53 protein-coding genes, 1 riboswitch and 1 other annotated feature (1 of these 55 running past the window's edge) are annotated in these 57,671 nt (G+C 52.2%); of the genes, 32 read left to right on the top strand and 21 right to left on the bottom strand.

The genetic code is table 11. The features are described from left to right. Both M4I36_RS14345 and M4I36_RS14340 read right to left on the bottom strand, forming a co-directional pair. Window positions 1-888: the 5' portion of an acetamidase/formamidase family protein gene (locus M4I36_RS14345; RefSeq protein ID WP_258112435.1), read on the bottom strand. 12 nt of this gene lie to the left of the window's left edge; 888 of the gene's 900 nt are visible here — the first part of the coding sequence; its start codon is at window positions 886-888; the stop codon falls past the left edge of the window. A gap of 203 nt (window positions 889-1,091) precedes the next feature. Further along, window positions 1,092-1,715: a class I SAM-dependent methyltransferase gene (locus tag M4I36_RS14340; RefSeq protein ID WP_258112434.1), complete on the bottom strand. Its 624-nt coding sequence runs from the start codon at window positions 1,713-1,715 to the stop codon at window positions 1,092-1,094. A 179-nt stretch (window positions 1,716-1,894) separates the two neighbouring features. On the opposite strand from M4I36_RS14340, the gene M4I36_RS14335 reads away from it, so the two are divergent. Together M4I36_RS14335 and M4I36_RS14330 are read left to right on the top strand one after the other, a co-directional pair. Further along, window positions 1,895-2,266 (top strand): ArsR/SmtB family transcription factor, encoded by a 372-nt coding sequence (locus M4I36_RS14335; RefSeq protein ID WP_258112433.1) that lies wholly within the window; start codon window positions 1,895-1,897, stop codon window positions 2,264-2,266. Beyond that, window positions 2,263-3,555: an arsenic transporter gene (locus tag M4I36_RS14330; RefSeq protein ID WP_308661300.1), complete on the top strand. Its 1,293-nt coding sequence runs from the start codon at window positions 2,263-2,265 to the stop codon at window positions 3,553-3,555. The genes M4I36_RS14335 and M4I36_RS14330 overlap by 4 nt, the downstream gene beginning before the upstream one ends. An 82-nt stretch (window positions 3,556-3,637) precedes the next feature. On the opposite strand, the gene M4I36_RS14325 is transcribed toward M4I36_RS14330, so the two are convergent. Next, entirely contained in the window at window positions 3,638-5,641 is a 2,004-nt protein-coding gene (locus tag M4I36_RS14325) for a S9 family peptidase (RefSeq protein ID WP_258112432.1), read from the bottom strand. 149 nt (window positions 5,642-5,790) lie between these two features. On the opposite strand from M4I36_RS14325, the gene M4I36_RS14320 reads away from it, so the two are divergent. Together M4I36_RS14320 and M4I36_RS14315 are read left to right on the top strand one after the other, a co-directional pair. After that, window positions 5,791-7,452 carry a glutamine--tRNA ligase/YqeY domain fusion protein gene (locus M4I36_RS14320; RefSeq protein WP_258112431.1) on the top strand — a complete coding sequence of 554 codons (1,662 nt, stop codon included), beginning with the start codon at window positions 5,791-5,793 and terminating at the stop codon, window positions 7,450-7,452. 88 nt (window positions 7,453-7,540) lie between these two features. Continuing rightward, a complete protein-coding gene (locus M4I36_RS14315) occupies window positions 7,541-8,251 on the top strand; it encodes a uracil-DNA glycosylase family protein (protein WP_258112430.1) in 711 nt (236 codons plus the stop codon). Here M4I36_RS14315 and M4I36_RS14310 read toward each other — a convergent pair. After that, entirely contained in the window at window positions 8,193-9,554 is a 1,362-nt protein-coding gene (locus M4I36_RS14310; protein WP_258112429.1) for an MFS transporter, read from the bottom strand. The genes M4I36_RS14315 and M4I36_RS14310 overlap by 59 nt on opposite strands. A gap of 12 nt (window positions 9,555-9,566) precedes the next feature. After that, window positions 9,567-10,331, bottom strand: a complete 765-nt coding sequence (locus M4I36_RS14305; protein ID WP_258112428.1) for a PIG-L deacetylase family protein — start codon at window positions 10,329-10,331, stop codon at window positions 9,567-9,569. 361 nt (window positions 10,332-10,692) lie between these two features. Between M4I36_RS14305 and M4I36_RS14300 the strand changes: the two genes are divergently transcribed. From M4I36_RS14300 to M4I36_RS14290, 3 genes are all read left to right on the top strand, one after another. After that, a complete protein-coding gene (locus tag M4I36_RS14300; protein WP_258112427.1) occupies window positions 10,693-11,046 on the top strand; it encodes a Na-translocating system protein MpsC family protein in 354 nt (117 codons plus the stop codon). Between the two features lie 242 nt (window positions 11,047-11,288). Next, a complete protein-coding gene (locus M4I36_RS14295; RefSeq protein WP_258112426.1) occupies window positions 11,289-12,737 on the top strand; it encodes an NADP-dependent isocitrate dehydrogenase in 1,449 nt (482 codons plus the stop codon). 155 nt (window positions 12,738-12,892) lie between these two features. Continuing rightward, the gene (locus M4I36_RS14290; RefSeq protein WP_258112425.1) at window positions 12,893-13,570 is read left to right on the top strand and encodes a L,D-transpeptidase family protein; all 678 of its coding nucleotides are present in this window, start codon (window positions 12,893-12,895) and stop codon (window positions 13,568-13,570) included. 7 nt (window positions 13,571-13,577) lie between these two features. On the opposite strand, the gene M4I36_RS14285 is transcribed toward M4I36_RS14290, so the two are convergent. Continuing rightward, the gene (locus M4I36_RS14285; RefSeq protein ID WP_258112424.1) at window positions 13,578-15,041 is read right to left on the bottom strand and encodes a lipopolysaccharide biosynthesis protein; all 1,464 of its coding nucleotides are present in this window, start codon (window positions 15,039-15,041) and stop codon (window positions 13,578-13,580) included. 91 nt (window positions 15,042-15,132) lie between these two features. Between M4I36_RS14285 and M4I36_RS14280 the strand changes: the two genes are divergently transcribed. The 5 genes from M4I36_RS14280 (at window position 15,133) to rsgA (ending at window position 21,932) form a co-directional block, all read left to right on the top strand. Then, window positions 15,133-15,948 carry an AraC family transcriptional regulator gene (locus tag M4I36_RS14280; protein WP_258112423.1) on the top strand — a complete coding sequence of 272 codons (816 nt, stop codon included), beginning with the start codon at window positions 15,133-15,135 and terminating at the stop codon, window positions 15,946-15,948. A gap of 162 nt (window positions 15,949-16,110) precedes the next feature. Continuing rightward, complete coding sequence (locus M4I36_RS14275; protein WP_258112422.1) at window positions 16,111-17,898, top strand: ABC transporter ATP-binding protein; 1,788 nt, start codon at window positions 16,111-16,113, stop codon at window positions 17,896-17,898. Window positions 17,899-17,909: 11 nt separating this feature from the next. Continuing rightward, window positions 17,910-19,766 (top strand): ABC transporter ATP-binding protein, encoded by a 1,857-nt coding sequence (locus tag M4I36_RS14270; protein WP_258112512.1) that lies wholly within the window; start codon window positions 17,910-17,912, stop codon window positions 19,764-19,766. Between the two features lie 79 nt (window positions 19,767-19,845). Continuing rightward, a complete protein-coding gene (locus M4I36_RS14265) occupies window positions 19,846-20,616 on the top strand; it encodes a metallophosphoesterase (RefSeq protein ID WP_258112421.1) in 771 nt (256 codons plus the stop codon). 182 nt (window positions 20,617-20,798) lie between these two features. Continuing rightward, window positions 20,799-21,932: a ribosome small subunit-dependent GTPase A gene (gene rsgA / locus M4I36_RS14260; protein WP_258112420.1), complete on the top strand. Its 1,134-nt coding sequence runs from the start codon at window positions 20,799-20,801 to the stop codon at window positions 21,930-21,932. A gap of 152 nt (window positions 21,933-22,084) precedes the next feature. Here the strand turns inward: rsgA and M4I36_RS14255 are convergent, their stop codons facing one another. Together M4I36_RS14255 and M4I36_RS14250 are read right to left on the bottom strand one after the other, a co-directional pair. Then, complete coding sequence (locus tag M4I36_RS14255) at window positions 22,085-22,303, bottom strand: hypothetical protein (protein ID WP_258112419.1); 219 nt, start codon at window positions 22,301-22,303, stop codon at window positions 22,085-22,087. An 84-nt stretch (window positions 22,304-22,387) separates the two neighbouring features. Beyond that, window positions 22,388-22,969 carry a His/Gly/Thr/Pro-type tRNA ligase C-terminal domain-containing protein gene (locus tag M4I36_RS14250; protein WP_258112418.1) on the bottom strand — a complete coding sequence of 194 codons (582 nt, stop codon included), beginning with the start codon at window positions 22,967-22,969 and terminating at the stop codon, window positions 22,388-22,390. A 301-nt stretch (window positions 22,970-23,270) separates the two neighbouring features. Here M4I36_RS14250 and M4I36_RS14245 point away from each other — a divergent pair, with 301 nt between their 5' ends. Next, a complete protein-coding gene (locus M4I36_RS14245; protein WP_258112511.1) occupies window positions 23,271-24,116 on the top strand; it encodes a 3-hydroxyacyl-CoA dehydrogenase family protein in 846 nt (281 codons plus the stop codon). A 149-nt stretch (window positions 24,117-24,265) separates the two neighbouring features. Here the strand turns inward: M4I36_RS14245 and M4I36_RS14240 are convergent, their stop codons facing one another. Beyond that, window positions 24,266-24,763, bottom strand: a complete 498-nt coding sequence (locus tag M4I36_RS14240; protein ID WP_258112417.1) for a hypothetical protein — start codon at window positions 24,761-24,763, stop codon at window positions 24,266-24,268. Between the two features lie 363 nt (window positions 24,764-25,126). Here M4I36_RS14240 and groES point away from each other — a divergent pair, with 363 nt between their 5' ends. From groES to M4I36_RS14215, 5 genes are all read left to right on the top strand, one after another. Next, window positions 25,127-25,408: a co-chaperone GroES gene (gene groES, locus M4I36_RS14235; RefSeq protein WP_483860619.1), complete on the top strand. Its 282-nt coding sequence runs from the start codon at window positions 25,127-25,129 to the stop codon at window positions 25,406-25,408. Window positions 25,409-25,435: 27 nt separating this feature from the next. Then, window positions 25,436-27,055, top strand: coding sequence for a chaperonin GroEL (gene groL / locus M4I36_RS14230; RefSeq protein WP_258112415.1), 1,620 nt, complete (start codon window positions 25,436-25,438; stop codon window positions 27,053-27,055). Window positions 27,056-27,311: 256 nt separating this feature from the next. Beyond that, entirely contained in the window at window positions 27,312-27,884 is a 573-nt protein-coding gene (locus M4I36_RS14225; protein ID WP_308661313.1) for a cysteine hydrolase family protein, read from the top strand. Beyond that, window positions 27,874-30,096 carry an alpha-galactosidase gene (locus tag M4I36_RS14220; RefSeq protein WP_374986332.1) on the top strand — a complete coding sequence of 741 codons (2,223 nt, stop codon included), beginning with the start codon at window positions 27,874-27,876 and terminating at the stop codon, window positions 30,094-30,096. The genes M4I36_RS14225 and M4I36_RS14220 overlap by 11 nt, the downstream gene beginning before the upstream one ends. Before the next feature lie 5 nt (window positions 30,097-30,101). Then, a complete protein-coding gene (locus tag M4I36_RS14215; RefSeq protein ID WP_258112413.1) occupies window positions 30,102-31,787 on the top strand; it encodes a M14 family metallopeptidase in 1,686 nt (561 codons plus the stop codon). Between the two features lie 46 nt (window positions 31,788-31,833). Here the strand turns inward: M4I36_RS14215 and M4I36_RS14210 are convergent, their stop codons facing one another. Together M4I36_RS14210 and M4I36_RS14205 are read right to left on the bottom strand one after the other, a co-directional pair. Continuing rightward, window positions 31,834-31,968 (bottom strand): hypothetical protein, encoded by a 135-nt coding sequence (locus M4I36_RS14210; RefSeq protein ID WP_258112412.1) that lies wholly within the window; start codon window positions 31,966-31,968, stop codon window positions 31,834-31,836. Window positions 31,969-32,069: 101 nt separating this feature from the next. After that, complete coding sequence (locus M4I36_RS14205) at window positions 32,070-32,381, bottom strand: chorismate mutase (protein ID WP_258112411.1); 312 nt, start codon at window positions 32,379-32,381, stop codon at window positions 32,070-32,072. 174 nt (window positions 32,382-32,555) lie between these two features. Beyond that, window positions 32,556-32,783: a binding site (T-box leader), on the bottom strand. A 161-nt stretch (window positions 32,784-32,944) separates the two neighbouring features. Here M4I36_RS14205 and M4I36_RS14200 point away from each other — a divergent pair. From M4I36_RS14200 to M4I36_RS14185, 4 genes are all read left to right on the top strand, one after another. Next, window positions 32,945-33,955, top strand: coding sequence for an SDR family oxidoreductase (locus M4I36_RS14200; RefSeq protein ID WP_258112410.1), 1,011 nt, complete (start codon window positions 32,945-32,947; stop codon window positions 33,953-33,955). Between the two features lie 72 nt (window positions 33,956-34,027). Then, on the top strand, window positions 34,028-35,758 hold the full coding sequence (locus M4I36_RS14195; protein WP_258112409.1) for a CocE/NonD family hydrolase: 1,731 nt from the start codon (window positions 34,028-34,030) through the stop codon (window positions 35,756-35,758). A gap of 120 nt (window positions 35,759-35,878) precedes the next feature. Continuing rightward, window positions 35,879-37,096, top strand: coding sequence for an MFS transporter (locus M4I36_RS14190; protein WP_258112408.1), 1,218 nt, complete (start codon window positions 35,879-35,881; stop codon window positions 37,094-37,096). 206 nt (window positions 37,097-37,302) lie between these two features. Next, window positions 37,303-38,157: an SDR family oxidoreductase gene (locus tag M4I36_RS14185; protein WP_258112407.1), complete on the top strand. Its 855-nt coding sequence runs from the start codon at window positions 37,303-37,305 to the stop codon at window positions 38,155-38,157. A gap of 84 nt (window positions 38,158-38,241) precedes the next feature. Here M4I36_RS14185 and M4I36_RS14180 read toward each other — a convergent pair whose 3' ends face one another. The 6 genes from M4I36_RS14180 to gucD all read right to left on the bottom strand — a co-directional run bounded on the left by M4I36_RS14180 (window position 38,242) and on the right by gucD (window position 44,233). Next, entirely contained in the window at window positions 38,242-38,598 is a 357-nt protein-coding gene (locus M4I36_RS14180; RefSeq protein WP_258112406.1) for a hypothetical protein, read from the bottom strand. A gap of 45 nt (window positions 38,599-38,643) precedes the next feature. Then, window positions 38,644-40,605, bottom strand: coding sequence for an oxidoreductase (locus M4I36_RS14175; protein ID WP_258112405.1), 1,962 nt, complete (start codon window positions 40,603-40,605; stop codon window positions 38,644-38,646). 64 nt (window positions 40,606-40,669) lie between these two features. Continuing rightward, complete coding sequence (locus M4I36_RS14170; RefSeq protein WP_258112404.1) at window positions 40,670-41,020, bottom strand: cupin domain-containing protein; 351 nt, start codon at window positions 41,018-41,020, stop codon at window positions 40,670-40,672. A gap of 39 nt (window positions 41,021-41,059) precedes the next feature. Continuing rightward, window positions 41,060-41,473 (bottom strand): Rieske (2Fe-2S) protein, encoded by a 414-nt coding sequence (locus tag M4I36_RS14165; protein ID WP_258112403.1) that lies wholly within the window; start codon window positions 41,471-41,473, stop codon window positions 41,060-41,062. Window positions 41,474-41,490: 17 nt separating this feature from the next. Beyond that, window positions 41,491-42,618 carry an amidohydrolase family protein gene (locus M4I36_RS14160; RefSeq protein ID WP_258112402.1) on the bottom strand — a complete coding sequence of 376 codons (1,128 nt, stop codon included), beginning with the start codon at window positions 42,616-42,618 and terminating at the stop codon, window positions 41,491-41,493. Between the two features lie 133 nt (window positions 42,619-42,751). Further along, complete coding sequence (gene gucD / locus M4I36_RS14155; protein ID WP_258112401.1) at window positions 42,752-44,233, bottom strand: alpha-ketoglutaric semialdehyde dehydrogenase GucD; 1,482 nt, start codon at window positions 44,231-44,233, stop codon at window positions 42,752-42,754. 437 nt (window positions 44,234-44,670) lie between these two features. On the opposite strand from gucD, the gene M4I36_RS14150 reads away from it, so the two are divergent. Continuing rightward, entirely contained in the window at window positions 44,671-46,035 is a 1,365-nt protein-coding gene (locus M4I36_RS14150) for an MFS transporter (protein ID WP_258112400.1), read from the top strand. Between the two features lie 127 nt (window positions 46,036-46,162). Here the strand turns inward: M4I36_RS14150 and M4I36_RS14145 are convergent, their stop codons facing one another. Further along, on the bottom strand, window positions 46,163-46,837 hold the full coding sequence (locus tag M4I36_RS14145) for a TetR family transcriptional regulator (protein ID WP_258112399.1): 675 nt from the start codon (window positions 46,835-46,837) through the stop codon (window positions 46,163-46,165). Between the two features lie 426 nt (window positions 46,838-47,263). Here M4I36_RS14145 and M4I36_RS14140 point away from each other — a divergent pair, with 426 nt between their 5' ends. Further along, window positions 47,264-47,632 (top strand): LapA family protein, encoded by a 369-nt coding sequence (locus tag M4I36_RS14140; RefSeq protein ID WP_258112398.1) that lies wholly within the window; start codon window positions 47,264-47,266, stop codon window positions 47,630-47,632. Between the two features lie 18 nt (window positions 47,633-47,650). On the opposite strand, the gene M4I36_RS14135 is transcribed toward M4I36_RS14140, so the two are convergent. Continuing rightward, window positions 47,651-47,929, bottom strand: a complete 279-nt coding sequence (locus M4I36_RS14135; protein WP_258112397.1) for an antibiotic biosynthesis monooxygenase family protein — start codon at window positions 47,927-47,929, stop codon at window positions 47,651-47,653. Between the two features lie 89 nt (window positions 47,930-48,018). Between M4I36_RS14135 and M4I36_RS14130 the strand changes: the two genes are divergently transcribed. The 3 genes from M4I36_RS14130 to M4I36_RS14120 are packed head-to-tail and all read left to right on the top strand — an operon-like array spanning window position 48,019 to window position 49,341. Continuing rightward, window positions 48,019-48,897, top strand: a complete 879-nt coding sequence (locus tag M4I36_RS14130; RefSeq protein WP_258112396.1) for an RluA family pseudouridine synthase — start codon at window positions 48,019-48,021, stop codon at window positions 48,895-48,897. Window positions 48,898-48,943: 46 nt separating this feature from the next. Further along, window positions 48,944-49,126, top strand: coding sequence for a hypothetical protein (locus M4I36_RS14125; RefSeq protein WP_258112395.1), 183 nt, complete (start codon window positions 48,944-48,946; stop codon window positions 49,124-49,126). After that, window positions 49,123-49,341, top strand: coding sequence for a YwbE family protein (locus M4I36_RS14120; RefSeq protein ID WP_258112394.1), 219 nt, complete (start codon window positions 49,123-49,125; stop codon window positions 49,339-49,341). Before M4I36_RS14125 ends, M4I36_RS14120 begins: the two co-directional genes overlap by 4 nt. Window positions 49,342-49,474: 133 nt before the next feature. Here M4I36_RS14120 and M4I36_RS14115 read toward each other — a convergent pair whose 3' ends face one another. Together M4I36_RS14115 and M4I36_RS14110 are read right to left on the bottom strand one after the other, a co-directional pair. Beyond that, window positions 49,475-50,425, bottom strand: coding sequence for a mechanosensitive ion channel family protein (locus M4I36_RS14115; RefSeq protein WP_258112393.1), 951 nt, complete (start codon window positions 50,423-50,425; stop codon window positions 49,475-49,477). 598 nt (window positions 50,426-51,023) lie between these two features. Next, complete coding sequence (locus M4I36_RS14110; RefSeq protein ID WP_258112392.1) at window positions 51,024-54,497, bottom strand: glucodextranase DOMON-like domain-containing protein; 3,474 nt, start codon at window positions 54,495-54,497, stop codon at window positions 51,024-51,026. A gap of 232 nt (window positions 54,498-54,729) precedes the next feature. Between M4I36_RS14110 and M4I36_RS14105 the strand changes: the two genes are divergently transcribed. From M4I36_RS14105 to M4I36_RS14085, 5 genes are all read left to right on the top strand, one after another. Next, complete coding sequence (locus tag M4I36_RS14105; protein ID WP_374986329.1) at window positions 54,730-55,356, top strand: peroxiredoxin; 627 nt, start codon at window positions 54,730-54,732, stop codon at window positions 55,354-55,356. A 186-nt stretch (window positions 55,357-55,542) separates the two neighbouring features. After that, complete coding sequence (locus M4I36_RS14100; protein ID WP_258112391.1) at window positions 55,543-55,887, top strand: hypothetical protein; 345 nt, start codon at window positions 55,543-55,545, stop codon at window positions 55,885-55,887. Window positions 55,888-55,907: 20 nt separating this feature from the next. Continuing rightward, window positions 55,908-55,970, top strand: a riboswitch (Fluoride riboswitch). A gap of 87 nt (window positions 55,971-56,057) precedes the next feature. Then, on the top strand, window positions 56,058-56,471 hold the full coding sequence (locus M4I36_RS14095; protein WP_258112390.1) for a fluoride efflux transporter FluC: 414 nt from the start codon (window positions 56,058-56,060) through the stop codon (window positions 56,469-56,471). After that, window positions 56,468-56,839 (top strand): fluoride efflux transporter FluC, encoded by a 372-nt coding sequence (locus tag M4I36_RS14090; RefSeq protein WP_258112389.1) that lies wholly within the window; start codon window positions 56,468-56,470, stop codon window positions 56,837-56,839. The genes M4I36_RS14095 and M4I36_RS14090 overlap by 4 nt, the downstream gene beginning before the upstream one ends. Window positions 56,840-57,063: 224 nt before the next feature. Next, window positions 57,064-57,624: a hypothetical protein gene (locus tag M4I36_RS14085; protein WP_258112388.1), complete on the top strand. Its 561-nt coding sequence runs from the start codon at window positions 57,064-57,066 to the stop codon at window positions 57,622-57,624. The last annotated feature ends 47 nt before the right edge of the window (window positions 57,625-57,671 follow it).

The following is a 57,671-nucleotide window of genomic DNA, read 5'->3' as shown; positions in this document are numbered from 1 at the left end:
CGAATAAGAAGCGAGAGAAGAACGTGGAAGTTCGACCCGCGCCGTTCGCAGCGGATCGACCATTTGGCAAATGCGTACATCGGCCACGGCTGAGAGTAAGAAAATTGCTTCCTCCTTGGCCATTTGACACTCGCTTGTGAGCCATTCCACCATATTTGCCGCTGCGATTGTGGACGCTTCATCGAGGGTTTGTGCAGAAGCTATGGTGACAATGCGCTCTGAGTCAAACAGCATTGGAACTGGCCAGGACTTGCCTTTCAGGACTTCGACCCGAACTGTCACGGACCCGGCAATTTCTACTCCACACACGGCGACTTCACCGTCCCCCATGGTAGCGTGCAAGTCGCCAATAGCTAGCAATGCGCCCGACACGGAGACGGGAAGGACCAAAGTGGACCCGGTGGTAATTCGGCGACAGTCCATGTTTCCGCCATGTTGTCCAGGAGTTCCGCAGGGCACGGACTCACCGTCAGCCGGAGCCGTGCCGATGACACCCACCATGGGTCGGATGGGCAGGGTGATATGTTTGGAGAAGTGAAGGTGGTCGTTTTCGACGGAGATGTGCTTTAAATAATTGTGTTCCAGTTCATCTCCAAATACGCCAAGTCGGGGACCCGTGGTCATCACGCCAGTCGTAGCGACTTCGATGCTGTCAATATGGACGAGCAGCAGGTCTCCCGGTTGAGCCCCCTCGACATAGAGCGGTCCGGTCGCTGGATTGATGTGATTCCAATCGATTCCCGAAAAATCACTATCCTCTAAAGAGATTTGGTCTTCGAAGCAATCGCAAGTGTCGAAGACGATGGCGCTTCCGCTGGGGACTTGCAGTGCAGGTGAATTATTTGCGGACATTTTGTAAATCGTATGATGTTTCTTTAATTTATACATCTGCCTTACCCCCTGTAAAATCCACTGTCAAGCTGTGAGAAATTCCAAATGTGTTCATCTACTCACGTCTCAAGAATTGAATTGGATGCAGAAAAATGGGAAACTTGGTGATCATCGCGCGACTTTATCTTACCACATGTGAGGAAGGTTTTGCCTCGCACAGGACGGAGATTGTCGGAAACTATATCGGTCCTGTGCGACGCTTAACGAATTCCGTAAATCAAGAACCGCTCGTTTGGATTTCGAAAAAATTCGTCCTGCAACAGAATCTCTGTCTGAAGTTGAAAAGCAGTGCGATGATCTAGAAAAAACGTGTAGTCGTCCGATGGATAATAGAGGATAAGATGCATCTCGCGCTGACTGTCTTCAAAAGACTTGAGGATATTGCCTACGACCCTCATGAAAATTTGGACGGAAAATGGATTGAAGAAATAGAATCGGTCATCGGTCGACCGAACGCGATAGTCTTCGGCTAAGCAGTGGTAAAACTGAATGTGTCCAGGGGTCAAGTGGTTCTTTACCGTGTAATTTTTTAAATTCTCTTGCGCGCGCTGGTAGAGAGAGTCATTCATTTCTATACCGATTGTCCGCATTTCTAAAAAATGGTGTACAAAAAAGGGGAATCGACCTTTTCCACATCCGAAATCCACAAATTGATGGGCGCCTGACACGTCGTATTGTCCAAACAACTGCTCTAGTGCAAAGTACGGAGTGGGTTCGTAACGATAGTAATGAAAGCCCATGTGCGATTCTTGGCTACCGCCTGTTCTGATATGAAGGAGCTTTTCGTAATAAGGTTCTTGGTTTGGTCCGTTTCCGGTCATCATCGCCATTCCTCTCTTGCTCATTATCATAACGATGAGACGAAGAATTCACTACTTGAGGAACACAAGGCGGTGCGCTATAATACATAAGCTAATTATTATATGATCATGTAAAGATGCGGGTAGATTTTTTGAAGGCCACTTACAAAAAACTCTCGCCAATCTGAGGAGGAGTGAAAACCATGAATGAGGTACCGAGGTCCTTGGATGAGTGGGCGGACGTGTACAAAGCACTGGCCGATAAGACGAGACTGCACATCTTAGCTTTGCTTAAGTACGACGAGTTATGCGTTTGTGAGTTGGTGGAAGTGCTGGACATCACTCAGCCCGGCATTTCGCAACACCTGCGAAAATTGAGGCAAGCTGGCTTGGTGGCGGAGAGAAAATTTGCCCAGTGGGTGTTCTATCGATTGGACGGAGAACATGTGCCCGTCTTTGCAAGCATTTTGGAGGAACTCCCTGATTGTTCTGCGGAGATTCAACAACTGGCTGCCAAAGGACTTCGAGTCTGTTCTCCGGTCCAGTCAAGCGAGGAGCGTGACACGGTTTCATGATTTACTTGGCAATAGGCATATTTATTGTCACATTAATTTTTGTCATCTGGCAGCCACGCGGCCTATCTATCGGATGGAGCGCAATGGGTGGCGCTATCCTCGCGCTCTTGTTCGGGGTCGATTCGCTCCACAATGTCTGGTCGGTGACAAAAATCGTCTGGGATGCCACGCTCACATTCGTGGCCATCATTATCATATCGACGATATTGGACAAGATTGGCTTCTTTGAGTGGGCCGCGCTGAAAATGGCCCACGCGGCCAAAGGAGATGGCCGTCGCGTATTTCTTTACGTCATCTTGCTCGGCGCGCTCGTCTCCGCGTTTTTTGCGAACGACGGCGCCGCGTTAATTCTCACTCCGATTGTTCTGGAAAAGGTTCATCTCCTGAAATTCGACATGAAGAGGATGATCCCGTTTATCATGGCCAGCGGCTTCATCGCCGACACCACGTCTTTACCCTTGATGGTCAGCAACTTGGTCAATATTGTGTCTGCCGGGTACTTCCGCATTGGGTTTCTGAACTATGCGGTCCACATGATTGTGCCTGATTTATTTTCACTCGGCATCAGCATCGTCGTTCTCTACGGGTTCTTTCACAAAGATATCCCAAAGACATATAATCCGGCTAATTTACCGGCCCCTAAAGACGCGATTGTTCACGGCGGTTTGTTTCGCGCGTCGTGGTGGATACTTGGTATCTTGATGGTTGGCTACATGCTGACAGAGCTTCTGCACATTCCTGTCTCGTTTGTGGCGGGAACGATTGCCATTGTGTTCCTTATTTTAGGCCAACGGACCAAAGTGATTCGTTCATGGAGCGTCATTCGGGATGCGCCTTGGGCCATTGTGGTCTTTTCCATCGGCATGTATGTGGTCGTCTATGGTTTGCGTAATGTCGGCCTGACTGCCAACCTTGGGCATGCTTTGCAGACCTCTACGCATGGCGGTCTCTACGTCGGGACGCTCGCCACCGGGTTTGTCGCCGCGATTCTTTCCAGCATCATGAACAACATGCCGACCGTCATGTTTGATGCGCTTTCCATCCATGCCGCGCATGTGACCAGCGCCATGCACCAGATGATGGTCTATGCCAATGTCGTTGGATGCGACCTCGGTCCCAAAATCACCCCAATTGGGTCTCTCGCAACGTTGCTCTGGCTTCACGTGTTGCGCAAGAGAGGCATCACCATCACCTGGGGACGCTACTTTAAAACGGGCATACTACTGACCATTCCCACCTTGTTTGTCACTCTGTCCGGACTCTACTTGTGGGTGACTCTCATCGGTTAAGCGGCGCTCCATGTAAATGGGTGGAACGCGAAGTTGATGCGACCCGCAAAGCTGGCGGAGCGCGAAGTTGGTGGCGGGACCGTCACTCTTTGAGGTGGCGGTCCAAGAAGGCCGTGTTCGTCAGCAAGCGATGCACGCGGTGCCAAGGTCGTCCCGTTCGACTCATACCGTGCGACTCCTCCGGGTAGAGGACCATCTCGACGGATCGGCCTAAGTATTTCAGTGCACTAAACAACTGCTCTGCTTGCTCAATGGGCAGTCGATAGTCTTTCTCTTGATGCTCAATCAGGAGAGGCGTGTGAATGTTGGATGCATATCGCAACGGCGACTGCTGCCAATAAGGCTCGGGCTCTTCCCACCAGGGCTTCGTGCCATACTGGGGCACGCGGAGCCAACCCATGTCGCTCGAACCCATCGCACTGAAGCGATTGACGACGGAACGCATCGTGATAGCCGCTTTAAAGCGCTGATCATGGGAAATAATCCAGTTGACCATGAATCCTCCGTAGCTACCGCCTGCCACGGCAAGGCGGTCTGCGTCGAGCGCTGGCCATGCGTGGAGGGCTGATTCGAGACCAGCCATGACGTCCCGGTAGTCTTTGTCTCCCCACTTTCCGACAATCGCGTCCCCGAAGCTTTTGCCGTAGCCTTGAGACCCGCGTGGATTGGTGTACACGACCGCATACCCCGCATTCACGAGGCATTGGAATTCATGGAAATAACGGTATCCGTACATCGACATGGGTCCGCCGTGAATTTCCAGAACGGTAGGATGCGGCCCGGGAGTGGTGGGCTGCATGCACCACGTGTGAACTTTGCTGCCGTCCGACTCGGTCGCCCAGATTTCTTGCGGATTAGTGGGGGCGCTGTCTTTGCCGTCGTCCCACGGCGTGGGGGCGAAGGTCACGGGTCCATCCTCATCTCCGAAAGTTCTCCAAGCGATGCAAGACGGGTGCGTTGGGTCGGAAATGGCTAGTGCAACTTCGTCTCCGCGCACAGCGAAGTCGTAGACCACCTGTCGACCCTCCCAGTGGCGCTGGGGCTTATCGTCTCCGCGTGTGTCGAATTCGGTAAGGACGACCTTGCCTTCGTCCGATAGAAGCATCAGCAATCGCCCGTTTTTCCAAACTGGTCGGGCCGAGGAGCTCGCTGGTACGTCCGATCCGCTCTCATCTCCGACGGGTCGGTCGGTTGCACTGGAGAGGTCGGTCCAGGTTTCGTTTGCGATGCTCCATTGATAGAGGGAGGTGAGCCCATAGCCGTGTTCCTCAGGCTTGCTCGCACAAAAGGCTAGCCATTGTCCATCCGGAGAAGGCTGCAGGTCATGGATGGACCAATTCGGCAGAGCCAGAGTCGTCCACTCGCGTGTCGACCAATTCAGTCGTCTGACGCGGGTAATGGACGGGTGACTGTCGTTCGGTTGGTAGACTCGCTGCAGGCAGAATAAGAATTTTCCATCCGCCGAAAAGACTGGGCTTGAGTACATGTCTTCGCCGTTCGTCAGCAGTACGGGCTCACTGTTTGAGTCGCCCGGCGACACCCAGACCAGCTGGTCTCGTCCTTGGTCAAAGAAGCCTTCGCCGTCCAGTTTGTAGTATGCATGATGGATGTGCTTGACGTCGCGGTTGTAGTAGGTATTCCAAGCTTCATCGGGGGCATCGACCGCGGGTTCCGCGAGGGCCTGCTCCTTCTCCAGTCGCGAAGCGGTCACGTGTGCCACCACGACCAAGCCGGAACTGTCAGGGGCAAATGCGAAGTCTTTGACACCTCCCTGCAAAAAGGTCACCTGACTCGGTTCTCCACCATTGAGTGGGAGTCGCCAGACTTGAGAACTCCCAGAGCGGCGGGATAAAAACATCAGCCACTCTCCGTCTGGCGAGGGTATGGGACGCACATCGTGCGGACCGGAGGTCAACGGCACAACATGGGTGTCTCCATGGCGCTTTTCCATCATGACGATTCGGTGGTGCGTTCGGTTTGACCGCTTGTCTGCCTGCGATTCACTGAAGTACAGACGGGGACGAACGGTATCAAATTCTAACTGCCCCCATATGGGCATGGAGAAAATATCTTCAATTTTGGGCAAGAGGATCATTCCTTTCTCAGGGACGGGCAGGGTTGACGTGATGTTTGATTTTCTCTTTCGCCAAGGCGTCAGAGAACTCCTTTCTGGTGCAGACATCTGGTATGATGGACAAAATGATTTTACCGTGATTTTGTGGAAAGGTTGATACGATGGAAGAAGCATTCAATGCCTCTGATTTTATTCGAGAAATCGTTCGTGACGATGTGAAAGGTGGGCGTGTGCGGCAAGTGGTCACGCGGTTTCCACCTGAGCCAAACGGCTATTTGCACATTGGTCACGCAAAATCGATTTTTATCAATTTCGAGATTGCTAGAGAGTTTGGTGGAAAGACCAATTTGCGGTTTGACGATACGAACCCACTCAAGGAAGACGCTGAATACGTGAAGGCCATTCAAGAAGATGTGCAATGGCTCGGTTATCAATGGGATGGGATGTTTTTTGCTTCCGACTACTTTGAGGAGATGTATCAGCGTGCTGTACTCCTTATTCAAAAAGGACTGGCGTACGTCGATGACCAGTCGGCCGACGAAATTCGCGAGACGCGAGGAACGCTCACCGAGCCGGGATTGAACAGCCCATTTCGCTCTCGCCCAGTCGAAGAGAATTTGGTTCTGTTCGAACAGATGCGTCATGGTCAATTTGCAGATGGCGCTAAGGTACTGAGGGCTAAGATGGACATGGCGTCGCCCAATCTGAACTTGCGCGACCCAGTATTGTATCGCATCTCCCACGCCCTTCACCACAATACGGGCGATACGTGGTGCATCTATCCGATGTATGCTTTCGCACACCCTTTGGAGGATGCCATCGAGGGCGTGTCACATTCTCTCTGCACGCTTGAGTTTAAAGACCAACGGCCTCTCTATGACTGGGTCGTCCGAGAGTGTGAAATGCCTCATGTGCCTCGCCAATATGAATTCGGTCGTTTGAATTTGACGGATACCATCATGAGCAAGCGTTCGCTCAAGCAGTTGGTGGACGAAGGCCTGGTGGACGGTTGGGATGACCCGCGCATGCCAACTATCTCTGGATTGCGCCGGCGTGGGTTTACACCAGAGGCTATCCGCTCGTTTGTGCGTGAACTAGGGGTGACTGTCGCTGGAGGAGAAGTTGATTACAAGTTGCTGGAACATCACATTCGCCAAGATTTGAGCCCCAAGGTGCCACGGGCGATGGCCGTATTGCGCCCGTTGAAGGTCATCATCACCAACTACCCAGAGGGACGGGTCGAGATGATGGATGCCGAAGTTAATCCGGAAGACGAGTCGATGGGAACCAAACAAATTCCTTTCTCCCGAGAAATTTACATTGAACAGGAAGACTTCATGGAAGTTCCACCGCCGAAATATTTTCGGTTGTTTCCAGGCAATGAGGTTCGTCTGCGGAATGCGTACTTCATCCGCTGTGAGGATGTTGTCAAGGACGAGTTTGGACGAGTCGTCGAAATCCATTGCACGTATGACCCGGAGACGAAAAGTGGAAGTGGTTTTTCTGGGAGAAAGGTGAAAGGGACTATTCATTGGGTTGACGGCCATACGGCGATTCCTGCAGAGTTTCGTCTGTATGAAGCATTGCTGAAAGGCACAGAAGAGGAGTTGTCGCCATCTGTGGACCTGAAGAGTCGACTCAATCCCAAGTCGTTGGAAGTACTTCACGGTTTTGTCGGCAAAGACCTTGAAAAAGTGGCGGCATATGACAAGTTTCAATTTGTTCGGCAAGGGTATTTCCAAGCAGACCCGAAGGATTTTCGGTCGGACCGTAAAGTTTTCAATCAGATTGTGTCGTTGAAAAGTTCGTATCCAATGAAGTAGTAATGAAGTAGTTTCGAATGACAGGGTGCAGTGAATTTGACGGAAACTGTTGAATCAATGTTTGGCTTTTGGCTAGGAGGCCCGTCTGATGGAGAACCAGGAGGTGGAATTCGACTGGGGGCGCCGTAAAAAAGAGTTGTTTCGTCAAGAGTGCAATGCCTTGGCTGTGCAGTTTCGAGTGCGGGACGTTGTGCCGTCTTCTGCGACCTTTCTCTTTCTACTCGAGAGCCCTCACATTCAGGAGTTAAGGTACGGTGCGCCTGTTTGCGGAGCTTCGGGAGCAGCGATGACTCAACATCTCTTTGGGGACGCGTACGGTCATGTAGCTTTAGGAATATTGGTCGGACAGAAGGTTGAGCAGCGCACAAGCTCACTCGCCATCCAGCGAGTGGGATTAATGAACGTATGCCCGATTCCCATGCAGCGGATTGCCTATGGAAATTCAGCACTGGCAGAAGAGCATGCTGCGCTGCTGTCCATCCTCGGCCATTTGCGTACAGCTGGCGGTTCAGTGGCTTATCGTGACGAAGACTGGTCCATTGTGCAAGAGATTTTGGTAGAGAGCCTGCAGAAGCGGTTGCAGGCTCTCTCGAATCGGACCCTGGTGATAGTGCCGTGCGGGCGTTTTGCACAGAAATTTTTTGGGCTCGCGAATGTCTCCTCGAAGCACTGGACCGTACTCTCGGACGTACCGCATCCGTCCTACAACAATTGGAGCAAGCCTGCTTACCAATCGGTCGTCACACGCCTTCAGAAGTTGTTTCAACAGGAGATGGAGAAGTTGGGCCTGGAAGAATGAGAGAGTTTGGATGAGACGCAGACGGTCGTGAATCTCCTCCTTTCTTCCAGTCGTGCCGATACATCATCAAAAACAGAAAGGCAATCATGAGAAGCAACAGAGGGAGTCCTCCCATCAACAGACGAAAGCCGAGGATGGTTCGACCGGTGGGAACGGGTCGAGTCGACTGAAATCCGGTCCACCAGAAGAAAATGCCCATAATGGCATATTGAAGCGACATGCCAATGCGGACAATGAAGCCGTTCATGCCGTAGTACATACCTTCACGCCGTTTGCCTGTTGTGCGTGCGTCGTTGTCGATGACTTCCGCTAACAGTAGGTTCATCATGACGAGAAATCCGGCAATACCTACCCCGAGACATGTCCCAGTCAGAATGACCGCAATTGATGTACGGTCGAAATAAAAAGCTATCGAAATCAGTCCGAACAAGACGGTGGCAAGCATCGTACCGTGAATATTTGCGGTTTTTAGAGCGATTCGAGACCACACAAACGAGAGTGGGATGGCCACGATGAACATGGAACCGAGAAATAGCGAACTTTGCAGAGGGCTCAGTCGAACTACGTATTGGCTATAAAACGATGAATCGGTGACGAACATCGTCGTCGTCAATTGAATGAAGAGACTGGCAAGGACATAGTACACAAACTGTTTGTTGCGGAATGTCTCGCGCACGGCTTCTCTGAGGCGTAGGGAGGTTTTTCGATACGCAGGGTTCTCAAAAGAGCCATACAGTGAGATGTAGATAGTGATGACAGTGATCGCCGCAAAGAGAATGGCCATAGCTGACCAGCCGACGGACTGACCGAGCGATTTGGAGAGGGCAACCCCGAGGATTAGACCGACAATTCCGAAAAACTGCTGCAAGGCGACGACACTAGAACGTTCTTTCGCAGATGGATACATCTCCGGAAAGAGCGCCCCGATGTTCAGAGCGACGAAGGTGTAGCACAGGTCGAATAAGAGCGTGACTATCAAAAAGTAATAGAGCAGCGCTTCTCTACTGTGAACAAGCGGATGAAAAAGCAGATAGAACAGAACGACCAGCGGCAGGCCGCCGAAGACGATGTAAGGAATTCGGCGCCCCATTCGGAGATTGGTTCGGTCACTGATATGTCCTGCTATGAGGTTGAGGAACGCGTTGATGATGCCATAAACAATCAGACCTGCAGAAATCAGAGTGGCGGAGACGTGCAGATGCGTGACGTAGAAAAAGACGGCGACCGTATTGAATGCTTGCCACAGTAAGTTGACGCCAATCTGGTTGCTGCTGTATGCCAGGCGCTTTTTGAGAGAGACCATCTGGACATCTCCTTAGCTGAAAATCGTGCTTGGAATTGAGTGTAATTCTAAGTTGGACAGAACTTTAAACGACTCTGCACGCCCTTTGGATGAAGGGCTCAAGAGCTGGAATGCTGATTCTGCAGACAATTCAAAATACTGTTTCACCAAAGGCCAGGTCTCGTTGTCAAATTGACTGCGATGAGCCAGTATGGATTCTAACTTTTCTTCAAATTCGTTTGTGATGTCAACGTGTGTATTTGGGTAACTGGTCGCATACCATGCGATTTGCGGAACTTGGTATGGGCTGGCCGAGCAGTCGGCGGACGGCGGATAAAGTATCGCATTGTTGGAAAACAGAATTGCTTTCGCCACGGCGTGACCGACTTTGATGTGGTCCGGGTGCGCCTCATACGGCATCCATGGGTCAACACAGAAAACGAGTTCCGGTCGTTCTTGGCGAAAAATTTCCACCAGTCGCAAGGTCACCTCTTCGCCAGAGTAGTCACCACCGTCTGGAAAGCCAAGGTCGATATGCTTCGCCACGCCAATTTTTAAGCCAGCCTCGCGCTTTTCCTCGGTCCGGACACGGACAATCTCTTCCGGATTCTGCACACTTGGCCAGCCTCCCGCGCGGCCGTCCGTCACCGTTACATAGATGACTTCGCATCCCGCTCGACTAAGCTTCATCAGGGTTCCGGCAGCGTTCACTTCGTTGTCATCCGGGTGTGGCTGAACGGCGATAACTCGTTTCACGTCTAAAATACTCGGCAGTGCCAATAGGTCTCGCAAGTTCACACCCGTAACCTCCTAATCGATGTTGACAGTAAGCACATTTTTTCGTACAGAGTCTGAGTCGGCAAGAGACAAACGATAAAGTAAGCGCTTACGGATTATATATTCGGGCTGGCCTTATAGAAATCCTGTCGAAGCGCTTCGTCATCCTTCTATTGACTCCTAGACCCCAGTTGTTATACTGGAACACGGCGGATTACCGAGGGATGGACGGGCAGAATCACCTCTGTGAGCTAGACGTTTCAGCGGCCGAAGAAGGACGAAGGAACGGAGAGTGGGGAGCAGAGAGTGCAGCTGTGAAAGGACATCGGTCTTACACTCCACGTTCAAGGGGGGAGCCGATTTTTTGTGTGGAGGTGGAAGTTTGTCGAAAGGCGAAATTGAAGACAGCATCAGCAAGGCACTCACGCAATGGGAAAAAGAGTACCTTGGCCGTGGTCCGCTGTTGGTGAAAACGGACATTTTGCGGAATATGGTCGTTGTCGTGCTGAAAGGCATTCTGACACCTGCGGAGCAACAGTTGGCGCGGACGTTGGAAGGTCTGCTGTCCATAAAGCGCATGCGGGCGGATTTGGTGGCGTCGGGTGAACCGCAACTTCGTAAGTTGGTGGAAGATGCCACGGGAGTCGGTGTTGCCAGTTTTTTCACAGATATCAGCACGCGCACTGGAGAACGGGTCATGGTTTTTCTGCTTGAGGAGCCACTGAATATTGTCTAGTCTTTGTTCGCCAATGACGGTCGACCATTAGGAATCCCCATCTGTGGGGAAGCCGAAAGTATACCGGAGCGTCGGGTGCCCATCGAGGGTACGTGACGACTCCGGTTTTGTTGTTGTCAAGGGTGCGTTGCGGGCGGTTCGCTCGGCGGATTGACGGAGATGAAATGGTTGAATACTAGTCAGGAAATCCAGGATGCCGATTGCGCTTCGAGGTAGTTCATCATTTTTAGGAGGTTGATAACATGAGCAAAACACCCATCAGTGTGGCGTACGGAGACGGTATTGGACCGGAGATTATGAAAGCCACCCTTGCGATTCTCGAAGCTGCCGGAGCGCAGTTGGAGATTGAGGAGATTCAAATTGGCGAGAAGGTCTATCAAAGTGGGGTCGATACGGGAATTCATCCGGGTGCATGGGAAAGTTTGCAAAGGACGAAAGTGTTTCTCAAAGCTCCTATCACGACCCCTCAAGGTGGCGGATACAAGAGTCTTAACGTCACCGCACGCAAGGCCTTTAACCTGTATGCAAACGTTCGTCCAGCGATTTCCTACAGCCCGTTCGTCGAAACAAAGCATCCCAAAATGGATGTGGTGATTGTCCGCGAGAACGAAGAGGACTTGTACGCAGGCATTGAGCACCGGCAAACCAAGCAGGTGTATCAGTGCCTGAAACTCATTACCCAACCGGGATCGGAAAGAGTCATTCGATATGCATTTGAATACGCCAAGCGTCACGGCCGCAAGCGCGTGACATGCTTTGTCAAGGACAACATCATGAAACTGACCGACGGACTGTTTCACCATGTGTTTGATGAAGTTGCCAAAGAATACCCAGAGATTGAACATGATGCGTGGATTGTCGACATTGGCGCAGCGCGGCTGGCAACGACTCCGGAGGCATTTGACGTGATTGTCATGCCCAATCTGTACGGGGATGTGCTGTCGGACGTGACGGCACAAATGTCTGGTTCTGTTGGTCTGGCACCTTCCGCCAACATGGGCGACCACTATGCGATGTTCGAAGCGATTCATGGTTCTGCACCGGTTTTGGCCGGGCAGAATGTGGCCAATCCATCCGGTTTGCTGCTGGCGGCCGTGATGATGTTAGTGCACATTGGGCAGCCGGATGTGGCGACCAAGGTTCACAACGCGTGGCTAACTACCCTCGAAGAGGGGGTTCACACGGAGGATGTGTATCGCGAGGGAGCAAGTCGCGTCCGGGTAGGCACCAGTCAATTCGCGGAAGCCGTCATTGAACGGCTTGGCAAACTTCCCTCACATCTCAAGCCGGTGACGTACACGGCTACGTCCAACGAACGGATGAGCCATACAGAAAGCAAAATTGCGTCCAAAGTGGAAGTGAAGCAGTTAGTTGGTACCGACTTGTTTTTGGACTGGGGACCAGGTTTGCCGGATCATCTCGGGGAAGCGCTTCGAAAAGTGTCAGTAGACGACCTTCGCTTGGAAGTGATTACTAACCGTGGCATCAAAGTCTGGCCGAATGGGCTGCCGGAAACGTTTTGTACAGACCACTGGCGGTGCCGTTTTCGCAGTGCCAGTGAGAGCACAGTGACGCCCACGCAAGTGGTTGAGTTGCAGCGGCGCGTGTTGGAGGCAGGATTCGACATTATCAAGTCGGAGAATCTCTATACTTTTGACGGGGTGCCCGGATTCTCCGCCGTCCACGGCTAAGCACAAATTTAGACCCCGTACATGAGAACGAGCCACGGGCGCAGACTAACAGGGATGCTTTCATCTGGACAGGGGGAAGCAACCATCCGTCCCCCTGCACCGGCAATCATTTTTCTGCGGGTGAACGAAGCGTGTTCGCCCCTAAAGGAGTGCCGATGAAGACTAAGCCTACTCTGACCACAGTCTGCACGTGTCTCTGCGTCTCCTGGCTCTTTCTCGCGTCCGGACGAAACGTGGAGGCTACCTCCACGTCACGGGTGCCCTCGCGTCCATCGGTTTCCATTGTCATTGACACGAAGACGAAAACCCTGAATTTATATGTCCATCATCGATTGTTTCACACGTATCCGGTGGCGCTTGGGAAAGACACCACCCCCACACCCGTCGGTAATTGGATAATAATTCAAAGAGGACGCGATTGGGGATCCGGTTTTGGAACGCGTTGGCTCGGCCTCAATGTTCCGTGGGGGATTTATGGGATTCATGGTACAAATCGGCCGACCTCCATTGGGCACTTGGCGAGTGGAGGCTGTATCCGCATGCACAATTCGGATGTGGAAGAGGTCTACGAGCGCGTTCGAATTGGGACGCCCGTCTCCATTTTGGGCGATCCGCTCTATCCGCTGCGCTCTCTCGAGGATGGCCATGTGGGCGCGGATGTGCGGCTCGTGCAAGACCGTCTATGGCGACTCGGCTTTTATCACGGACCACTGCATGGTCGCTATGACGAGGCGACGATTGCAGCGGTTAAGGCTTTTGAACAAAAGCTAGGACTTCCCGTGGATGGAGTGGTCAGCGAACGCGACTATCGCGCGCTCGGATTGATAGAATGACTTAGGACTATGCATACTGGCGGCGTTTGGATGAGTGTTCGAGCATCCAGGTGACGAGCACTAATAGACCAAGCCCAAGAAACACCAGTGACCAGCGCAGGGTGAGGTCAGTCGTCCAGGCTGCCAGGGCGAAAGGAATAGAACTCGCGAGTGCTGGTATCAGCGGATCGACAAAAGCGCGGCGCCACTGTAACGGCAGGCCATCGTGGCGAAGGTACCAAAACAGGGCTACAGCTGCAACAGACCAGCCCAGTAGGTAGATGAATGGGGCAATCCAGCGGCCGTCGCTGGCGAAGAACGGCACCAACAGGTAGAGAGGCACTCCGGAGATGACCATCGTCCAGAAGTTAGCTCGCGTGCGGCCGAGTCCAGCGAGCATGGTCCCCCCGAGGCGCGGAATGGACGAACTGAGAATGCCCAGAGAGAGAAGGATGACATAGAGAACGGATTGGGAATTGGTGTAAGTGGTTCCGAAGGCGAATTCGGTGATGGGACGAGCGAACAGGCACGTCATCAGGGTCAACGGAAAAAGAATATAGTTGTTGTAGCGAAAACAGAGCGTCGCGCGGTGTGAAGCTTCTCTCGGCTGATGAATTACTTTTGATAAAAATGGCAGGGCGACAATGTTGAATGCCCAAGTGACAATGTTCAAAAATCCAGCGATTTTTAGTCCATTGCTCAGATATCCACTGGCTACGAGCGACACGGTGCCCATGACAATGACCAAATAAGACTGCTGGCAGGACTTCGCAATGTTTCCAGCCCACATGGGTACTCCGTAGCGAATCATCCGGAGCATAAGGCGGCGCCGCGGCCACAACAACAAGCGCACGTGGTAATCACGGCGCGCGCGCCAGAGCACGATGATTGCTGTGAGTGCATCGGCGATGACAATACATAAGGCAGTCCACCACAAAGTGCGTGGTTGGCCATGACCCACGACGGCTCCGATGACAATCGCCGTTGTTGAGAAAATGTTCGACAACACCATAAACGTCATCTGCGCACTGAAACGACGCATTCCTGAAAATGCGGCAACGCCAATGTTCACAAGCGAGTACAATAAGAGAGTGAGCGTGCAAATGAGGATGGCTGGTGCCAGGTGCGGATGTCCGTATCCTTGTGCGAGGACAGAGGCAAACGCCCCGAGCAGGGCCGCCAGAGCGAATCCAATGCCGACACTCGCCAAGGCCGCCATACCGAAAAGGGGAGCCATCACTTTGCGTCCATGGCGCGATGCGAGGTAGGTAATCGAAGAATTAAGTCCGAGATTCAGAAAAACCCCAGCAATTCCGATGATTTGTAGGAGCAAATTGATTTCACCAAACAGAGTCTTATTGGGTACGGTTCTCGCCACAATGCCCATGCCGATGGTTGCGACCGATTGGTTGATGAACAATCCGACGAAGGAAATCGCCACGTTGTGGAGAAGATACCGCTGTGGCGAGAGGTCGGTCTGGTTGTGATTCATGAAACGTGACCTCTTTTCTTCAAAGCTGTGATGTTTATTATAGTCCATTGTCCGAGTGACGCGAGTGTGATGCTGGATTGGAGGGTGGCTGATGTGTGTCGAGCGTTCCCAGACGGTCGCGGCGCAGGTTTTATATGCGGGCTATGCGGTTCATGAGGAACCGTATCGCAGTCCATTGCACAACCCGCTCGGTTGTTACTTATTTCGTCTACAGACAGAGGGAGTTGCCCATACCCGCATGAATCGGGAGTGGACACTCATGCGAGCAGGGGATTTGCTCGTGATGTCACCTAAAGAAGCATACCAAATTGAGATTCCCGCCTCTTCGATTGCAGCGGAAGGTCCGAGTTCCGATTTTTACATCTACGCGCGCGGAGTGTGGATTGACGAATGGTGGGAGGAGAAGGCGCGTCCATCGTGCGTGCATGTAGGCCAAGATTTGCAGCTCATGGACCTGTGTAAATTGCTTGTCGAGGAGTGCGGGCAACACCGCTGGTTAGCCGCAGATATTTCGACCTATTTGCTGCAGGCGCTTTGTCTCACGGCGGATCGCGCTATTTTACTAGCGACCACGACCGAGCGTGGGACGGACAAACTGGTCGTGCAGCAGATGAAAGAGTTCGTTGAGCAACGCGCTCGGCAGAGGTTCACGGTCTCCGATGTGGCTCAGCATGTGGGACTCAGCCCCTCACGGGCAAGTCATCTGTTCAAGCAGGCCTATGGTGTGAGCATCATGCAACACACCCTGGACGTTCGCCTGCGGTTGGCATGTAAGGGCATACGGCTGACAAAGTTGAGTTTGGAGGAAATAGCAGACAGGTCTGGCTTTTCCACGTATTCCTACTTTCATAGGGCATTTCGGTCTCGCTTTGGCGTGAGTCCCAAACAGTTTCGTTCTCTCAGTTAAGTCCCATCGGCATCTTGCGAAGAAAATAGCTGAATTCGACAACTTTTAAGCGGATTGTGTATTCTGTTCCGAGTTGGAATGTGGTTCAATCGCTGAGTGGCTGATTTAACAAGCCGCGAACGAGTCGCCTGTGCGACTCACTATCAGCGAGGTGAAACAACAGTGCCTGAATCCATTCGAAAGCTCTACCCGTACTATAAAGATCATCGCAGTTTCTTGCTGTGGGGTCTATTTTGTCTGATTTTCGCCAATGCACTGAGCCTAGCATATCCCTATTTGTTGGACTTGATTGTCAACCGGGTCATTGTTGCTCATGAATACGGAGAGTTGCCGTGGCTGTTGGCGGCGATGCTCGGAGCCGCCGTTGCCAAAGGGGCGTTTAACTTTGGTCAAGGGTATTTGGCGCAAAAGTTTGGCAGCAACACAGCCTTTGGGCTGCGCAACGCCATCTACCATAAATTAAATTGGTTGCCCTTCTCTTACTACGACGAAACCCACACAGGCGACTTGATGTCGCGGCTGACGCTCGACCTTGACGCCTTCCGGATGTTTTTGGCGTTTGGTATCAACAATTTGGTGGGACTTGGCCTGATTGTGGTCTTCGGAATTGCCTATATGTACAGCATGAACGCTATTTTGGCCACGGTCATTCTCATCCTTATGCCATTTTTAGCCGTCATCGCCATCCGTTTCGACACGAAATTGCGGCCGATTTATCGCACCATCCGAGAAAATCTCTCGACTTTGAACTCGGGTGTTCAAGAGAATGTCATGGGCGTGCGCACGGTCAAGTCGTTCGCGCAAGAAAATCGTGAGATTGGAAAATTCAACGGAAACAATGGCCTGTATTTCACGTCGAACATGGAAGCAGCCGTACTTTGGAAAAAATTCTTCCCCTATATTGAACTGGTGGGCAATGTAGGTGTAGTCCTCGTTCTCGGTGTGGGTGGATATTTGGTAATGACCCATGCGACCAGCCTTGGAAATTTAGTGGCATTTCTCAGTATCGTTTGGTTTATGATATGGCCCATGTCTCAGTTAGGTTACTTCTTAAACAACATGACGCAAGCGAGTGCTGCTGCAAAACGCTTGGATGAAGTGCTGAGCGCACCGCAGGCGATTGCGAATACTTCGCAGTCCGAGGCGCCGGCAGCGCGCGGGCGGGTGAGTTTTTGCAACGTCTCAGCAGGATTTGGCGGACGCGCGGTGCTGACCAATATTGACCTAGACGTGGAAGCCGGGCAAACGGTTGCGTTGCTTGGCCTGACCGGATCCGGCAAATCGAGCCTCGTCCAACTGATACCACGTTTTTACGATCCGCTCTCTGGCCAAGTTTTATTGGATGGTGTTGATGTTCGCGAATGGTCACTCGACCGCTTACGTCGGGAAGTAGCGGTGGTTTTTCAGGAACCATTTCTCTTTTCGACGACAATTTTTGCGAATATAGCCTACGGGAAGCCGGACGCGACGGTCGCCGAGGTGGAACGGGCCGCCGCCTTGGCGGATGCAGCAGAGTTCATTGAACGCCTCCCAGAGGGGTACAGCACGCTGGTTGGGGAACGCGGACTGGGGCTTTCAGGCGGGCAAAAACAGAGACTGGCACTGGCGCGTGCCATCTTGATGAATCCGTCCGTGCTGATTCTCGACGATGCCACAAGCGCGGTCGACATGGAGACCGAATTTCGCATTCAGCGCGCACTGGATGAGCACCTGCGAGGGTGCACGACCTTTGTGATTGCGCACCGCATCTCTACCTTGAAGCGGGCAGACTTCATTGTTGTTTTGGCGGATGGGCGGATTGTCGCGCGAGGCTCGCACGATGAGTTGCTCAGTCAACCCGGTCTGTATCGCGACATATTTCGCAAACAATTTGCGGATGCGGCGCAGGGAGATGAGTTTGCACGCTCGCTGTGGGCAAGTTCTGGAGGAGATAGGGGGTGGGGTGCGTGAAGAGTTCTCAGATGAACGACCGCAGTGGGCAGACGGACAACTCGAACGCAGACTTGCGGTCGCCGTTTATCTATCGTGAAGACGAGGCGTTGGAAAAGAAGTTTGATGGACGCCAGGTGCGCCGCCTGATGTCGTATCTGCGTCTGCATCCGCGACTGATTGTGTTTTCCCTTGTGGCGACGACGCTGGGAATTCTCGTGACACTCGCGGCTCCTTATTTAGTGGGTAAGGCCATCAATGTAGCAGTCGGTGACAAGCACCCGAATACACTGCTCGAGTACTGTGCCGTTCTGATTGTACTCTACGCTCTCAACTTTTTTGCGACGAGGTTTCGCATATACTACACCAACTTATTGGGCCAAAGCGTCATTCAGCACATCCGTGAACAGCTGTTCCATCACGTGCAGTTTCTCTCGTTGAAATTTTTTGATGAGCGTCCCGCTGGGTCGGTTCTGGTCCGCATCATGAACGACGTAAACTCGATGCAGGACCTCTTTACAAACGGCGTCATCAACACGATTACCAACCTCTTTACATTGGTTGGGATTATCATCATCATGCTCGTTCTCAATTGGAAGCTGGCCATACTGTGTATGATTGTGGTTCCATTCATGTTTCTCTTGTCTACGCGACTGACGATTCAAATTCGACGCTCTTGGCAGTTGGTGCGGCTACGTCTCTCCCGCATGAATGCTCACCTTGCAGAAAGCATTCAAGGTATGCGTGTGACCGAAGCCTACGCACGTCAAGCGGAGAATGAGGAATTTTTTCGTGGAGTGAATGGGGAGTACCGGCGGGTCTTTCTCGGAGCACAGAGGCGCAGCATTATGTTCGGTCCGCTCGTCGACTTGACAGGGGCCATCGGTTCTGCAGTTCTGTTTGGATACGGCGTGGTGGAGTTGAGAGCGGGCTTGGTGACCGTTGGACTATTGGTTGCATTCGCCAACTATCTCGGGAACTTTTGGACGCCGATTGCGCAGCTCGGTCAAGTCTACAACCAACTGCTGGTTGCGATGGCCTCGTCGGAACGCATCTTCCAGTACCTAGACACTGCGCAAACTGTGGCCGACTCGGACCAAGCCATAGCCCCCGAAACGATTGAGGGCCGTGTTGAGTTTCGCAACGTAACTTTTGCTTATGATTCGGGTAGACCAGCTTTGGATGACGTGAGCTTCTCCGTCACCCCCGGGCAAACAGTAGCTTTGGTTGGCCACACGGGCGCGGGGAAAAGTACCGTCATCAATCTCCTGTCGCGCTTCTACGATGTCACCGATGGGGCGGTTTTGGTCGATGGTCAGGACATTCGCTCCTTTACAGTAGAATCCTTGCGCTCGCGCATCGGCGTGGTGTTGCAGGACACGTTTATCTTCACCGGATCGATCCTCGACAACATCCGCTTCAGTCGGCCTGGCGCGACGGATGAGGAAGTGCGAGCAGCAGCTCGTGCGGTCCATGCGGATACTTTCATTGAAGCGTTGCCGCAAGGATATCACACGGAAGTTCGGGAGAGAGGTTCTTCGCTGTCGATGGGACAGCGCCAGTTGCTGTCCTTTGCCCGGGCGTTGTTGGCTGACCCAAGAATTCTCGTTTTGGACGAAGCGACTGCCAGCATTGACACGCAGACGGAAGAACTGATTCAGCGGGGGCTTGCGCGATTGCTCGCGGGTCGGACCGCGTTCGTTGTTGCGCACCGACTTTCGACCATCCGCCACGCAGACCAGATACTTGTCTTCGCTCAAGGGAAAATCGTGGAGCGTGGCAACCATGACAGTCTGTTGGCAGCACGCGGAGTGTATCGGGAACTGGTCGACGCGCAGTACCGGATGATGCGGGAAGACAGTGGAGTGGCCGTAGGACTGGAGTCGTGAGCTAGACATTTGGACGATTTCGTGAACAGGCCGGTAAGAAGTCCGTGGCAAGTCAGTGGGTCGGCAAGGAGTCGATGGAATGCCGTTCGTGTATCTCATTCTGGTCATCGTTCTGGCGTGGGCTTTAGGGTACCTGCTGTTTGTGGTTCCCACGCGATGGTTGAAAGTGGAACATGTGTCAATCCCACTGGGTCTTGGAGTGAAAATTTTTCAAATAAGCGACTTGCATGTGGAACGAAACCGAATTCGCTGGTACCAAGTAAAAGAGAAAATCGAGCAAGAAAAACCAGATTTACTCTGTCTGACAGGGGATTTTCTCGATACGCAAAGTTCCCTTCTTCGATTGGTCCCTGTGCTGCGCCTCCTGCAGAGCACGGGAGTTCCAATGTACGCGGTCTTTGGCAATCACGACTATCGGCTCGCGAATGTCGGTTCCTTAAAGGAGCTTCTGGAGGAGTATGGTGTGCGGGTTTTGAGGAACGAGACCGTACATCTCCCATCGTTTCAGTTGGTCGGTGTGGATGATTTTTGTACGGAACATCACGACGAGACTGCTTTCGATACGGTGCAGCGAGGAACTCCCGTCATTGTGATGACACACGACCCGACCGTGGTACTTGAGATGAAGCATTCATTCGACTATCTTTTTGCTGGACATCTTCACGGCAAACAATTCAACATTCCGTGGCTGTTTCAGTGGATGGACATGGGACCCTTGGCCGCGTCTGGAGTCTATCAGGGACTGCATGAGTGTCCACTCGGACTATTTTATATTTCCAAAGGAATAGGACAATCGGGTGTGAACTACCGTTTTTTTGTGCGTAGCGAAGTGACCGTGCATCATCTGTAGAAATGGACTATACTGGGAGACAATCTGCGGAGGTTCTTCGGGACCGCTGCCGCGAACGGAGTGATGTTTTATGGCGAACGTCCTTGTTGTGTGGAAAGTTAAGCGGAATTAGGTCGCAGGGACAGAAGTAGTTTGATGGATACTCCTGCGACCAACAGACAAGGGTCGAGGAGGTAAAGCGATTGGATTTGTATCGTTATGGCTGGGATGAGTCCTGGCAAGAAAAATGGGAAAAAGCAGAGGCTCCGGGTCTAGAACCAGCACGCGTTCTCGAGGTATCCGGCTCTGGATGGTATCGTCTGCAATGGGCGGTTGGCGAATGTGTGGGGACGGTGTCTGGACGATTTCGCCACCGGGTTCAGAGTCGCTCTGACTTTCCAGCAGTCGGTGATTGGGTGCTCGTTTCCGTACCCGGTGCATCGTTGGAAGAACTATCGCTGGAATTTACGTCCAATCTTGCTGCAGATGCCGCGATGATGGATAAGGTTGTCATTCGCGCTGTGCTGCCGCGGAGCAGCGCCTTTGTGCGCAAGGTGTCTGGAAGAGAATTTGAAGCGCAAGTGGTAGCTGCGAATGTGAATCGTGTCTTCATTGTCTGCTCCGCTACAGACGTGAATGCACGGCGATTGGAACGATATTTGGCCGTGGCGCATGAAAGTCAAGCGGTTCCCGTGGTTGTTGTTTCCAAAGTCGATTTGCTGGAGGATACCGGAAAAGAGGTACTCGAGTCGGTCCGGAACATCGGGCTGGGATGTGAAGTCTATGGAGTCAGTGTCACCAGTCGTGTTGGCCTAGACGAGCTTGTGCCGCATTTGTCGCCTGGTCAGACGATTGCTTTGCTTGGGTCTTCCGGTGCGGGTAAATCGACCTTGTTGAACTGTTTTATGGGTGATAATCTGCAACGCGTAGGAGAAACGCGCAAGCAAGATGGGCGAGGGCGCCACACGACGACTAGGAGAACCTTGTTTTTGCTTCCGGGGGGAGCCATGGTCATTGATACGCCCGGTATGCGTGAGCTTGCTCTGTGGGACGGAGAAGCCAACTTGGACGATGCCTTTGAAGACATCGCGCAATTAGCACAGGCTTGTACGTACCGTGATTGTCGACATACCGCAGAGCCCGGATGTGCGGTTCAGCAAGCGGTACAGCAAGGACAACTTAGCGACATGCGATTCAAAAACTACGTTAAGATGCTGGCGGAATTGGCATATGTTGCTCGAAAGCAAAATGCACAGCAGATGCAGGAAGAGCGTAATCGTTGGAAAAAGTTGACGAAAGAAGCTCGCCAACGGAGTCCGCGGCATCGATTACGGTGAGCACACAATCGGTGCAAGGTGTGGTGCATCTCTTGTTTTAACGCTTCTCCGACTGGGGCCCTGTGGCCCCAGTGCCACTCAGATTGATGAGTGGACCAGGAATGGAAAGAAAGGGTCGAATGGCAGTATAGTATGGCTCCTAGCGAGTGGTTTCATCCGGTATTCCTCGATAACAGCTGAATCACTCGACCCACTCCCATGAGAGTGCCACCTTGAAAGAAAGCGCCGCATAACAGAACGATTTCCGAACCCACATATACTCCTGTGGAATGAATCGAGCTTAATTGGATAAGGGAGGCGATGTTTGCCGTCAATTCTACAGCCATGACGAGAATGCCTAGGCCAAACAGAAAAGTTCCAACTTGAGACATGGATACAACCTCCTTATATGAAAATTGTATCAAAGTTCCTCATTATTGCCTAGTGACCGATTGTCCAAATGTGCCGGTGGCGTGCTATAGACGGTGAGCAGACGCGCCGAGTTCGTCGATAGAAATGAATGTACTGTTTCCCGTTTTTCGGTTCCTGCACTCTACTTGACCTGTTTCAACAGTTCTCTTACTAACCGTGATGCGGTCTGGTAATCCAAGTAGGTCAGCATCGATGAACTTGACGCCCGCATGTACATCACGATCGTCAAACAGTACATGGTCTGAGCCCAACGACTCGTATATTCGCTCTGCTGCTGCTATGACATCGGCATTTCGACCCACTGTAACCAAGTGATACGGAAAGGGTGCAATCGACTCAGGGAATACGATGCCTTTTGCATCGTGGTTTTCTTCGATAACGCAAGCGAGCATTCTGCTCATGCCAATTCCATAACATCCCATCCACAGAGGTTGCGAGGTGCCGTCCATTCCCGAAAAATTTGCGTGCATCGGCGACGTGTACTGGGTTCCTAATTGAAAGATATTTCCGGCCTCTATCGCTCGCGAAATTTCCAATGGGTTACCGCAATGTGGGCAGCTATCTCCCTGCTCGACCGACAGGATGTCCGCGAGTACATATTGTTTTGGATAGCTTTTGCCATACATTTCGAAAGAGTCATCTAACGCAATGGTTACCTGGTTTGATTCGCATTCGTACAAGTTTGGCCAGTTCGACTCCAGTGATAGGAACTGCTCCGCGCCGCCTTCAAGTGAGGGCGTTTTTCGTTGTTGTCGTTCGATAACAGGACTGCGCAGGAATGCCGTGATACAATGAGTACTGGGCTAAATGCGAGAGACGGGGATTGAGCATGAGGCGCAGGAGTTGCGGTTCCACCGACTCCACTTTTTCCGCGCGGTGATGTTGCGTTTCAAGTTAGAGAAGCTGGTGCAGGGAGTGTGCTTGAAGATGAATATTGAGACCATCGCCATGATTGGGTCCGGAGTGATGGGCCGTGGAATTGCACAGAGTGCGGCGGCTGCAGGATATCAGGTGCTACTCCATGACACCAGTCCAACTCAGTTGCAAACCGCATTGCAGGCCATTGAGGCGGACTTAGAAGAGGGTATTCGGCGTAACAAAGTGACGGAAGAAGAGAAACGGAGAGTGCTTCAGCGGATCGGCACAAGTGATTCGCTTCACGTTGCGGCGTCCGCCGACTTTGTCATCGAAGCAATACCGGAAATTTTGGAATGGAAGCAAGAACTCTTCGCACATTTAGACGCCATTTGCAAGGCCGACGCCATTCTGGCGACGAATACTTCAACGATGAGTCCGACTCAAATTGGAGCTGCGACAAAATCTCCGCATCGAGTGATTGCCATGCACTTTTTCAATCCCGTTCCGCGCATGAAGCTGGTAGAGATTGTCCGCGGACTAGATACGTCCGATGCGACGTATGAAGCCACCCGTCATGTTGCTGAACGCATGGGCAAAGAGACGGTTGAAGTGAACGAATACCCGGGTTTTATTACGAGTCGGATGAACTGTCTGATTGGCAACGAGGCCATGCGCATGTTGCAGGAAGGGGTAGCTAGTGCAGAAGACATTGACAAAGCCATCAAACTTGGATTGCATCATCCGATGGGGCCGCTAGAATTAGCGGATTTAGTTGGTTTGGACGCCAGGCTGAAAAACATGCAATATCTTTATGAGAAACTGGGAGAGACGTATCGACCTGCGCCGATTCTGGAGAAGTATGTGGCGGCTGGTAGACTTGGCCGAAAATCGGGACGCGGATTTTACGAGTATTGATAATCAAGCCTTCTTGTTTTGTGGTCCCGTGGCCCGGGCTGGATGCTACTCCAACGCGGGCGGGACCGCATTTGTAGATTGTATATCGAGTGGGACGATGCACCTTCTGACACTTGGGGTGGCGATGTTCGAGTACCTAATCTAATCCATCAACTGATGTTGCCAAAGTCGACAATCCGGTTAATGGTGTTCACGGACCAGCCGTATGCAAAGTCTTGGCCGAGTAAGACGTACGTATCTCGTTCGGTATGAGACTCTTGATTTTGTATGCTTTCTCGCTGCTGTTCAATCATTTTCTTGACGACCAGCAGCTGCAATTGGCCAATGCTTTGCTTTGCTGTCAAATCGTTCTCTTCTTCTTTGCGCTGCTCACTTTGTTCCTCCATATATCGCTCAATGTCCTCTTCTCGCTCGTGCCGATACGTGCGGCGAATGTGGAAGTACCGCTCGTCTTCACTGTCAATAAGCATGAGCGAGTGCCCCCGGTGGTCCATGAGAAAGCGGGACAGAAAGTACGAATTTTGGGAATATGCATTGTGTAGCAGCGAGTATTCACCTTCGAATGTGTGCGTCTTTGGATTGTAGCGGTTCAGCACGGTGTAGGCTTCGTCTTGTTCGCAAACTAGGATATTCGTGGCCGTATACATGTAAACCCCTCCACTTCCAGGCTCTGAAAAGCCCGTGAAATCGAAGATGTTGTCTTCAAATTAGCGAATACTCCCCCTCTTGGTCAAGCATGTTGCAGGAAACCAACGGCTCCAACAATTCGTCCGCCTGCTATACTGTGAAACCAGGTTCTCGGTTACAAACCGACGAGGCTTTCCATAGTTTATGTCGTTGGGTCAAGATGCTATCGCCTAAATTTTTTTGTGAAATTCGGCGGAAGGGGCTTGATGTGAAGGATTTCGCTGACTACAATAACGGTGTGGTTAGCACTCGATGCCATAGAGTGCTAACAAACTTGAGACTCTGTAAGGAGGTACCATCCCATGACGACTGCTACAAAAACCATCTTGCGCCCAATGGCGGATAGGGTTGTCGTGCGTCCGCTGAAGCGTGAGGAGAAGACGGCGGGCGGCCTCTATTTGCCGGAAAATGCAAAGGAAAAGCCGCAGGAGGCGGAGGTCATTGCAGTTGGGCCGGGGCGCTACGAGGAAGGCAAACGCCTGCCGATGGACGTGACTGTGGGCCAAAAGATTGTGTATTCCAAGTATTCAGGGACTGAAATTAAGTTGGACGGTGAAGAAGTCCTGATTCTGCGCGAGTCTGACATTCTAGCGATTGTCGAGTGAGACATTCACTAAAAGGGGGATTCCTGTATGGCGAAGGATATGAAATTTAGAGAAGATGCGCGGCGCGCCATGTTGCGCGGTGTGGATGCATTGGCTGATGCCGTGAAAGTGACTTTGGGGCCGAAAGGTCGCAATGTGGTGTTGGAAAAGAAGTTCGGTTCGCCCCTCATCACGAATGATGGCGTGACTATCGCAAAGGAAATTGAGTTGGAAGATTCGTTTGAGCGCATGGGTGCCCAATTGGTAAAAGAAGTTGCCACCAAAACAAATGACGTAGCGGGAGATGGAACGACGACTGCGACCGTACTTGCTCAATCCATGATTCGGGAGGGCTTGAAGAATGTTGCGGCGGGTGCCAATCCGATGGTTCTCAAACGGGGTATCGAAAAAGCAGTCAACGCGGCGGTGGACGAAATTAAGAAAATTTCCACACCGGTTCAAGGGCGTGAAAATATCTCGCAAGTTGCGTCCATCTCGGCGGGAGACGAAACCATCGGCGTCTTGATTGCCGATGCGATGGAGAAGGTTGGTAAAGACGGCGTCATTACCGTCGAAGAGTCGAAAGGATTTACCACAGAGTTAGAAGTCGTCGAAGGCATGCAGTTTGACCGCGGCTACATTTCTCCATATATGGTGACAGATTCCGATAAAATGGAAGCTGTTTTAGAAGACCCGTACATCCTCATTACTGATAAAAAAGTCAGCAATATTCAAGACCTCTTGCCAGTTCTCGAGCAGGTGGTCAAGGCGAGTAAGCCACTTCTACTGATTGCCGAAGATGTCGAAGGAGAGGCCCTCGCTACTCTCGTAGTCAACCGATTGCGCGGCACTTTGACTGCAGTAGCCGTAAAAGCCCCTGGATTTGGAGATCGGCGCAAGGCCATGCTCCAAGATATCGCCATTTTGACACAAGCAGAAGTCATCAGTGATGAACTCGGCCTGGAATTGAAAAATACCCAGTTGTCACAACTAGGACGGGCGCGTCAGGTGAAAGTTGCAAAGGAGAACACCATCCTCGTCGATGGCGCAGGGAAAAAGTCCGAGATTGAAGCGCGCATCAAGCAAATCAAGGCTCAAATTGAGGAGACCACGTCCGATTTCGACCGCGAGAAGTTGCAGGAGCGCTTGGCAAAATTGTCGGGTGGTGTGGCGGTCATCAAGGTGGGTGCAGCTACGGAGACTGAATTGAAAGAGCGCAAATTGCGCATTGAAGACGCCCTGAATGCGACTCGGGCCGCCGTAGAAGAAGGTATTGTGGCAGGCGGAGGCACAGCCTTCATTCAGGTGATTCCCGCACTTGAGAAGGTTTCCGTCAGCGGCGATGAATTGACCGGCGTTCAGCTGGTCCGCAAGGCGCTAGAGGCGCCGGTACGGCAGATTGCGGACAACGCGGGCGTCGAAGGCTCCATCATTGTCGAGCGGCTGAAAAAAGAGTCCGCCAATGTGGGCTACAACGCTGCAACCGATGAGTGGGTCAATATGCTGTCCGCGGGCATTGTGGACCCGGCGAAAGTCACCCGTACCGCTCTCCAAAATGCGGCGAGTGTGTCGGCACTCTTCCTTACGACAGAGGCGGTAGTGGCCGATAAGCCGGAAAAAGAAAAGTCACCCGCAGGCGGTGCTGGTATGGGTGATATGGATTATTGATGGGCATCCCTCGCTCAAGCTGCAGAGGCAAACGCTAAGTAACACTTACGACAAGTGGGAGTTCCCGGAGTGGGGCTCCCACTTGTCGTACTGCCGACGGGCATAGGTCGCGATGCGGTTTCAACACGGCTGGGAATCCTCTATGATGGACAGTGGAAGCACATGGTCCCGCCTCTGCTCCAATATGTGGTCCGCACGGGTGTCGCACCAGGCTTTTCATGCAAATGTCCATGCAGCAGAATGAATTGGGAGGATGATGAGGGTGACCCAAAGTGCCTTGTTGGTGATGGATGTACAGCGCGGTATCGTCGAGCGCTATGCGACTTCTGCAAATGTTTTAAAGCCGTTTCAGACAGCCATTGACGCCGCTCGAGGCGTGAACATGCCCATCGTGTATGTGCGCGTGGCGTTTCGCGCGGGATATCCGGAAGTGAGTCCCAACAACCGCTCCTTTTCGGCTATTGCTGGTCAAGGTGGATTCACCGAGTTGGACGACGCCACGTCAATTCACCCAGCCGTTGCTCCAGAACCTGGTGACATCATGGTTGTAAAGCGCCGCGTCAGTGCCTTTTCCGGGAGCGACCTCGACGTCGTACTGCGCGCTCTGCAAGTCGATACACTCGTTCTCACAGGGATTGCAACGAGTGGCGTGGTCCTGTCGACGCTTCGTCAAGCGGCCGATCTCGATTACCACCTAAAGGTTCTCTCAGACGCTTGCTTAGATGGCGATCCGGAAGTACACGCGGTGCTCACTCAAAAAGTTTTCCCGCGTCAAGCTGAAGTACTGACATCCGACGCTTTTGCAGAGGCGGTTCGCCGTGAACATTGACTATCTCGAAGACCAACACATGTTTCATCTCCAGACGAAGCACATGTCCTACCTTTTGCGAGTTGTTCGAGGGAATCAGTTGGCCCACTGCTATTGGGGGCCGCGGTTGGAAACCAGCGCGTTGGACTACTTGCCACAATACATACACCGTGGCAGTTTTTCGCCCAACCCCCTTCCAGAGGACACAAACCTCAGCTACGACCAGTTGCCGCGCGAGTTTCCTGGCTATGGCGACACGGACTTTCGAAGTCCGGCACTCGAGGTGGAGTTTGCGGATGGGTCGAGTGTGACTCATCTCGAGTTTGTAGGTTATCGCATTCATCGCGGTAAGCCGAAACTCACCGGACTGCCTGCGACGTATGTTGAGACGAACGAGGACGCGGTTTCTCTCGAGGTCGATTTGGTCGATCCGGTCAGTCAACTGTCGGCCACTCTTCTGTATACGGTTTTTACGGAGCATGATGTACTCGTTCGTTCCGTCTCCGTGCAAAACGGTGGTGCGGAGCCAGTCCTTCTTCGCCGCATTCTGTCCGCATCGGTTGATTTCCCAGACTCTGCGTATGACCTCATTCAGTTGTCCGGAACGTGGGGGCGGGAGCGGGACGTTGTCACTCGCCGCTTGGTACCCGGTACGCAGTCTATTGAAAGCCGGCGTGGAGCCAGTAGCCATCAGCAAAATCCATTTTTCGCGTTGGCTGAATCGGGAACAACTTTGCGGCATGGGCAAGTGTTCGCGTTCAATCTGGTTTACAGCGGAAGCTTTCTGGCGAGTGTTGAAGTCGATGCGTTTGCCCAGGCTCGGGCGCAAATCGGGATCAACCCATTTGACTTTCACTGGTACTTGGAACCGGGGGAGACTTTTCAAGCACCGGAATGCGTGATGGTGGAGAGCAGTGATGGTTTGACGGGAATGGCTCAGGCGTTTCACCGCTTCTACCGCAAACACTTGTTGCGGGGAACCCATCGTGACACGGAACGGCCTATTTTGGTAAATAATTGGGAAGCGACGTATTTTCAGTTCGATGAGGACACATTGCTAGACCTAGCTGGAGTTGCTGCAGAGGTTGGTGCGGAACTGTTCGTACTCGACGATGGCTGGTTTGGAAAGCGCGACTCCGACCGTAGCTCGCTCGGCGACTGGGATGTCAATCTCGAAAAATTGCCGAATGGGATTGTTGGGTTGGCTGAACGCGTGCATGGGCTTGGTATGAAGTTTGGCCTGTGGTTTGAGCCCGAGATGGTGTCTCCCGACAGCGCCTTGTACCGGGCGCATCCGGAGTGGACGTTACAGGTGCAGAACCGCCCACAGTCGGAAGGACGGCATCAGTTGGTGCTCGACCTCAGCCGACCCGATGTCTGTGACCATTTAATTGAGCGCGTTGGAAACGTGCTCGCGAGCGGACCGATTGATTATGTGAAGTGGGATATGAATCGCCATATGACCGAGGTGGGGTCCTTGGCATTGCCTGCACATCGCCAGCGTGAGACGGCTCACCGATACATGCTCGGCCTCTATCGGGTCCTCGAGACGCTGACCGAGCGATTTCCGCATGTTTTAATGGAGAGCTGTTCAGGCGGAGGTGGTCGCTTTGACCCGGGGATGCTCTACTACATGCCGCAAACGTGGACCAGTGACAACACCGATGCGGTGGCACGCCTGCGCATTCAGTATGGAACGAGTTTGGTGTATCCAGCGGTGACGGCGGGGGCGCATGTATCGGCGGTGCCCAATCACCAGGTGGGTCGCATGACCGATTTGAGGACGCGAGCCCACGTGGCGATGGCCGGAAATTTTGGCTACGAGTTGGATTTGACCGCACTGCCAAAGTCCGATTTGAGGGAAATTCGGTCGCAGATTGAGTGGTACAAGACAATTCGCCCTGTGGTTCAGTTTGGAGACTACTATCCACTGAAGAGCCCTTTTGAGGGTGAGGGCAACGACTCCGCGTGGATGTATCTGTCCACAGACGGGCGCGTCGGCGTGGTGACGTACGTTCACGTGTTGGCGATTGCTAACGATGCTGCGCGGCGTCTCTGCCTGACCGCACTCGAGCGCGAGGCCCGCTATCGGTTAGAGGAGATGGACGGGGCGAGCGTCGTTCGGTCCGGGTCAGAACTGATGCAAATTGGCATCTTGCTGCCGGTGGTGCGTGGGGACTTCCAAAGCTGGATGTGGCGGCTTGAGCGTTTGGACGAAACTCGGGGAGAGTGACGGCATTGTTCACTAAGTATTGGACGTATCAAGAGATGTGGGACGCGCTGAATACGTGGCAAAGAACGTATTCGCAGTGGATGAGCGTCGAGGTTATTGGACAGAGCCGTCAAGGGCGAGACATTGCTGCGGTCACTTTGACCCATCGAGAGACTGGCCGCCCGGAAGACAAGTCGGCCGTGTTTGTCGATGCCAACATTCATGCGGGCGAAGTGGCAACAAACGCGGTTGCGATGTACTGGATGTCTTGGTGTCTCGAAAACTATGGGCGGGACCCAGAGGCAACCACGCTTCTCGACCAGCACACAGTCTACGTGGTGCCGCGCATTGCCGTGGATGGCGCTGAAGAATACCTGACCACACCGAGCCGCTATCGGTCGAGTTCGCACACGTATCCGTATTCAGAACCTCCAGAAGGCTATGTTCCTGAAGACGTTGACGGCGATGGACACATCCGTCTCCTGCGCGTAGAGGCCGAAGATGGAGGCTTTGCGGTAGACAGCGAGCGGCCAGACGTCATGCGGCCACGCAAGCCGGGCGAAATCGGCGGGACTTATTATCACGTGTTTCCCGAAGGTAGAGTCGACCGCCGTTCGCAAACAGGTAACTTTCCTGCCTTCGCTAAAGCCAGCCGAGCGAGGCGTTCCGAAATGGACTTCAATCGCAATTTTCCAATTCGCTGGGCGGGCGAGTCAGGACAGCCTGGTGCTGGACCTTATCCACTTTCTGAACCAGAGCTGCGCGCTTTAGCCGAGTTTCTTATGAAGCGTCGCAATGTGGCAGCGTATGCAGCTGTGCATACGTCAGGAGGGGTGATTTTGAGGCAACCGTCGACGGGGGGCGATACGGTTTTGTCGCAGATGGATCGCCACCTCTTCAGTCGCATGGCCGAGATGGGGGCTGAAGTCAGCGGGTATTTTGCCGGGTCGAACTATGATGTCTTTGCGACGGGCCATGAACAAGTACTGATGCCGGGCGCGGCAGACGATTGGATGTACGACCATCACGGGGTGCTTAGTTTCACGATTGAGGTGTGGGATGTGGCGAAACGGGCTGGAGCGCGTAGCTACGGGGAGCTGGGCATGCGGAAAATGATGGCTCTGACGCCCGCAGAGCGGATGGAGGATGAGCGCAAAATACACGACTGGGCGATGCGAGAAGCTTCTCCGGATGCCGTACTCTCCTGGAAGCCGTTTGAGCATCCGGACTTCGGCTCTGTGGAGGTAGGCGGCATGGACACGAAATTTGTCGTGCAGAACCCACCACTCGCATTTCTTGAAGAGGAATGTCGTGGCGTGACTGCGTTTTTGACGAAACTGGGGTTGTCTACGCCCGTCTTGACCATTCCGTCGATCACGGTCGAGTCGCTCGACCACCATCTGTTCCGTCTGGTGGCGGAGGTGTCGAATGCTGGATTTCTGCCTACGTCGAGTACTGAGAAAGGGAAGTCGCTCTTGCTCGAAGGGATTCGAGCGCATCTCGAAGGGGACGTGGAGATGGTGTCCGGTCAAACTCCCGTGATTATCGGCCACCTGGATGGATATGGGAGTCAACGGACTTATGCACCCAACCACCCGCAACGCGGTCATGTGGAGTGGGTCTTTCGGGCAGCAAGGGGCAGTCAGGTACGTGTGATGTTTGAAGGGGGACGGGCAGGAAGCGTGCAAACCTTCGTCACGCTCCCGGACTGACCCAAACTCTGCGTGGCGGCGCGGCGGTCGACCACTCGGAGTGGAATCATTGGGGCATGGATAAGGGCTGGTGCAAAAATCCTACAAGGCGCCAGCCAGCAAACCCCAAAAGAAAGAGTGCTCCAATGATGAACCCGATGCGCACGTTGCGGCGCGTGGTTTTGCCTTTGACTGGCTCCAACTTAGTTCCCCCGCTTTGTCGGCAAATGGCAGTCAATCTCGTTTCAAGAAGTCAACACGGGACGACCGCGATATGTCTAAGATGCCAACCGAGTGAAGGATTCATGCGTCGGCAGCGCCGTCCGCCGCCGTGGATATCCAGTTTGTTTGCTCTCTGCAGGACTCTTCGTGAATGAGGTCAAACAGTCTCTGTGCAAACTCGGGACGAAGTTGGTGAGCGGATGCCAGTTCCCGGAAGTGCCTGGCGACTGCTTCCGCGCGATGGCTTTGAACCACACTGAAGCCGCTTTGTCTCTTGAGTTTTGCGATTAAGCGCACGCAGTGGGCTCGACGGCGCAAGCAGTCCATCAATTGTTCGTCTAATTCATCGATTTGATGCCGGTAAAGTTCCATGGTTGAAGATGTGTCGTTCATGCGTTTTTCTCCTCCTCCTAGTTATCTGGGAATGTGAACCGGCCCGTCTTCTTCTGAATGCAAAGCAGCCTCGTCCATAGGGACGAGGCTGCTCGCGGTACCACCCTAAAGGAGAGGTCGATTCTGCCTTCTTTTCCAATAAGGCGCTCTTTCTACAAAAGAAAACTCGCCCCACATAGGGACGAGTTTTCTCGCGGTACCACCCTAAAGGAAAGGCATAAGCCTCTCACTTCATTCAGATAACGGTACATCTCAGACGATATCCGAGATGCCGGCATAGGCTACTATTGGTTCACCCAGCGGCTCCAGAGTGAACTTCGGCAACAGCATGCCATCGGCTCGCACCGTCCGCCGACTCTCTGAGTGGATGCTGAAACGTACTCTCTCTGTCATAGCCGTTTTCTATTGAATTTTCTCACACTTTACACCGACTGTCTTCGACCGTCAAGAGGCAAATGCCCAATCTTCAAAATCTCGATGGCGCTTTGTTAGGCGCTTCGACTTTCATCTTGGCATTCGCAAGTGTAGAGTAAAATGTATCGCGACTTTGGAGGGGGTTTAGCATGAAAGTCTTGTTCATTGGCGGTACTGGTCTCATTAGTCAAGCCGTGTCTCGTCTGGCGGTGGAAAACAAAGTGGAGTTATTTCTGCTCAATCGCGGGCAACACACTGTTTTTGCTCCCGAGGGGGTCCAGCAAATTCGGGCGGATATTCGTGATGTGGATAGGTGTCAAGTTGTCCTCAAGGAGCATCAGTTTGACGTCGTTGTGGACTGGATTGCGTATACCAAGGAGCACGTGGAAGCGGACCTTCAACTGTTTCGCGGGAAGGTGGGTCAATACATATTTATCAGCAGTGCATCTGCATATCAAAAACCGCCCACACACTATTTGGTGACCGAGTCCACGCCGCTTGCGAATCCATTCTGGAAGTACTCGAGAGATAAAATCGCTTGCGAAGAACATCTGATGCAAGCTTATCGCGTGATGGGATTTCCCGTCACCGTTGTGCGACCCTCGTTTACGTACGGTAACACGATGATTCCTGCCGCTCTGAATAGCTCGAAGCATCCGTGGTCCTTGGTGCAGCGGATGAAGCAGGGGTTAAAAACGGTCATTCATGGAGATGGAACGTCGCTTTGGACCATGACTCACAATACCGATTTCGCACGGGGTTTTCTGGGGTTGATGGGCAATGCTCTAGCCGTTGGCCATGCGTTTCACATCACGTCAGACGAAGTCTTAAATTGGAATCAAATTCATGAAACCATTGCAGCGGCAGCTGGAGTGGAGGCAACTACGCTGCACATTGCCTCCGAATTCATCGCCGAACAGATTCCCGAGTTGCGAGGCGGGCTACTCGGTGACAAGTCTATCAGTTATGTCTTTGACAACAGTAAAATTAAAAAATTCGTGCCTGGGTTTCAAGCGACGGTTTCCTTTGCAGAGGGGATGCGCCGAACGCTCCAGTGGTTTTTGGAACAGCCGGAATATCAGGTGACGGACGAGGAATGGAATCACCAGATGGACAGTCTGATTGCCGCCTATGAATCGCGCTCGCAAAACAGAGTATAGTGGCGACCGCACGTTCGACAAGACACGGGCGAGTACGCTCGCCTTCGATTCATGGCAGAGGAGAGATGATTCATGAAAGTGCTGTTTGAACGCAATGTTGCGTGCACCATGCGAGATGGCGTAACGCTTCGGGCGAATCTGTTTCGTCCCGAAGAAGGGGACGGTTACCCGGTTGTGCTCACGCGCCTACCGTATGGCAAAGATACTTCTTTCGCGTATTTGTTGCTCGACCCGGTCCGGCTCGCGGAAGCAGGCTATATGGTCGTGATTCAAGATGTGCGCGGCTGTTTCGCTTCGGAGGGCGTGTATGGCGGATTTTATCAAGAGTTCGACGATGGCTATGATACCGTCGAGTGGGCATCGAAATTACCGGGATCGAACGGAAAGGTTGGCATGTACGGCGCTTCCTACTTTGGGTTCACGCAGTGGGCGGCTGCAGTCTCTGGCCATCCTGCGCTAACGACGGTCGCGCCAACGGTCCCCCTGGACGACCCGTGGGATGGAGTGACCTTTCGCGGCGGTGCGTTGGAGTGGGGAACCATGGCATCATGGTACCTGACTGCGCTGGCGCTGCCGCAATTGGCCAGGTTGCGCGGCCGAGAGCCAGGATTTCCACTCGAATTCGTGCAACTCGTCAACGATGCTGACCGGCTTTCTCACGAGGGCTATTATCAGTTGCCACTGTCCGAGTTCGCTCCTCTTCGTCGGACGGGGCTTCTGCCCGACTTTTTTGAGGAGATGACGAGCAATACCGATGTGCGCCACCGGAATCGGCTCAATATTCGCCCACATTACGCCACAATGAACGTCAGCGCGTCTCTCACGGGGGGATGGTATGACGTGTTTTTACACCCGACCCTCGTCAGTTACGAGAGTCTTAAAGCGGCAGGCAAGAAAGTCCGCTTAACTCTGGGGCCGTGGACTCACGGAAATCAGGGAAGTGCGGTCGGGGATTTGGACTTTGGGATGGCCGCGAACAGTGCTTTGCTCAATTTAAAAGAGGACCCCACTCTGCGGCATCAGCGTTGGTTTGATGAGGAGTTAAAGGGCGTGGGTCGAGGTCTGGAAGCCGAACCGCCGGTAGAGATTTTTGTGATGGGAATCAATCGTTGGCGATTGGCGAGTGAGTGGCCGCTTCCCAACACGGAGTATCGACCGTGGTATCTCCACAGCCAGGGCAATGCGAGCACGCGCAGCGGAGATGGCACGCTGTCTGAAGTCCCGCCGACTGCAGAGCCCGCCGATGAGTACGTCTATAATCCGGCCGATCCGGTCAAGACGCTTGGCGGCAATGTCTTAATGACGGCTGCCTACCCGGCTGGACCGAAGGAACAGACCGAAACAGAAATGCGCGAGGACGTGTTGGTCTTCACCTCGGAACCGTTCGCGGAGCCAGTGGAAGTGACAGGCCCAATTGTTGCTAAGTTGTGGGTGCAAAGTTCGGCGAAAGATACAGACTTTGTTGTTCGTTTGACGGATGTTCATCCGGATGGAAGTTCTTACAATTTGGCGGATGGAATTGTGCGCATGCGCCATCGCCAAGGGCAGGATTCCGTTGCGTGGATGAACCCGCATGAAGTCTACGAGATTCTCGTCGACTTGTGGGCAACGAGCAACGTTTTTCTTGCTGGACATCGGGTCCGCGTCCAAGTGACCAGCAGTTGCTTTCCGCGCTGGAATCGCAATTTGAACACCGGGGAGTCCAACGAGACCACGGCGGAGTTTATCACGGCGACGCAGCGCGTGCTGCACGACTCGGATCATCCGTCGCACCTGATACTCCCGGTCGTACCGTTAGCATAGTCTCCCCCGAATCGAGCGGCATCGGACTGAGTGGTCATGACGTGCCTGCTGGTCAGCCGAGACGGTCTGTTGCCGAGGACGCCGATGATGGAAAAGATGCGGTTCGGGAGGAGGGAAGATATGCAGAAACCGTTTGACAAAGATGGGTTCCCTGCACGTATCGGCCCTGTTTCATACCTGGGCTTAGCGTTTACGTCGCAAACCGGCATGTCCTTTGTTCAACAAGGTTTAGTCATTCTGGGGACGTTTTTGTTAGCAGTGTATCACTTGAGCCTGACCGAACTCGGCTTTGTGACGACGGCGCTGTCTCTTGGTGTCATGTGTAGCATGGTGTTTGCCGGCATTGCGGTAGACCGTTTGGGACCAAGAGTGGTGCTGTTCTATGGCACACTGTTGATGGCCCTCTTTGGCCTCATGTTGACGCAGGTACATTCGTTTGACATTCTTCTCTTGACGTTGTTTTTCGTCGGAGTGAGTTTGGCGATTGTTCCTGCAGCCGGCACAAAGGCAGTCTTTACAGCATTTTCGAATCGTCCGCGCGGCCTTGTCATGGGGATTCGGCAGACGGGCGTTCCTGTAGGGGCAGCTCTGGCAGCATGGCTACTGCCACAAATGGTGCCACACGTGGGATTGAACCTCACCTACGTCGTGTTTGCTCTGGAACTGCTGGTCGTTGGCTTTGCGTTTTCTTTATTCATTCCGCATTTTCAACGCGCGGCCGCCAAGTCTCTACGTGTCCGCCTGGAGAAAAAGCACTGGCGCCTCCTGGCTCGGCCTGTCGGCGTAGCGTTCTTGATGGTGTCGGGTCAGTACATCCTGCTGACTTATTCCATCGTGGACCTCCATCGTCAGCATCATTTGAGCTTGGCGACGGCCGGAATCATTCTCGCCGTCAGCCAGCTTGGAGGTGGAGTAGGTCGCATTTTGCTCGGCCAAATCAGCGACCGGATGGGGCAGGCGCGAGCTCCAGTGCTGGCTATTGCGGGCACGGTTGCCGCCGCACTCGCGCTGGTCATTGGCTTTCTGCCTGTCCATGTACCGGTTTTCTTGCTATTTGTCCTGTGGACCGTTTTCGGGTTTGGTGCAGTAGGTTGGAACGCTCTTGCTTTAACATGGGCGGGCGAGACAGTCCCGCCTTCGCATAGCGGAATGGCCATGAGCCTCACGGGTTCCGTTGTATTTTTAGGGTCTTCCGTCTTTCCGCCGCTGTTTGGCTGGATTGTGGATACGTCTCATCATTTCGCATTTGGGTGGTGGATGTTGTCTTTGGTTTTAGGGGTGGCTGCATCGCTCAGTTGGTTTGCGGCGATACAGGGGAAGAAAGATTCACTTGGTTGAGACCTGGAGGAACTAAGGCTGCCGTTCAAAATTTCATCGAGCACTAAATGCGAGCTCAAACTGTGAGTGTCCAATTCACAAAGTCATCCAAACAGACAATTCCAAACATTCCTCCAGGTCTCGCTGTCACTATATGCAGGAATGACCCATAGAAGTACCATTCGGCCATAACTAAGTTTGTGCAGCACAGAAAGAGAGGGACAACGATGTTTGAGAGTGGATTGCTAAAAGACAAGGTGATTCTCGTTACCGGTGGCGGTACGGGCCTGGGGCGTTCGATGGCGGAGCGATTTTTAGAACTGGGAGCTGCCGTCGCCATCACGGGTCGAAGGACAGAGGTACTCGAAGAGACGGCTAAAGAACTTGCACAAAACGCTTCGCCAGCGAAAGTATTTTGGAAGGGCTGCGACATTCGTAGCCCGGAACAGATTGCAGACTTGGTCCAAGCCGTGGAGGATCAGTTTGGACAATTGGACATTCTTGTAAATAATGCGGCGGGCAATTTCATCAGCCCGACCGAACGGCTTTCGCCACGAGCGGTGGACGCGGTTCTTAATATTGTGTTGCATGGCACATTCTACACAACATTAGAAGTCGGCAAGCGCTGGATTGAGCAGAAAAAGGCGGGAACCATGCTGAACATTGTGACCTCATATGCCTGGACTGGGTCGGGCTTTGTTGTTCCTTCCGCTGCCGCTAAAGCGGGCGTTTTGGCGTTGACGCGCTCCCTCGCGGTGGAGTGGGCCCGTTATGGCATCCGCCAGGTGGCCATTGCGCCGGGTCCTTTTCCGACGGAAGGCGCATGGTCACGCTTATCTCCGACACCCGAACTGAGTGACAAGATGATCGAAAGAATTCCTCTCAAGCGCGTTGGGGAGAAACAGGAGTTGGCTAATTTGGCCGCATATCTCGTTTCCGATTTTGCTGCGTATGTCAACGGGGAAGTCGTCACGATTGATGGTGGAGAGTGGCTGCAAGGGGCGGGTGAATTCAACGAACTGACAGAAGTGAGTGAAGAACAATGGGACTTACTTGCGGAAATGACGCGCAAGGGGAAGTAGCGAGATTTCCGTCTTGAAGAGCAAGTCACTGCAATCGGAACGCCGGCAGCCAAACGTTGCATCTGTGTGCCCCGTAAAAGCTGCCTACTTTGGCGTTGCCCAGTGCGTGGCACCCTGTAGTGCGTGGATGTCCACTTGCACGGAGACGGAGACTCGATACAGGGTGCGACGCGAATCTTTGGAGACGAATCGGCATTCCGGCCAAGCATCTCGAGACGAGAGTCTCGAGAGCAAGCGCTCTTTTTCAACGGCTGAGACCAACGGGTCGTTTCGAATGGTAGAGGCTATCATTTGCAACAGCGGATCGACCAACTGAGGGTGACCATCGAGCACAACACAATGGCCGGACTGTAGAAGCTGACGGACTTCTGCGGCTGTCGAATGAGCAGGCAACCAGTCCTGATATGCAGTTTGACTGTTCTCAAAGGGTTCTGATTGCATGCTCCATTCACCGCCTTGTTTTCGAAATATCTTCTTACTCCTGTTCTATAATTGAAGCGAGGTCATCATGCCTTCGTACGTCGCCTCTTCGAGCGTTCTGGGTGCCAAGCAATCTCCAATTTGATAGATGTTTTCGGCGACTGGTTGAAGTTCCTCGTATAAGTCCGTGTTAGGCACACGTCCCATCGAGAGAACGACTTGGTCCCACTCGGATATGTCCTCTACGGACTGAGCAAACACGTGGCGGATTTTCAGCTTGTCTTCCACAATACCGCCAAAGTCGTAATGCATGCGAATCTCCACGGAGAGTTCATAGAGTCGCTTCATGTACTCATTGCGCAAGAATTGGTGAACCTCTTCTCCTACGAACAGCTTGGAACAGACGAGCGTGACCTTACGCCGCCTCTCTGCCAAGTGAATGGCAGCCTCTATGGCTTGCCAGTCCCCCACATAGTCCATGATAACAACACGTTCGCCCATGTCTTCTACAGCATTTCCGAAGACAGACCCGACTTGCACTACCCGGCTATCGCCCATACCCGGAACGCGGGGCATATAAGGGCTGGACCCGACCGCACACACGATTGCATCGGGCTCCAGCAAACGCACCGACTCGCGTGTGGCCCGCTGACCGAGGCGCACATCGACTTGGCTTTGAGCGAGTTTGCGCGTGTAGTTGTCCAGCATACTTTCTGCCAACTCCCGCCGCATAGGGGCACAGCGCATCGTCCGCAACAGTCCTCCCAGTGCGTTCCCCTCCTCGAGCAGGATGACTTCGTGTCCGAGGGCATCGGCGGTGACCGCGGCTTGAAGTCCAGCCGGACCCGCCCCGACAATCACCACGCGCTTTTTGGGGCGATCTCGTTCAAATAAGGGCTGCAACGCTTCTTCTTGACCAGCTACCGGATTTTGAACGCATCCAATGGGTAGGTTGCGGTGATAGTGTCCAATGCAAGCTTGCAGGCAGCCGATGCACGCGTCGATGGTTTGCAACTCGCCGCGATGTGCCTTGTTGGGCATCTGTGGGTCGACGATAAGCGCCCGGGTCATCGCGACTGCGTCTGCCTGGCCCGTGGAGACAATCTTTTCCGCCTCGGCCGGGTCGACAATGCGGGAGCCCACGAAGACTGGAACTGCGCCAGCCATACGAATTTTGAATCCATCCGCAGCTACGTATGCGTGTTTGATGGGCGAAGGCGGTACGATATGGGTCGAGCCTGCGTACGTGCTGGATTCTCCCGCGGTGACGTTGATGAAGTCGAGTCGAACGCGATCGACCAAATAGTCGACTATCTCCACGGCATCCTTGATGGTAGCGCCATCCATGGTCATCTCATTCGAACTCATTCGAATGCCAACGGTAAAGTCTTCTCCTACTTCGGACCAGATGGATTCGAGTACTTCGACGATAAAGCGCATACGATTTTCAAACGGTCCACCATATTCATCGGTCCGATGATTCACGTGTGGAGACCAGAATTGGGCCGGCAAATAGCCGTGAGAGCAGCATACTTCCACTCCGTCCAGTCCCGCTTCTTGAGCGATTCGCGCCGAGTGGGCGAATCCGCGAATGATGTCGTGAATCTCCGACTGGCTCATGGGACGGGGCATCACTCCGAAACGTAAACTCGGTTCCGCTGACGGAGCAAGCGCCGCATGGCGATAGTCGCTCGAGACGACTTCTCTGCCTCCGTGAAAGAGCTGTGTGAACACGGCAGTGCCATGCTCGTGCAGTGTCCTTGCAATGGTGGCATAGGCTGGGATGACTTTTTCGTCGTAGCCGGCGATGGTATGCGTGGTCAGCATTCCCGATATGTGCACGGCAGCTGCTTCCAAAATGATAAGACCAGCGCCACCGCGCGCTCGGGCCAGATGGTAGGCGAGCATTCCTGATGTAGGAATGCCGTCGTGAACATGGTTGGTTTGATGAGCCGTGCTGAGTATACGGTTGTGAAGCGTCGTGTTGCCAACCGTGAGAGGCTCAAAGAGATGTTTAAAGTGCGCCACGGGAATAACCTCCATCATCTCATCATCTGGTTGCGAGAGGTATGGGAAATACGTCGATGAAAGTTTACTTCTGAAGTTCTTTCCAGTTCACTGGATACATGGAAAAGAAGAATTCGACCTCTTCATCCGTTCCGTACGTAATTTTTGCGCCATCCTTCATAAAATAGATGTCACCGGCTACAGCTTGTATTTTTTCTCCTTCATAGCCGATGTACATGCTACCAGAAATGACGTAAATCGCTTCGTCATAGTGCAACTGCCATTCGAAGGCGCTCTTCTTCATACGACAGATGCCACCGCCCATGGTCTTGGACAGTTTATGGATAGGGGAAGCGATTTCTGCCAAATCCCCGTCTACGCCCATGTCCTCGAATTGAATGTCGTTGCCGTGAATGATGTGTACGAGATGCTCCATGGTTATCCTCCTCAAATTTTCGGATGCTTGAGATGACGTTTAACGTGCAGTGTGTACTGCGAAACTTTCTGGTTGACGTGGCAACTGAATCAAAATGTGTTCTTCGTTTGTCTCCACCGGATAAGTCTTTATGGACACGGTATCTCGCTGAGCAACAGATTTTCCCGTTGCCATATGAAATTCCCAGCCATGCAAGGGACAGCGGACAATCTCGTTGTCGCAGCCGTATTCGTATTGATGGGGTACTGATGCCACCATCGTTCCTGTGATAGGTCCGCACATCAGCGGAGCACCTTGATGTGGGCATACATTCCGAAATGCATAGAGACGACCATCCACGTTGGTTATGACAATTTGCAATCGGTCTGCTTCAATCAGCAATCGACGTCCTGGTGGCAATTCGTCCACAGGGCAGACACGAACCATGACGGGGGCCAGTAAGGGTGTACTCACGGATATCCCACCTTCTGTCAAAGTCGGTACGCTTGACTTGCGTTGTCATAGAAGATTTTTCGTTTCATATCGTCTGGAAAGGCTGCAAAAACTTTCGGGCTGTATTCGCCGTCCCAGTGCGGATAGTCGCTGGCAAAGACGAGCATGTCCTCCGCTTTCGCCATTTGAACGAGGGAAACGATGTCCTTTGGATGGAACGATTCTTCCATCGGTTGCGTGCCAAGACGGATGTTGCGCCGAATGTAGTCGCTCGGTAACATTTTCACCCAAGGGATTTCATCTCGAAGCCCCTTCCAGTTTTTATCCAATCGCCACATGACGGACGGTAGCCATGCAAACCCATATTCGACAAAGACAAACTTTAACTTTGGGAACTTTTCTAAGACACCCTCACAGACGAGACTCATAATCTGGCGCTGCGCAACCAAAGACAGGGTCGTGTGCCATTCGGTATAGGTTGAAGCTGGTCCCACCGACTGAGTTGGCGCGTATTCGCCGGAACCTTCGGCATCTGGGTGAAGAACGATGGGCAAGCCATACTCCTCGGCGATTTGATAGACAGGCCAGAAGAAGCGATTACCCAAGGGAATGTTGACGTTTTGAAGATTGATTCCGACAATTCCGGATTTCTGGCCAACTCGTTCAATTTCCCTCACCGTGGCGGTCGGGTCCAAGGTTGGGACCACCATTGTCATTTTGTATCGTGGATCCGACTCCACCCAAGTGTCATAAAGCCAGTCGTTGCAAGCTGAACTGTAAGAAATGGCCATGTCCACGTTGTGATAAGCGCTCATGCTACCGTGTCCAACGTTGAGAATGCCGTATTTCGTGTGAAATCGGTCGAATAAGTCTTGGGTCAAAAATTCCGGGTCTGAACCAGGAACGCCGCCATCTGGCGTAACCGCGTCGAGTCGAAGCACGTAGTTCGGGTTGTTGTAGCGGGACTTTGGAAAATCAAAAGCCCCGGCATTCATATTTTTTAACATTTTCTTTTCAAAGCGACCGATGTTCATGAGGCGTTGGATTGACTCGTCCATGTAGGGCGTTAACTCTTCCAGTGAATTAAGGTAGGGGTGAACGTCGCAGTCGATAATGTCCGTCACCGTCTCTCTGTCCACCGGTACCTGTGGGTCGACTATCGCCATGGTGGAGACCTCCTCTGTTGTTTCCCCGAGCTTGCCTTCTCTACCTGTCACGCGCTGAGAACGCTTACAGTTGACAGCTGACGCGCGTCAAACTTGTGCCTTTATGTTCTTTGATGATTCAACATCAGAACGTTCAGCCATACATTCCACCGTCTTTAATAAACACGGTTTTGATCTCGGTAAAAAACTCGATGGCTGACTGCCCCTGTTCGCGAGAGTGTGAACCGGAATGTTTCATGCCTCCAAACGGAGCTTGCAACTCGACTCCTGCGCTCTCGGCGTTGATACGCACGAGACCTGCATCCATGTCTTGAATGAAGCTCATCATGTGACCGATGTTTTTGGTGAAGATGGATGCACTCAATCCAAACTTACTGTCGTTGGCAATTTCCAACGCCTCCGTCAGGTTCTCAAAAGGAATGAGTGCCAAAACGGGTCCGAAAATTTCTTCTTGTGCAATCCTCATGCCAGAAGTGACGTTCTCAAACACCGTTGGTTCCACAAAATAGCCTGACGAAAGGTCTCCTTCGGTCGCTCTGGTTCCCCCGAAAGCAAGGGTAGCCCCCTCTTCCAGACCAATTTGAACGTAGGATAAGACCGTTTCCATTTGCCGGTCGTTGACGCACGGGCCCATCCACGTCTCTGGTTGGAGTCCGTCCCCAACTCGAATCGACTTGACCTTCGACAACAGTTTTTCTCGAAATGCCGCGTAGACTTTCCGGTCTACCAAGACTCGACTGGTAGCAGTGCATTTTTGGCCGGTTGAACGGAGTCCGCCACTGACGGTCGCTTCCACCGCCAGGTCGAGGTCCGCATCAGCTGCAACAATGACCGGATTTTTGCCGCCCATCTCTAATTGATACTTCGCCCCCCTAGCGAGAGCCGTCATACCGACGTTGATACCCACATTGTCCGATCCGGTAAAACTAATTCCCGCCACATCTCGATGCTCCACAATGGCCTGCCCTACGACGGAACCGCGGCCAGTCACATAGTTCAAAACTCCGGCTGGTAGTCCGGCTTCTTCGAAACATTCCACCAATAGGGCAGCAGTCACAACAGAGTTCTCAGCAGGTTTAAAGACGACGGTGTTACCATAAATGAGCGCAGGTGCAATCTTCCACATAGGAATGGCCACTGGGAAATTCCAAGGTGTAATAACTCCCACCACTCCAAGCGGCGAACGCGTGGTAAACATCAGAGAAGACGCGTCAAAGGAGGGAATGACGTCGCCAATTTTGTGAAGCCCTTCGGCGGCGTAATAGCGTAAGATGGCAACACCGCGCAGTGTTTCTCCTTTGGCTTCGGACAGTGGCTTGCCCATTTCTCGGGTCATCGTCTGTGCAATTTCATCGGCACGCGCTTCGACACGATTTGCAACCGCATACAAAAACTGTCCGCGACTAGGATACGCCATGCGGCTCCATGCTTTTTGTGCACCTTTTGCCGCGCGCACCGCATCTGCCACGTCTTCCGCCGTCGAGAGTTGGACGTGACCGACCACGTCGTCGACACGTGCGGGATTGACACTGCTCGATGTTTCATTGCGATGAGAGGCCACCCACTGGCCGTTGATGTAATTCAGGTAAGTCTTTGAGATACTTTCTTTGTTCATCGTGACAATCCACCTTTCTGACTGAAAATCGGTTACGCTGTGGACGTGATGTGTTAGCTCTACTTGCCGTCATTAAATCACGCTCATTTAGTTATCACGATTTTCTTGCGTCATCGTATCATACTTTGCGTCGTCCGACAACGGATAATTATCTGTACCTATCAAAAAATTTAAGGATTTCGCACTTTACAGTCTCTTAGTGGCATGTTACGATAGCTTGCAAATCATGATTACAAAGAAATCGTATTCAAAAAATGAACTACATCACGAATGAGGAGGTTTCCGTGGTCAAGTGAAAGACAGTATCGATGACTAACAGTGATGGAAAGCTGAGAACCCGGTGGATAGTCATGAGGAATGAAAGCGCCTTCGTGTGTTTGTGCATGAGGGGGAAAGTCAAAGTAGCGTTTCGCAGCATGATGTGAGGGGGATGAAACATGTCGTTACAAGCTGTGGTAGATGACGCGCCCTTGTCAGGGTTCCATAAAAAACTAACCATCTATTCGTCCGGTGGACCGTTTTTGGATGGATATGTTCTTAGTATTATCGGTGTAGCACTGACACAAATTGTGCCACAGATGCATCTGAATGCACTCTGGGACGGGTTAATCGGTGCCTCCGCCCTGGGTGGCGTGTTTTTAGGCGGTTTGGTGTTTGGTTACGTGACCGACATTTTCGGTAGGCAAGTGATGTATACGCTCGACCTGGTGATATTCATTGTCGCTTCGGTTCTTCAGATTTTTGTTCACGGTGCCGTGGAACTTTTTGTCCTACGCTTGATCTTAGGCATTGCCATTGGCGCGGACTATCCTATCGCTACTTCTTTATTAGCCGAATTCGCTCCGAAAAAACAGCGTGGACCGATGCTCGGTAGTCTTCTCGTTTCATGGTATGTAGGCGCTACGGCAGCATATGTGGTCGGGTACTTTCTGATGTCTGCGGGCCCGGATGCATGGCGGTGGATGCTCGGGACGAGTGCCCTTCCTGCACTGGTGATTTTACTGTTGCGTCTCGGGACTCCTGAGTCTCCGCGATGGTTGGTGAGTAAAAACCGCGTCAAAGAAGCCGAAAGAGTTTTGAAGAAAGTATATGGTCCAGATGCGGATTTGACTCAGTTGTCGGAACCCATTGTGACCACTAAATTCTCTAAGTTGTTCCAAAGGGGTTATTTGAAACGCACCATGTTTGTCGGACTATTTTGGATGTTTTCCATCATCCCTGCCTTTGGAATTTACACGTTTGGCCCCGAGATTTTGAATCTGTTTCATCTCGGCTCCGGCAATGCGGGCAACTTGGGCTCTGCCGCATTGGATTTCATCTTCCTCATTGGGTGTATTCCAGCATTGTATTTGTGCAACTCAATGGGTCGTAGAGCTTTGCTCAACTGGTGTTTCGTATTTATGGCAGTGGGGTTACTCATCCTAGGTGTGTTTCCGAACGCTCCAGTATGGGTTATCATCCTGGGTTTTGTGGTCTACGCGCTATTTTCAGGAGGACCGAACGTATTGGACTTTATCTATCCGAATGAAATTTTTCCAACGGAAATTCGCGCGTCGGCAGTCGGTGTGGCGACCGCAATGAGTCGCGTTGGCGCATTTGTGGGAACGTTCTTGATGCCATTGTCCTTGACTAAATTGGGTGTTGGAACGACGATGATTCTTGGCACTATCGTTACTGTGTTGGGACTGCTCGTCTCGCTGATGTGGGCACCGGAGACAAAAGGGCGGAATTTGACAGAGACAAGTTCTATCGATGACAAGGACAGTAGACGTGCGAAAGTGAAAGAGGCCGTGAGAAGCTAGAGCCTTTGACTTCACGGACGCTGAGACGTGCGGGGAGTCAAAAGTCACCACGTGTTGCTTGTTATCTGCTGCGTGACCCTGAAAAAGACCCCGAGCGACGATTCTCTGCTCGGGGTTTTCGTGTCCGCTAGGAGGGGCTCATCCCGCTTTTGACGTGAATCATCGTCGCTTCTCGAATGTACCGCATCGTTCGTTGTGAGGCTTCGTCTGGAGTGTAGTTTCGACGATTGTTGAGAACGGTGGTCATCATGCCTTGCCAAATGAGAACGGTCATCTCATTAATAGACTCGATATCTTGTTCATCCAGTAGGTTTTCAGCAACCGCTTTCTCCAAAACGGCCTGGCTTCGTTTCGACAAGCTGTATTCAAAAACCAGCGGCTTAATGTCTTCCGGTAGACCAGTTAAATCGCTTTGATAGACGCTATAATATCGCTTCAAAAGTTCATCCGGCTGACTTCCCAAATCTGAGATGAAAATGGCATGGAAAACTTGTGGGTTTCGAAATGAGTGTTGACAAAAGCATTCCCAAGTCAGTAGATACTTTTCGATGGAATCTTTGCCGCGAGACATGTATACCGAGAGTTCTTGGGTATAATCCTTTAAGAAACGCATGGAAGCAAAAAAAATTAAATGCGACAACTCATTAAAATAGTTGTAAATCGTTGCGCTCGTGTAGCCGGCCAAATCCGCGACCTTGCGAATGGTGACGTTTTCCATTCCCTCTTCCTCTATGATTTTGGCGGTCGCGTCCACGAAGTACATCCACATTCTCGACATTTGCAACTCTTTCCGGGTTGCCATTTCGTCACCTCGCACTCTTCAACGATACTACGTCTGTATTCTAGCCTCATTATTATAGACGAGAGTTCGCCTCGACATCTAGGCGGGGGGATTTTAGAGCACGACTTTTGCATGCATGTTTCCACTATGTCCATGCGATTTCGTGATTTGTGTCCCCTAACAATGAAAAAGTCTCTTGTCATGGAGGATAGGGCTACCCGTCATCCATTATAAGGGGGTTTTTCATGGTTGGGGGGATAAAACTTATCGAGCCTCCGAATATTGTAGAAAATAGATACTACTTTTATAATTTATAGTACAAAAAGTAATTTGTAGGACGAAGATAATATCGACAAATGGGCATATAGGAGATAGACAATTGTGTTCCAGCACCGTCGATGATATGTTCGAGTAGTCTTAGGAAGTTGGGGGAAAGGGGATGGGCGTATGCGACTTCTGTGGCGATTGATAGTGGGGTTGTTTTTAGCGGTAGTTGTGGCGGTTTTCGCGGTGATCAACGTTCAAGTGGAAGCTATCCATTTTCTTTTCGGTACTGCCCACGTACCGCTCGTTTTAATTATTCTCGGGTCTGCATTTGTTGGCGGTTTGGTCGTTGGCTTCATTGGTATCGTTCTTCAATTTCGACTTCGTCGGCGGAATTCCCAATTGCGTCGGGAAGTAGAAAAACACAAAGCGCAATTGGATAAGCTACAGGAGAATCAAACGGAAGTGCTGGATGGGAAACCTGAGGTTCCTCAAGAAGAGGCATCGGCGCCCGCTTCCGAAGAACCGTCTGCGGACGCCGAGTCTTCTTGAGAACTTCTTGGTTTTCAATCAGATGACAACATGATATGTGGACACCGTGGCTTTGCCAGCCGACTCGTTGCCGCCGTGCGCGGCGCGGAAGTGCGGGCTTTTGACCCAGTCGTGAAAGTGCTTTTCGGACTCCCAGACCGTCGTCACAAGATAATGGGAGTCATCACTGGCTCGCAACATCTCGAATTTCACAAAACCAGGCACCTGTTTCATGTGTTCGGCAGCGTGCTGAAAGCGTTGCTCTAAGTCAGATCCTTGGCCGTTTGCAGATTCAATGCGGTTGTGTGCATGAAACATTGAAACCACCTCCACCTTTATTCTACGCCTTTCCAGTAGAGAAATGTGGAGAGCATAAACGGACTGGCAAAGAAGTGGGAGGGACAAATGTGAAAGAGCGAGTTGTTCGAGTGCGTGGAGATGGACAGTTGCTGGACACGCTCCTCACCCATTTTCCGCACATCGGACGCAATAAAGTCAAAGCGTGGCTGACTCGGGGGCAAGTGAAAGTCGACCAACAGACGGTCCAGCGTTATGACCAACCTGTGCGGGCTGGTCAACAGATTCAAGTTGAGATGGGTAAGGCTGGTGGCGAGTTATCGATTCACGCCAAGCAGAGATTGTCCATTGTGTATGAGGATGACGAGGTAGTGGTTGTGGACAAACCGGCTGGACTGCTGTCTGTGGCCACGGAAGATAAGACTGAGTTAACCGCATATCGACTCGTCACGGAGCACGTTCGCAAGATGGACACCAAACATCGGATTTTTGTCGTTCATCGATTAGACAGAGATACTTCTGGCATCATGCTGTTCGCCAAACGTTATGAGACGCAGCAGTGGCTTCAAGACAATTGGAATGATGTGGTCAAAGAACGCAGATATGTTGCGGTCGTAGAGGGTAGAGTGCAAAAACAAGAAGGTGTCATTGACACGTGGCTAAAAGAGAGCAGCACGCGTACGATGTATGTCAGTTCGCCGGGAGACGGATTGCGCGCTATCACTCATTTTCGAGTGTTGAAGCGAAGTAGCGAATATTCTTTGGTGGAGTGCCAGTTAGATACTGGGCGAAAGAATCAAATCCGAGTTCACATGAAGTCGATTGGACATTGTGTGGTCGGGGACAAACGCTATGGGGCCACTCGCGATGAAATTGGACGACTCGCGCTTCATGCCGCATCTTTGGCCTTTCTGCATCCTACAAAACCGGAGAAGGTTCTTCGGTTTGAGTCGGAAATACCAGCCGCATTTCGAAAACTCTTTTCGTGACACGGGGGATGTTTGAGGTACAATCAAGAGGAATGGGGGAGTTCATGTGCCAAGAGCGGAAAATCGAAAAAAACCACCGAATTTGCAGGGGGGAGTGGCGGGTTCAGGTCCGCGCCAAAAGAACGGGAGTTTTCGGAATCCTGTAGAGAGAGAGCAAGCACAGTCCCGAAAGCAAGATTTATTAGAGCGCATGAAGAAAATCCAGCAAAACAAGAAGGGCACCGAATGACGGGTGGGAGTGACGGAACGGTTCGTCGAAATATTCGGCCGGGGCTAACTGTCGATGTTGTTCAGAAAGCGGATCAACCGACAGGCCGACTGACACGAGGCGTGGTGAAAGACATTCTGACGAATTCACCGACACATCCGCATGGCATCAAAGTGCGTCTTGTCGATGGCAAGGTCGGTAGGGTTCAAAGCATCGTTGTGAGTGGAAACCAATGAGCGGCGGTTGTGCGCACCGTCGCCACTCAAAATTCGGGAGCTTTCGTTGAAAGCGTCAGACGGTGAGGCTTGGGCTTGTCATCAAAAAAGCCATTGTGGAGGAGACTCTGCCCGTCGCTCGCTGTGAAAGATGTCAGGAAAGTTTGGATAGGTTCGTCTCCAAGTTGAGTTCTTCATGAGTTTTCATGTTTTGCATGATGCAAATACAATGCCCAAGCACTTTGTGCCGCACATGGTCCTCTTTTTGCATGGATATGACCATGACCACCACGGAATAGGCGGTGGGATAGATGTCGGCGATGAGCACTTCGGGAGTTGCATTCAGTGGGTCCGGAAACTCGGCGGAAAGTGCATGTTTTAAGGTTTCCGTAAAAGTGTTCGGCTCGATTTCGTAAGGTACGTCAAACCGCATACGCACACGATGAGACGCCTCTCGGGAACGATTTTCCACGAATGACTGAGCAATCAATCCGTTTGGAATGACTTGTAGATATCCATCTCCGTTTTGAATCTCCGTGTAGACCAAATTAATATCCTGTACCGTTCCGTAGTACATGGGTCGCAACGACTCGTGAGGAAAGGAAGGCATTAACATGGGGAATTGCCAAGCCACAAGTCCAATAGAATCTCCAATACGAAAAGGACGGAAAAATATTAGCCAAATACCTCCAATGATGTTTGCCAATACTGTTTGCCCAGCCAATCCGACAACGACCGTGACAAATGCGCCGCCAAATACGACGCTGGGAAGCCCGGCTCCAAATGCGGTCAGTACGGCGACAACGACCGTCAAAAAGAGCAGTAGTCGAGCAACGTAACGAATGGTCGTAGAGTGCTGTGGCCCGAGTTTATCTACAGAAACGCGAAAGAGACGGCGCTCCAGTAACGCTGAGATAATTCCGCCAATGAGTAGGACCAAGGCCGCCTTTAATACATCGAGCCAACCTTTGGGAATGTCTTTGACGAGACCAGAGTGTGTGTCGACGTATGTAATGACCACAATGCCGACAGCAACCAGCAGGCATATCCAAAACAGCGTTCTTTTCCACGAGTCGACGTCGCGCTTTTGTCCACCATGGTTCAAGAGAATTCCCCCTCGTGAGATGAATGGGTGATAGAAAGCGCTCACCCGTCGATGGAGAGGAAACGTCCACCAACCATCGAAATCAACCATCGAAATCAACCATTGCAAAGTAGGCACTGAAAAGTAGCCATGCCTATGAGACGCAACGGTGCCTGTATTCCCTCAGCTTGCCTATCGTATCTAACAGTATATCGCTTCCGCTCGTACGGCAAAACAGGGCGCGATCACTCAGCTAAAATCTTACCGAAAGGTTATTGGCTCACTCATTTAAAAATCTAACCCAATCTCTGTGCGTTTGAAGGATGAGTAGGAGGGGTGGCCGGAGGCCAGAGGGGAGAAGCGGAAGCGGCTTCCCTTGTGTGCCTCTGGATTCCCTCAGTTCCATTCGGGCAACTTCTGGTGCTCTCAGTTCACGGAGCCGGTGCGGGCATGGGCGGTGAGGGGGGCTGACCAGCACTTCTGGCTCGCCAATTCGAAAAAGGTGAGCCCAGAGGCTCACCATGCGCGATTGTGTGATGTTTCGTACAGACACTTTGTCAGCAGTTACTCCAACTTCTCGAGTGCTCGACGAATTGAACAATGCTGCATGCCGTGAAGGTCAAGGAATGAACACAGCGTGTAGCGCAATCGGGCCTTTCAAGTAGTCGAGTGCTTCCTGTGGCGTTCCGGAAGGGACGAGAACGTCCATGACATTGGTTGGGTACCCATTAGGATCGTTGTACACATAGCCAAAGTTATATGCGCCAGCCGTTTGCGCAATCGGGCGCACCTGGCCGGGAGCATAGCCATCTTGAGACAAAGTCGTGACTACGAGTCCCCAGCCCTTAGAGAACTTGCCAACGAGGCTCTGCGGTATCCGAATCGTAACTGTTTTTGTCAGTTGATTCGCGGATACACCTAAGTTGCTGGATAGAACGTCCCCTGTGGCATTCGTCAGGTCGGAACCATAACCGGTCACCTGGAGGGCATACGTCCAATCGGAGCCCTGCGCAAATCCGATGTTCGTGTAGGGAAGGGGCGATGAGGAAGTCGCCGTTGAACCTGGTTTCACCAAGTAAATCTCAATCAGCTTGGTAGAGAATCCATTTGGAGCACCGTAGATGTTGTGCATCACGTCGTACGATACGTTGATGATGTCTTGGCTGGCGTTCGTGCGCACGGAGACATCGTTCATACTGAGCATCCCAGGCACATACCAGCCGCCGGTTGGATAGGTGTACCATCCGGGACCGCGATCATCGAAAGGTAAATTACTCCATTCAGCCAACGCTGGTGGCTGATATGTGACAGCGTAGGTTTTCGTGGTCGTTTGTCCGGCTTGGTGGGCGACTACGTAAACCATATTCAAGTCGTTCGACACCTGAATCGGGATGCTGTAATCGCCTTTGCTGTCCGCCCTGACGGTTGAGCTCGTGAGTCCCGACGAGTTGACCACTCCGACTGTCACTTTTGCTCCCGGAGTAGTGGTTCCTGTCAAAGTCGGTTTCGTGGTAGATACGACCATGTTGCCACTGTCGACACTGTAAGGTCCAGATTTCGGGACGGAAATGGTGTTCGATCCGCTAGGGAACGCCACGGTCAGCGTAAGTGCTGCCTGTCCTGGTGGCTTGGGTCCAAGAGGCGGCTTGGGTCCAAGAGGCGGCTGCGTTGAGGCTAGCGGGCCTGCGGCTTCCATCGGACCTAGTGGCATTCCCGGTCCACGACCGTTCGGCGTATGAGCAAATTCCCGATTGAGGGCACGCGGCTGGTCAACTAAACGATGTTTTGAAATGTCGACCGCTAGCCGGACGTATTGAGCCATCGCCCAGTCCAGAGGCGCGGCCGATCCAGTCGCAACACCAGGACGCAACCCAATACTGGCGACGGCCGGATTGGTACCCGGAGGCGATACAGGAATGGTCGTGTTAAACGGCCATACCTGTTCGGGAATCATCCCCAGTCCGTAGGCCATGTTATCCATCGTGGTCAGATAGTAAAGTGGCGAGTGTGCCGTACGAACCCCGTCCAGTCTGGCGGCAAGTTCGTATTCACCACGCTCCCCGGCGAGCACGGGCCATAAGCCTCCCACGCCCGATCCGTTATACGGCGCTCCATCGGCATAGTTTCCATATCCATCGTGGTTATAACGGAAAAATCCTGGTCCGTTGGGCGTTTGCACCTCAATCGTCTTGTCGATGACTTTTAAAGAGTTACGAACTACGGTATTGTCCGGAGACAGAAGTCCAAGTCGCACCAAACTTAAAAAGCCCATATCGACAATGTCTTTTTGTGGATAGGTTCCACCTCCATTGGCCAAGGTCAGTAGGGCGCTGCCATTGACGTTCGGCCCGGTACTGATGCGGACAAAGTAAGGCTTGCTTGAAAGCGGCCCGTTGTCGGTCACGGTCCATTGTTCAATGTGGTCTAGCCAGCGAGTCGCGGCACCGCGATAGACAGCGGCGTCGGAGGCATAACCGTCTTTTTGTGCGATGTCTGCTCCGAGTGCGAGAGCAGCGATGTCCACGGCCATGGTGTTAGGAGAAAATCCGCTGGCCTCTTCCCAACGGTCTAAATCTGTCCACGGCCCATGATTCAGGATGTATCGCAGTTCGGGACGAATGTGTTTGAGGTAGACGTTTCGTCCGGTGTCTCTCAACTGGTACGCTAAGATGACCGGGAATCCGTTTTGATCGAGTTCTTGGCCGGTCCAGAACGGTGTTCCATTGACAAAACTGTTTTGTGGATAGTTCCCATTGGGCTCTTCATCCACGTTGAAAAACCAGTTCAGGATTTGATGGGCAGTTTTCATATCGCCTGCCGCCATAAAAGCAGAGGCCATCTGGTATGCGTCGCGAACCCAGACCATGTGGTAGCCCGTGACAGACGGGCTTACGGCTGACTCATCCTCGCCCCAAGGAGTGGATAGCGATGCCGCCATCGCGCCGCGGTAGGTCTTGTCTTCAGCACCCTTCAAGGTCATGAGTGCCAGCCAATATTCATTTTGGAGTTTGACTGGCAATCCGACAGGCTTGTACAAGGGGGCCAAATATCTCGCCCACTGTCCTTGGAATTGCTGCAACATTGGCAACCACGGTGTCTGAAGCGTGGTTGTAGCCGATGACTCTGCTCGAGTTGGACTGCTACCATAGCTGAGGACGACCTGCGAAGTGTAGGTTGTGCTGGTATGGTTCGCGATGACACTCGGCCACTTTGGACCAAATGGCGACGGTCCCGGTGGTGGCGACGGTACGGGACTCGGTGCCAAAACGGGTGGCATGAGTGCGGGCGATGACCCTGGAATCGGTGGTTTCGGTAGTGGACTGTGCGCGTTCTTCATCGGAACCAGCGGGAGTTGACCTATCTGACCGATGTTACCGGTTGCGGATGTATAGGGAATGAGTTTTTCTGTTTTCTCAAGCTGGGTTATCCCATCGTTACTTCCCATGTACCCAGTCGACGTCATGAGAAAACCGTCTTTACTGGCAATTGCTGCAGAAACGGTATTGTTTTGACTGACCAACATGCTCTGGTTGCCGACTGTCGCAGTCCAGCCCAAGTTATTGATTCCTTGATTGTCCAGTTGAGGATGACTGAAGACGTAAAGCTGATAGTGCTGTGGATTCCCTTTAAGGACAGTGAACCATGTCCGGACAACAATGGAACTGTTGTTCGGGTTTGTATAGTAGATATGCGTCAGTGCAAAAGACCCATTCTTTGCGGTGTTTACTACTTTGACAGCTAAGCCGTTCGTCGCGAGCAGGGAGTAAGAGTGGGTGGTGGAAGTCGTTTCTGGCATTACTTGCCCATTGTGTACCACGACAAATTGAAATTGTGAGCTGTCTGCGACATTAACGGTAGGATAGAAAGTTTCCCCAATCGAACCACGTTGCAGCGCAAACCACACTTTGGAAGCGGTATCATCGGCGGTAACAATTGCGTCGTTGCGCCCTACTGTCCAATAGGGAGTGGCTTGTGTGTTGGGAATGGGTGCAGGATGCGCGTTTGTGCTTGCCAACGCCGTCGGAGGTAAAGCTAGCGAGGCGAGCAATGTGGCCCCAAAAGAGCCAGCTATCAGTTTTCCGAGCTTGCTCAATCGACAGGACTCCTTTCAATGTCACGCTATTTCAATCAATTTTCAAGATTGCTTTCATAGAATAAAGTATTCCGTATTTCCCGACAAGTGTTTTGTTGATTTTCATCAAACGTTTTTGTCATAAAAACTGGAATCTACTTGAGTCAGTTTAGAGTATGCTTGGACACATTTGGAATACAAACTGATGTGGTTGCGTATGTATCCCTCGATATCGGATGGAGGGATTTTAGTTATGGATTCCCGAGACCATGAAACTTGGAACGACAGACGCCATCAGCAAGACTCTGCCAACGACTTTTGTGCCAGTCGAGATGACGTTGCCCCCTTGTTCGTCGCTGAAGCCTACGTTCGCGGTAAATCGAAGCGCGTTAACCTGGAAGATTTGCGTGGCCATTATGTGGCACTTGTTTTCTATTCCAGCGACTTCACCTTTGTCTGACCGACGGAATTGGCAGCGGTCGCTGCCGTTTATTCGCGTCTTATCGAGCTAGACACTCAGGTGCTCGGCATTAGTACGGACAGCATTTACAGTCACAAGGTCTTCCGTGAAACGTCTCCCTTAATGCAGAATGTTCACTATCCACTGATTAGTGATCATAACCAATCGATTTGTCGAGACTACCGCGTCCTTGATACCAAAGAAGGTACAGCGTTTCGCGCTACGGTCATCATTAATCCGGAAGGAATCATCCTTGCTAAACTGATTTATCCGAAAGACGTTGGCCGCAGCGCGAAAGAGATAGTTCGCATGATGGAAGCGATTCAATTTCATCGAAAAACAGGCCTTGGAGCGCCGGCCGACTGGCAGCCTGGCATGCAAGGAATTCCTCGAGACCTGTCAAAGGCGGGAACGTATTGAGAGGCAGTCTCTTGGTTTCTTGAGAGCAGAGGCAATGTAGAGTATAGTGATTGAGGAAGAGTTGGGACTTCACGTTCGTAGATTTCGTCCGCAAAGTGACCTTGGCGCTACAGGGACCGTATCAGTGGGCGCACTTCAGATAGAGAGGGCGAGAAACGAGTGAGCTTGCAGTGGATGTCGTCATTTGTGAATTTTTTGGAGAATAACGGATATTCCACATCTATGTGGGAGTCTGGATTTAATCAAAATCAAGCGAATGAAGTTTGCGCAGAACTGACCAAGTGGTTTTCTCAAGACAGTGGAGAGTCTGGAGAATTTCTGATTCTCTGGAGCGACGGCGATGGCAGCTCGTTTTTTGGTGATGCGGAGTTAGCCTACTTTACAGATGGAGTCGCTTATGTACTACCTAATCCGTTTGTGGAAGGTAGCGCAGAGGCTTTCTTCAGTGCGCTCATCAGTGTCACCAATCATCATTTTGAAGCTCTTTATCCTACGGAAATTCGCAAGCGCGTCTTATACAACGCAATATAACTCGGAACACCTGCAGGGTAATTGAGGATGGCGATGGAGTTCGCCGATAACCGTCTTTATGGACTGATGACTCCTACTAGTCGACCCATTGCGGTCGGCTAGTAGGAGTCGTTTTGTATGGGCGGGTGGAGGAGATTCAATGGGAATAGCGGCGTACAAAAAGGGGCGATATGATGGTCTACGTCGGATTGGCAATTGGTGCGATTTTTGGAGGACTGGCGCGCTTTTCACTAAGTGTGGCGATACCGAATGTCAACCATTGGCCGATGGCCATTCTGGTCATCAATTTGTCGGGTTCTTTGGTGCTTGGCTGGTTTTATGGAGTAGGTGGCCGTCGGTCGATGCCGGCCTGGCTTAGGGTCGGATTTGGCACTGGATTGATTGGTTCGTATACAACTTTTTCGACGTTTAGTTTGAATATCGTGCAATTGCTACCACAGCACGCATGGGTGGCTGTCTTTTATGCACTGGTCAGTCTGATAGGTGGACCGTTTCTGGCCTATCTGGGGGATTTTCTGGCCACGTTTCCTGCCAGGCGTGCGGTGGAAACTGCCGACTCGGAACAGGCAGGTGTTGGAAGATGAGCAGCGTTGCCTTGGTCTGTGTCGCAGCTGGCGCTATCGTGGGCACGATGGCAAGATTTTGGATTGGACGATCCTTTGAATCCTTGGGACAGGCTCAGTTTCCTTGGGCCACATGGATCATCAACGCCATTGGGAGCTTTTTCATTGGTATCTTTGCCGAACAGTTATTACTCCATCACTTCTCCGTTGATATATGGGACTTGTTGGGTGAGGGATTCTGCGGGGGCCTTACGACATTTTCTACGATGTCAGTGGAGACGGTTCGACTCTTGAAGCAATCCGTTCGCCTTGGTTTGACGTACATCGGTACTTCACTCGCCAGCGGCGTGGTCTTTTGCAGTATAGGCCTCTTTCTGTTGAGACCGTGAATCAAGATTGGAAGCATTCGCTTTCTCTCAAGCAGGACTCGCTAAGGTAAGGCGTTTGGTGACGAATCGGGGCGAATCATGGTGCAGCTTTAACGGGCTCGATATATAATGTCGTCAATCGGATTGTTCCGCAGAATTCGTATCTTACCAACGTACTCTATGGTGTTCCCTGCCGCGGCGCCGATAGCTGGGCAGATAGTTATGCAGATATGACGAGAAAGTGAGTGAGTCGAGTGAGGACGCTCAAAGGGTATGAAGCCATTGAGATTGCCGAAGAATACGACCTGCCGCTCTTTGATTTAGACTACCGCGGCGAGGTGACGGTCGAGGAAACGAAGCAATTCATTGCGAGTCACCGCAGCCCGCAATCCTTTGCGCTTCCCAACTGGCCTGAGTCGGACGTCGAAGGCGAGCATTTGGTAATGCAGGCCTTTTATCATCTTCTCCTTGAAAAGCGCCATGCAGAAGCAAAATTGGACGATGTACTCGCGACATTGGAAAAGACGCCCATTCATCCCGCTGCTGTCGAACTCGCGTTGGAACGGTTGGTCGAACAGAACCGCCTGAATTTGCTTTCGGTGACAAAAGAGTCGATTACGTATCAGATACCTCGGACGATTTATTTCAAAGAGGAATTTTTGGTTCAACTCGATGATTTGATTTGTGAGGATTGCGCCAAATTAGACCTCGATGGACCGTTCCACCAAGCGTGCTTGGACACTCTGACCAAATTTCTCGGCGAAGGTAGCTTTACCCTTAAGCAGTCCTGTAATGAAGCAATTTAAGATTTGCTAGATTAAAAAACCTCCTGGTATCGTGGTAGGTGACGAAA

The organism is Alicyclobacillus sp. SP_1 (assembly GCF_024706985.1).
In the GTDB taxonomy this organism is placed as follows: Bacteria; Bacillota; Bacilli; order Alicyclobacillales; family Alicyclobacillaceae; genus Alicyclobacillus_I.
Note: the sequence above shows the minus strand (reverse complement) of the source record. Positions and strands in the feature narration are given on the sequence as shown.

Bases quoted from the DNA above. Each gene is read 5' to 3' on its own strand.
- M4I36_RS14330 (WP_308661300.1), top strand. From the start codon at position 2,263: ATGATTTACTTGGCAATAGGCATATTTATTGTCACATTAATTTTTGTC.
- groL (WP_258112415.1), top strand. From the start codon at position 25,436: ATGGCGAAGGATATGAAATTTAGAGAAGATGCGCGGCGCGCCATGTTG.
- M4I36_RS14240 (WP_258112417.1), bottom strand. From the start codon at position 24,763: ATGTATACGGCCACGAATATCCTAGTTTGCGAACAAGACGAAGCCTAC.
- M4I36_RS14340 (WP_258112434.1), bottom strand. From the start codon at position 1,715: ATGATGACCGGAAACGGACCAAACCAAGAACCTTATTACGAAAAGCTC.
- M4I36_RS14245 (WP_258112511.1), top strand. From the start codon at position 23,271: ATGAATATTGAGACCATCGCCATGATTGGGTCCGGAGTGATGGGCCGT.
- M4I36_RS14180 (WP_258112406.1), bottom strand. From the start codon at position 38,598: ATGCAATCAGAACCCTTTGAGAACAGTCAAACTGCATATCAGGACTGG.
- M4I36_RS14315 (WP_258112430.1), top strand. From the start codon at position 7,541: ATGGAGAACCAGGAGGTGGAATTCGACTGGGGGCGCCGTAAAAAAGAG.
- M4I36_RS14320 (WP_258112431.1), top strand. From the start codon at position 5,791: ATGGAAGAAGCATTCAATGCCTCTGATTTTATTCGAGAAATCGTTCGT.
- M4I36_RS14140 (WP_258112398.1), top strand. From the start codon at position 47,264: ATGCGACTTCTGTGGCGATTGATAGTGGGGTTGTTTTTAGCGGTAGTT.
- gucD (WP_258112401.1), bottom strand. From the start codon at position 44,233: ATGAACAAAGAAAGTATCTCAAAGACTTACCTGAATTACATCAACGGC.
- M4I36_RS14310 (WP_258112429.1), bottom strand. From the start codon at position 9,554: ATGGTCTCTCTCAAAAAGCGCCTGGCATACAGCAGCAACCAGATTGGC.
- M4I36_RS14270 (WP_258112512.1), top strand. From the start codon at position 17,910: ATGAACGACCGCAGTGGGCAGACGGACAACTCGAACGCAGACTTGCGG.
- M4I36_RS14280 (WP_258112423.1), top strand. From the start codon at position 15,133: ATGTGTGTCGAGCGTTCCCAGACGGTCGCGGCGCAGGTTTTATATGCG.
- M4I36_RS14135 (WP_258112397.1), bottom strand. From the start codon at position 47,929: ATGTTTCATGCACACAACCGCATTGAATCTGCAAACGGCCAAGGATCT.
- M4I36_RS14255 (WP_258112419.1), bottom strand. From the start codon at position 22,303: ATGTCTCAAGTTGGAACTTTTCTGTTTGGCCTAGGCATTCTCGTCATG.
- M4I36_RS14290 (WP_258112425.1), top strand. From the start codon at position 12,893: ATGAAGACTAAGCCTACTCTGACCACAGTCTGCACGTGTCTCTGCGTC.
- M4I36_RS14335 (WP_258112433.1), top strand. From the start codon at position 1,895: ATGAATGAGGTACCGAGGTCCTTGGATGAGTGGGCGGACGTGTACAAA.
- M4I36_RS14195 (WP_258112409.1), top strand. From the start codon at position 34,028: ATGAAAGTGCTGTTTGAACGCAATGTTGCGTGCACCATGCGAGATGGC.
- M4I36_RS14265 (WP_258112421.1), top strand. From the start codon at position 19,846: ATGCCGTTCGTGTATCTCATTCTGGTCATCGTTCTGGCGTGGGCTTTA.
- M4I36_RS14200 (WP_258112410.1), top strand. From the start codon at position 32,945: ATGAAAGTCTTGTTCATTGGCGGTACTGGTCTCATTAGTCAAGCCGTG.
- M4I36_RS14225 (WP_308661313.1), top strand. From the start codon at position 27,312: ATGAGGGTGACCCAAAGTGCCTTGTTGGTGATGGATGTACAGCGCGGT.
- M4I36_RS14190 (WP_258112408.1), top strand. From the start codon at position 35,879: ATGCAGAAACCGTTTGACAAAGATGGGTTCCCTGCACGTATCGGCCCT.
- M4I36_RS14090 (WP_258112389.1), top strand. From the start codon at position 56,468: ATGAGCAGCGTTGCCTTGGTCTGTGTCGCAGCTGGCGCTATCGTGGGC.
- M4I36_RS14285 (WP_258112424.1), bottom strand. From the start codon at position 15,041: ATGAATCACAACCAGACCGACCTCTCGCCACAGCGGTATCTTCTCCAC.
- M4I36_RS14250 (WP_258112418.1), bottom strand. From the start codon at position 22,969: ATGTATGGCAAAAGCTATCCAAAACAATATGTACTCGCGGACATCCTG.
- M4I36_RS14150 (WP_258112400.1), top strand. From the start codon at position 44,671: ATGTCGTTACAAGCTGTGGTAGATGACGCGCCCTTGTCAGGGTTCCAT.
- M4I36_RS14170 (WP_258112404.1), bottom strand. From the start codon at position 41,020: ATGGAGCATCTCGTACACATCATTCACGGCAACGACATTCAATTCGAG.
- M4I36_RS14295 (WP_258112426.1), top strand. From the start codon at position 11,289: ATGAGCAAAACACCCATCAGTGTGGCGTACGGAGACGGTATTGGACCG.
- M4I36_RS14185 (WP_258112407.1), top strand. From the start codon at position 37,303: ATGTTTGAGAGTGGATTGCTAAAAGACAAGGTGATTCTCGTTACCGGT.
- M4I36_RS14095 (WP_258112390.1), top strand. From the start codon at position 56,058: ATGATGGTCTACGTCGGATTGGCAATTGGTGCGATTTTTGGAGGACTG.
- M4I36_RS14145 (WP_258112399.1), bottom strand. From the start codon at position 46,837: ATGGCAACCCGGAAAGAGTTGCAAATGTCGAGAATGTGGATGTACTTC.
- M4I36_RS14205 (WP_258112411.1), bottom strand. From the start codon at position 32,381: ATGAACGACACATCTTCAACCATGGAACTTTACCGGCATCAAATCGAT.
- M4I36_RS14120 (WP_258112394.1), top strand. From the start codon at position 49,123: ATGACGGGTGGGAGTGACGGAACGGTTCGTCGAAATATTCGGCCGGGG.
- M4I36_RS14160 (WP_258112402.1), bottom strand. From the start codon at position 42,618: ATGGCGATAGTCGACCCACAGGTACCGGTGGACAGAGAGACGGTGACG.